General features: G+C 73.3%; 45 protein-coding genes, 3 tRNA genes and 2 pseudogenes (2 of these 50 cut by a window edge). 12 read left to right on the top strand and 38 right to left on the bottom strand.

What is annotated here, in order from left to right; genetic code table 11:
* Together rpsT and ACZ6Z8_RS07885 are read left to right on the top strand one after the other, a co-directional pair.
* A protein-coding gene (rpsT, locus tag ACZ6Z8_RS07880) for a 30S ribosomal protein S20 (RefSeq protein ID WP_030283880.1) crosses the window boundary here: on the top strand, window positions 1-144 show its 3' portion. The gene continues 126 nt to the left of window position 1, outside the view; the window shows 144 of its 270 coding nt (coding positions 127-270); the start codon falls outside the window, past its left edge; its stop codon occupies window positions 142-144.
* A gap of 269 nt (window positions 145-413) precedes the next feature.
* Window positions 414-1,274, top strand: a complete 861-nt coding sequence (locus ACZ6Z8_RS07885; RefSeq protein WP_465607340.1) for a hypothetical protein — start codon at window positions 414-416, stop codon at window positions 1,272-1,274.
* A 122-nt stretch (window positions 1,275-1,396) separates the two neighbouring features.
* Here ACZ6Z8_RS07885 and holA read toward each other — a convergent pair whose 3' ends face one another.
* Window positions 1,397-2,395 carry a DNA polymerase III subunit delta gene (holA, locus tag ACZ6Z8_RS07890; RefSeq protein WP_465607342.1) on the bottom strand — a complete coding sequence of 333 codons (999 nt, stop codon included), beginning with the start codon at window positions 2,393-2,395 and terminating at the stop codon, window positions 1,397-1,399.
* A 211-nt stretch (window positions 2,396-2,606) separates the two neighbouring features.
* On the opposite strand from holA, the gene ACZ6Z8_RS07895 reads away from it, so the two are divergent.
* Window positions 2,607-2,900, top strand: coding sequence for a hypothetical protein (locus ACZ6Z8_RS07895; protein WP_465607344.1), 294 nt, complete (start codon window positions 2,607-2,609; stop codon window positions 2,898-2,900).
* A 106-nt stretch (window positions 2,901-3,006) separates the two neighbouring features.
* On the opposite strand, the gene ACZ6Z8_RS07900 is transcribed toward ACZ6Z8_RS07895, so the two are convergent.
* Window positions 3,007-3,942 (bottom strand): LysR family transcriptional regulator, encoded by a 936-nt coding sequence (locus ACZ6Z8_RS07900; protein ID WP_465607346.1) that lies wholly within the window; start codon window positions 3,940-3,942, stop codon window positions 3,007-3,009.
* 150 nt (window positions 3,943-4,092) lie between these two features.
* On the opposite strand from ACZ6Z8_RS07900, the gene ACZ6Z8_RS07905 reads away from it, so the two are divergent.
* The 3 genes from ACZ6Z8_RS07905 to ACZ6Z8_RS07915 all read left to right on the top strand — a co-directional run bounded on the left by ACZ6Z8_RS07905 (window position 4,093) and on the right by ACZ6Z8_RS07915 (window position 7,550).
* A complete protein-coding gene (locus ACZ6Z8_RS07905; protein WP_465607348.1) occupies window positions 4,093-5,388 on the top strand; it encodes an MFS transporter in 1,296 nt (431 codons plus the stop codon).
* Window positions 5,389-5,482: 94 nt separating this feature from the next.
* Window positions 5,483-6,082, top strand: a complete 600-nt coding sequence (locus ACZ6Z8_RS07910) for a cysteine hydrolase family protein (protein ID WP_465607349.1) — start codon at window positions 5,483-5,485, stop codon at window positions 6,080-6,082.
* Between the two features lie 343 nt (window positions 6,083-6,425).
* Complete coding sequence (locus ACZ6Z8_RS07915) at window positions 6,426-7,550, top strand: DUF4185 domain-containing protein (protein ID WP_465607351.1); 1,125 nt, start codon at window positions 6,426-6,428, stop codon at window positions 7,548-7,550.
* 204 nt (window positions 7,551-7,754) lie between these two features.
* Here the strand turns inward: ACZ6Z8_RS07915 and ACZ6Z8_RS07920 are convergent, their stop codons facing one another.
* The 7 genes from ACZ6Z8_RS07920 to ACZ6Z8_RS07950 all read right to left on the bottom strand — a co-directional run bounded on the left by ACZ6Z8_RS07920 (window position 7,755) and on the right by ACZ6Z8_RS07950 (window position 18,385).
* On the bottom strand, window positions 7,755-10,352 hold the full coding sequence (locus tag ACZ6Z8_RS07920) for a ComEC/Rec2 family competence protein (RefSeq protein WP_465607353.1): 2,598 nt from the start codon (window positions 10,350-10,352) through the stop codon (window positions 7,755-7,757).
* Window positions 10,353-10,398: 46 nt separating this feature from the next.
* Window positions 10,399-11,346: a ComEA family DNA-binding protein gene (locus tag ACZ6Z8_RS07925; protein WP_465607355.1), complete on the bottom strand. Its 948-nt coding sequence runs from the start codon at window positions 11,344-11,346 to the stop codon at window positions 10,399-10,401.
* 190 nt (window positions 11,347-11,536) lie between these two features.
* Window positions 11,537-12,382 (bottom strand): DegV family protein, encoded by an 846-nt coding sequence (locus tag ACZ6Z8_RS07930; RefSeq protein WP_465607357.1) that lies wholly within the window; start codon window positions 12,380-12,382, stop codon window positions 11,537-11,539.
* A gap of 167 nt (window positions 12,383-12,549) precedes the next feature.
* Complete coding sequence (locus ACZ6Z8_RS07935; RefSeq protein ID WP_465607359.1) at window positions 12,550-13,362, bottom strand: hypothetical protein; 813 nt, start codon at window positions 13,360-13,362, stop codon at window positions 12,550-12,552.
* A gap of 335 nt (window positions 13,363-13,697) precedes the next feature.
* Complete coding sequence (gene leuS, locus ACZ6Z8_RS07940) at window positions 13,698-16,583, bottom strand: leucine--tRNA ligase (RefSeq protein WP_465607361.1); 2,886 nt, start codon at window positions 16,581-16,583, stop codon at window positions 13,698-13,700.
* Window positions 16,584-16,919: 336 nt separating this feature from the next.
* Window positions 16,920-18,215: a hypothetical protein gene (locus ACZ6Z8_RS07945; RefSeq protein ID WP_465607363.1), complete on the bottom strand. Its 1,296-nt coding sequence runs from the start codon at window positions 18,213-18,215 to the stop codon at window positions 16,920-16,922.
* Between the two features lie 97 nt (window positions 18,216-18,312).
* Window positions 18,313-18,385, bottom strand: a tRNA-Ala gene (locus ACZ6Z8_RS07950).
* 229 nt (window positions 18,386-18,614) lie between these two features.
* Between ACZ6Z8_RS07950 and ACZ6Z8_RS07955 the strand changes: the two are divergent.
* Window positions 18,615-18,875: pseudogene (locus ACZ6Z8_RS07955) on the top strand (MmyB family transcriptional regulator); the annotation flags it as partial.
* Between the two features lie 61 nt (window positions 18,876-18,936).
* On the opposite strand, the gene ACZ6Z8_RS07960 reads toward ACZ6Z8_RS07955, so the two are convergent.
* From ACZ6Z8_RS07960 to ACZ6Z8_RS07995, 8 genes are all read right to left on the bottom strand, one after another.
* Window positions 18,937-19,009 (bottom strand) — tRNA-Ala (locus ACZ6Z8_RS07960).
* A 57-nt stretch (window positions 19,010-19,066) separates the two neighbouring features.
* Window positions 19,067-19,139: transfer RNA gene (locus tag ACZ6Z8_RS07965), tRNA-Ala, on the bottom strand.
* A gap of 135 nt (window positions 19,140-19,274) precedes the next feature.
* Window positions 19,275-19,922: a histidine phosphatase family protein gene (locus ACZ6Z8_RS07970; protein WP_465607511.1), complete on the bottom strand. Its 648-nt coding sequence runs from the start codon at window positions 19,920-19,922 to the stop codon at window positions 19,275-19,277.
* Window positions 19,919-20,377: a ribosome silencing factor gene (gene rsfS, locus ACZ6Z8_RS07975; protein WP_402816185.1), complete on the bottom strand. Its 459-nt coding sequence runs from the start codon at window positions 20,375-20,377 to the stop codon at window positions 19,919-19,921. Before rsfS ends, ACZ6Z8_RS07970 begins: the two co-directional genes overlap by 4 nt.
* Window positions 20,378-20,549: 172 nt before the next feature.
* Window positions 20,550-22,394 (bottom strand): LCP family protein, encoded by a 1,845-nt coding sequence (locus tag ACZ6Z8_RS07980; protein ID WP_465607365.1) that lies wholly within the window; start codon window positions 22,392-22,394, stop codon window positions 20,550-20,552.
* A gap of 13 nt (window positions 22,395-22,407) precedes the next feature.
* On the bottom strand, window positions 22,408-23,040 hold the full coding sequence (gene nadD, locus ACZ6Z8_RS07985; protein ID WP_030283845.1) for a nicotinate-nucleotide adenylyltransferase: 633 nt from the start codon (window positions 23,038-23,040) through the stop codon (window positions 22,408-22,410).
* A gap of 124 nt (window positions 23,041-23,164) precedes the next feature.
* Window positions 23,165-23,320 carry a hypothetical protein gene (locus ACZ6Z8_RS07990; RefSeq protein ID WP_167344932.1) on the bottom strand — a complete coding sequence of 52 codons (156 nt, stop codon included), beginning with the start codon at window positions 23,318-23,320 and terminating at the stop codon, window positions 23,165-23,167.
* A gap of 225 nt (window positions 23,321-23,545) precedes the next feature.
* A complete protein-coding gene (locus ACZ6Z8_RS07995) occupies window positions 23,546-23,692 on the bottom strand; it encodes a hypothetical protein (protein WP_465607367.1) in 147 nt (48 codons plus the stop codon).
* Window positions 23,693-23,954: 262 nt separating this feature from the next.
* On the opposite strand from ACZ6Z8_RS07995, the gene ACZ6Z8_RS08000 reads away from it, so the two are divergent.
* Window positions 23,955-25,025, top strand: a complete 1,071-nt coding sequence (locus ACZ6Z8_RS08000; protein ID WP_465607369.1) for a M48 family metallopeptidase — start codon at window positions 23,955-23,957, stop codon at window positions 25,023-25,025.
* Between the two features lie 139 nt (window positions 25,026-25,164).
* On the opposite strand, the gene ACZ6Z8_RS08005 is transcribed toward ACZ6Z8_RS08000, so the two are convergent.
* From ACZ6Z8_RS08005 to proB, 5 genes are all read right to left on the bottom strand, one after another.
* Window positions 25,165-26,226: an SCO2583 family membrane protein gene (locus ACZ6Z8_RS08005; protein WP_465607371.1), complete on the bottom strand. Its 1,062-nt coding sequence runs from the start codon at window positions 26,224-26,226 to the stop codon at window positions 25,165-25,167.
* Window positions 26,227-26,328: 102 nt separating this feature from the next.
* Window positions 26,329-26,898, bottom strand: a complete 570-nt coding sequence (locus ACZ6Z8_RS08010) for an SCO2584 family spore wall biosynthesis protein (RefSeq protein WP_465607513.1) — start codon at window positions 26,896-26,898, stop codon at window positions 26,329-26,331.
* Window positions 26,899-26,998: 100 nt separating this feature from the next.
* The gene (locus ACZ6Z8_RS08015) at window positions 26,999-28,321 is read right to left on the bottom strand and encodes a glutamate-5-semialdehyde dehydrogenase (RefSeq protein WP_465607373.1); all 1,323 of its coding nucleotides are present in this window, start codon (window positions 28,319-28,321) and stop codon (window positions 26,999-27,001) included.
* Window positions 28,322-28,385: 64 nt separating this feature from the next.
* A complete protein-coding gene (locus tag ACZ6Z8_RS08020; RefSeq protein WP_465607375.1) occupies window positions 28,386-28,910 on the bottom strand; it encodes a hypothetical protein in 525 nt (174 codons plus the stop codon).
* Between the two features lie 165 nt (window positions 28,911-29,075).
* Window positions 29,076-30,212, bottom strand: coding sequence for a glutamate 5-kinase (gene proB / locus ACZ6Z8_RS08025; RefSeq protein ID WP_465607377.1), 1,137 nt, complete (start codon window positions 30,210-30,212; stop codon window positions 29,076-29,078).
* Window positions 30,213-30,521: 309 nt separating this feature from the next.
* Between proB and ACZ6Z8_RS08030 the strand changes: the two genes are divergently transcribed.
* The gene (locus tag ACZ6Z8_RS08030) at window positions 30,522-31,274 is read left to right on the top strand and encodes a hypothetical protein (protein WP_465607379.1); all 753 of its coding nucleotides are present in this window, start codon (window positions 30,522-30,524) and stop codon (window positions 31,272-31,274) included.
* 77 nt (window positions 31,275-31,351) lie between these two features.
* On the opposite strand, the gene obgE is transcribed toward ACZ6Z8_RS08030, so the two are convergent.
* From obgE to ACZ6Z8_RS08060, 6 genes are all read right to left on the bottom strand, one after another.
* Window positions 31,352-32,830, bottom strand: a complete 1,479-nt coding sequence (gene obgE, locus ACZ6Z8_RS08035) for a GTPase ObgE (protein ID WP_465607381.1) — start codon at window positions 32,828-32,830, stop codon at window positions 31,352-31,354.
* A gap of 119 nt (window positions 32,831-32,949) precedes the next feature.
* On the bottom strand, window positions 32,950-33,207 hold the full coding sequence (gene rpmA, locus ACZ6Z8_RS08040; protein WP_030058248.1) for a 50S ribosomal protein L27: 258 nt from the start codon (window positions 33,205-33,207) through the stop codon (window positions 32,950-32,952).
* A 14-nt stretch (window positions 33,208-33,221) separates the two neighbouring features.
* Entirely contained in the window at window positions 33,222-33,539 is a 318-nt protein-coding gene (gene rplU / locus ACZ6Z8_RS08045; RefSeq protein WP_030233759.1) for a 50S ribosomal protein L21, read from the bottom strand.
* Between the two features lie 230 nt (window positions 33,540-33,769).
* A complete protein-coding gene (locus tag ACZ6Z8_RS08050; protein ID WP_465607383.1) occupies window positions 33,770-37,357 on the bottom strand; it encodes an Rne/Rng family ribonuclease in 3,588 nt (1,195 codons plus the stop codon).
* A gap of 435 nt (window positions 37,358-37,792) precedes the next feature.
* On the bottom strand, window positions 37,793-38,554 hold the full coding sequence (locus ACZ6Z8_RS08055; protein ID WP_465607385.1) for a TIGR03936 family radical SAM-associated protein: 762 nt from the start codon (window positions 38,552-38,554) through the stop codon (window positions 37,793-37,795).
* Window positions 38,555-38,847: 293 nt separating this feature from the next.
* Window positions 38,848-40,776 (bottom strand): TIGR03960 family B12-binding radical SAM protein, encoded by a 1,929-nt coding sequence (locus ACZ6Z8_RS08060; RefSeq protein WP_465607387.1) that lies wholly within the window; start codon window positions 40,774-40,776, stop codon window positions 38,848-38,850.
* Between the two features lie 450 nt (window positions 40,777-41,226).
* On the opposite strand from ACZ6Z8_RS08060, the pseudogene ACZ6Z8_RS08065 reads away from it, so the two are divergent.
* Window positions 41,227-41,568, top strand: a pseudogene (locus ACZ6Z8_RS08065) (M14 family zinc carboxypeptidase); the annotation flags it as partial.
* Window positions 41,569-42,613: 1,045 nt separating this feature from the next.
* Here ACZ6Z8_RS08065 and rodA read toward each other — a convergent pair.
* The 8 genes from rodA to folC all read right to left on the bottom strand — a co-directional run bounded on the left by rodA (window position 42,614) and on the right by folC (window position 51,546).
* Window positions 42,614-43,813 (bottom strand): rod shape-determining protein RodA, encoded by a 1,200-nt coding sequence (gene rodA / locus ACZ6Z8_RS08070; protein ID WP_465607389.1) that lies wholly within the window; start codon window positions 43,811-43,813, stop codon window positions 42,614-42,616.
* The gene (gene mrdA, locus ACZ6Z8_RS08075; RefSeq protein ID WP_465607391.1) at window positions 43,810-46,179 is read right to left on the bottom strand and encodes a penicillin-binding protein 2; all 2,370 of its coding nucleotides are present in this window, start codon (window positions 46,177-46,179) and stop codon (window positions 43,810-43,812) included. The genes rodA and mrdA overlap by 4 nt, the downstream gene beginning before the upstream one ends.
* 57 nt (window positions 46,180-46,236) lie before the next feature.
* Window positions 46,237-46,878, bottom strand: coding sequence for a rod shape-determining protein MreD (mreD, locus tag ACZ6Z8_RS08080; protein ID WP_465607393.1), 642 nt, complete (start codon window positions 46,876-46,878; stop codon window positions 46,237-46,239).
* 3 nt (window positions 46,879-46,881) lie between these two features.
* Complete coding sequence (gene mreC / locus ACZ6Z8_RS08085; RefSeq protein ID WP_465607395.1) at window positions 46,882-47,823, bottom strand: rod shape-determining protein MreC; 942 nt, start codon at window positions 47,821-47,823, stop codon at window positions 46,882-46,884.
* 97 nt (window positions 47,824-47,920) lie between these two features.
* The gene (locus tag ACZ6Z8_RS08090) at window positions 47,921-48,946 is read right to left on the bottom strand and encodes a rod shape-determining protein (RefSeq protein WP_030283777.1); all 1,026 of its coding nucleotides are present in this window, start codon (window positions 48,944-48,946) and stop codon (window positions 47,921-47,923) included.
* Window positions 48,947-49,283: 337 nt separating this feature from the next.
* The gene (gene ndk / locus ACZ6Z8_RS08095) at window positions 49,284-49,697 is read right to left on the bottom strand and encodes a nucleoside-diphosphate kinase (protein WP_402816223.1); all 414 of its coding nucleotides are present in this window, start codon (window positions 49,695-49,697) and stop codon (window positions 49,284-49,286) included.
* A gap of 105 nt (window positions 49,698-49,802) precedes the next feature.
* Complete coding sequence (locus ACZ6Z8_RS08100) at window positions 49,803-50,153, bottom strand: DUF4233 domain-containing protein (protein WP_402816224.1); 351 nt, start codon at window positions 50,151-50,153, stop codon at window positions 49,803-49,805.
* A gap of 1 nt (window position 50,154) precedes the next feature.
* Complete coding sequence (gene folC, locus ACZ6Z8_RS08105) at window positions 50,155-51,546, bottom strand: bifunctional tetrahydrofolate synthase/dihydrofolate synthase (protein WP_465607398.1); 1,392 nt, start codon at window positions 51,544-51,546, stop codon at window positions 50,155-50,157.
* Window positions 51,547-51,780: 234 nt separating this feature from the next.
* Here folC and ACZ6Z8_RS08110 point away from each other — a divergent pair, with 234 nt between their 5' ends.
* Window positions 51,781-53,214 (top strand): glycosyltransferase, encoded by a 1,434-nt coding sequence (locus tag ACZ6Z8_RS08110; protein ID WP_465607400.1) that lies wholly within the window; start codon window positions 51,781-51,783, stop codon window positions 53,212-53,214.
* A gap of 45 nt (window positions 53,215-53,259) precedes the next feature.
* Window positions 53,260-54,417: a non-hydrolyzing UDP-N-acetylglucosamine 2-epimerase gene (gene wecB / locus ACZ6Z8_RS08115; protein ID WP_465607402.1), complete on the top strand. Its 1,158-nt coding sequence runs from the start codon at window positions 53,260-53,262 to the stop codon at window positions 54,415-54,417.
* A gap of 21 nt (window positions 54,418-54,438) precedes the next feature.
* Here the strand turns inward: wecB and ACZ6Z8_RS08120 are convergent, their stop codons facing one another.
* Both ACZ6Z8_RS08120 and ACZ6Z8_RS08125 read right to left on the bottom strand, forming a co-directional pair.
* Window positions 54,439-54,963: a hypothetical protein gene (locus tag ACZ6Z8_RS08120; RefSeq protein WP_465607403.1), complete on the bottom strand. Its 525-nt coding sequence runs from the start codon at window positions 54,961-54,963 to the stop codon at window positions 54,439-54,441.
* A 317-nt stretch (window positions 54,964-55,280) separates the two neighbouring features.
* Window positions 55,281-57,498, bottom strand: partial view of a valine--tRNA ligase gene (locus ACZ6Z8_RS08125; protein WP_465607405.1) — the 3' portion only. The gene runs 419 nt beyond the window's last position; only the last 2,218 of its 2,637 coding nucleotides appear in the window; its start codon lies beyond the right edge, outside the window; the stop codon is at window positions 55,281-55,283.

Below are 57,498 nucleotides of genomic sequence, written 5' to 3' on the forward strand. Positions count from 1 at the left end.
GAGACCGAGAAGGCCGCCGTGCTGGCCCGCGCCGCCTCCAAGGCGCTGGACAAGGCCGTGAGCAAGGGCGTCATCCACGCCAACCAGGCCGCCAACAAGAAGTCGGCCATCACCAAGCGCGTCAACGCGGCCGCCCAGGCCTGACGCCACCGGGGGCTCCGGCCCCCACCGCCTCCGGACGAACCGGCCCTCTACCCGGACTCCAGAGGCGTGCGAGACTCGCACCGCACGCGGCCTGCGTTCGCCACGCGGGTGCGGTGCACAGCAGCTGTACGGCAGGCGCCGCAGCCGGTCCCTTCCCCAGGGACCGACTGCGGCGCCTGTCGCGTTCCGCGGCCCGGCCGCTATGGTCGATCACGCGCGACCGAGGATGCGGGGGGCATCCCGGCGCCGGTCCCGAGGGGGGAACATCCATGACAACGCCACCACCGCAACCCCAGCCGCACCCGCAGCCGCCGGGCCCGGCGCCGAGCGGGCCCGGGTACGGCTTCCCGCAGCAGGCACCGGGGGCTCCGGGCTTCGGCCCGCCGGCCGGGCTGCCCACCACGCCGGGCACGGGCGGCCCCGCCCTCGCTCCGGGTGCCGGTGGCGCTGCCGGTGGCGGTCCTGCGGGTGGGGCTTCCGGGGGCAATCTGCGGCGCAACGCCGTCTGGGCCTTCGTCGGCGCGCTGCTCGCCTCGGCCGGCTGGACCACCGCCGTCCTGGTCGTCCCGGGCATGGTCGGCAGCGGCGACGGCGACTCCGCCCCGCGCAGCCTCGGCAGCTACCACGTCTCGGACGACTTCTGCACCGTCGGCAAGCCGGCCCGGCTGCTGGAGAAGTACACGGTCAACACGACCAGCACCTCGCCCAGCCACCACACCGACCGCAACCCGGCCCTGGACAGCATGAACTGCTCGATGTCCCTCAAGCGGACCGGCGGCAACACCGACAGCGAGTACGCCTCGGTCTACCTGCGCGCCGACCTGCACAAGGCGGTCAACCCCGCGCCCGAGCTCTCGGCCAACAAGGAGACCTACCGGTCGCGCGGCTACCAGATCTCGGCCGTTCCCGGGATCGGCGAGGACGCGTACTTCGTGTACAAGGACGACGGCTCGTCGGACAAGTACCGCGACATCTACGCCGAAGTGGACGTCCGCGACGGCGGGATGACCTTCTACGTCACCTACAGCGCCAGCTACACCCAGGGGAAGGCCACACCGCCGTCCATGGACGAGCTGCGCAGCATGCTGCAGGCGGACGCCGAGAGCGCCGTACGGGCGATGCGCAGGTAGGGCGGGGCGGGCCGCCGGAGGGGGTCGGGCGTCAGGTGGGCCGGGGGATCGGTGGGCCGGGGGGGTCCGGGGGCCGCTGGGATCGGTGGGCCGGGGGTCCGGGGGCCGGTGGGGCCCGGGTGTCAGTAGGCCGGGCGGGAGCCGGCCCGGGCGGCCCTGGCGACGGCGACCACCGCGCGCTCCAGGGCGAAGGCCGGGTCGTCCGAGCCGCCCTTGACGGCGGCGTCGGCCTGGGCGATCGCGGTCAGCGCGGTCGCCACCCCGTCGCCCGTCCAGCCGCGCATCTGCTGGCGGACCCGGTCCACCTTCCACGGCGGCATGCCCAACTCGCGGGCCAGATCGGCCGGGCGCATGTTCCGCCCGGTCGTGGCCAGCCGTCCGATGCTGCGCACGCCGGAGGCCAGCGCGTAGGTGATGCCGGTCGGCGGCTGGCCGACGGCCAGCGCCCAGCGCAGCCGTTCCAGCGCCTCCGCCGCCCGTCCGGTGACCGCCAGGTCGGCCACCTCGAAGCCGGTCGCCTCGGCCCGGCCGCTGTAGTAGCGGGCCACCACCGTCTCGTCGATGGTGCCCTCGACGTCCGAGGTCAACTGGCTGCACGCGGCCGCCAGTTCGCGCAGGTCGCTGCCGAGCGCGTCCAGCAGCGCCTGACAGGCCTCCTGGGTCGCGGAGCGGCCCAGGGTGCGGAACTCGCCCTTGACGAAGGCCAGTCGCTCACTGGCCTTGGCCAGCTTGGCGCAGGCCACCTCGCGTCCACCCGCCTTGCGCCCGGCGTCCAGCAGGCCCTTGCCCTTGGCCCCGCCGGCGTGCACCAGCACCATGATCACTTCTTCGGCCGGCGCCTCGATGTACGCCTTGACCTCCTTCACCGACTCGGCGGAGAGGTCCTGGGCGGCCCGGACCACGATCACCTTGCGCTCGGCGAACAGCGAGGGCGTGGTCAGCTCGGCCAGGCTGCCGGGCTGCAGCCCGCCGGGGGGCAGGTCCCGTACGTCGGTGTCCGGGTCCGCGGCCTTCGCCGCGGCCACCACCTGGGCGACCGCGCGGTCCAGCAGCAGCTCCTCCTGGCCGACCGCGAGGGTCAGCGGGGCGAGCAGGTCGTCGGGTGCACTCTTCCTGGCCATCGCCTACCAGCATCCCACGCGCCGCGGACACTCCCATCCGGGCGGACGGCGGCCGGGGGCGGACGGCGGCCGGGGGCGGACGGTCTGCCGGGGGCGGACGGTCTGCCGGGGGCGGGCGGCGGCCGGGGGGGGACGGCTGCCCCGGCCGGGCCCGGGCCGTGCCAGCCGACCGCGTTGCCGGGCCGTTCCGTCCGACCTGGAGAATGGCCCGGTGAGCGAGAACCACACCACCGACCTGCCGGACGTCGACGACCCGTTCGTCCGCCAGCTGCTCGTCCTGCCCGACCGCGACGCGGCCGACGAGGCCGCCGAGGAGCTCGGCGCCGCCCACCCGGTCCTCGGCGAACCGGAGATCGTCCGGGACGCCCTGGCCGGCGAGGACGACGCCGAGGACGCCCAGTGGCTGGTCGTCCTCGACCCGCCGTCCGCCGGCTGGACCCCGGCCCTGCTGCACGCCCTCGACACCCTCGCCGGCGCGTACGACGGCTGGCGCGAAGAGGCCTGACCGGCGTTCCGGTTCAGCCCCGGTTCAGCCCCGTTTCCGCCCTGCCCGTCGGCCCCGGCCCCGCTCCCGCCCCCGCTCCCGGCCCCGCCCCCGCTCCGGCAGCTGCTCAGCGCGGGAGCACCCAGCCCGGCCGCCAGGTGCCCGGGGCGTCGAGGGCGGGCCGGGTCGCGGCGAGGTGGGCGCGGAGGGCGGCCAGGGCGGGGTGGGGGTTGTCCCGGTGCCACAGCAGCGAGTGCGGGTACACGGGCGTCGGATCGGTCACCGGGATGCGGCGCAGGCCGTGGCCGGCCGGCCAGACCACGCGGGTCTGCTCGCTCATGAAGGTGGCCAGCGCCGGGGTGTCGGCGACGGTGTCGAGGAGCGCGTCGGAGCCGAAGTTGGGCCCGGTCACCTCGATGCCGAGGCCGAACTCGGCGACGAGATCGTCGTAGTAGGCAGCCCACTCGGTACCGGGCGCGATGCCGGGCATCCAGATCCGGTGCCCGGCGAGCTGGGCGACGGTCACCGAGCGGGCGCCCGCCAGCGCGTGGCCGGGGCCGGTGAGGAGCTGGAGCGGCTCGTCGAGCACCCGGACGGACTCGATGTCCTCGGGAAGGGACCGGCCGGGCGCGGCGACGGCACGGAAGGACGCGTCGATCGCGCCCGAGCGGATGGCGCTGACGGCCGCCTCCACGTCGAACAGCATCACCACGTCGAGGTCGATCTCGGGGCGCGCGCGATGGAAGTCGCGCATCAGGCCCGACGGCGCGACCCGCGAGGCGATCACGTCGACCCGCAGCGGCCGCCGCCCGACGCCCACGGACGCCACCGCGCGCTCGGCGGCGCGCAGCAGCTCGCGCGCGTGGGGCAGGAAGGCCTGCCCGTCGATGGTGAGTTCGGCGCCGCGCGGGGTGCGGGTGAACAGCCGGACGCCGAGATCGCGCTCCAGGCCGGCGACGCGCTTGGAGACGGCTTGCTGGGTGATCGCCAGGTCGGTGGCGGCCTTCTGGAACTGGCCCGCTGCCACGACGGCGGCGAAGGTGCGTACGGCTTCGAGGTCCACGCCGATCCACCTTAGCGAACAACGAACAGTTGTGGCGCAGCGGCGGAACGGTTGTTTGACCTGCGGTTGTGCCCCTCGGTTAGCTCTCCCCGGTCAACGTCGGTTTGTCGAACGGGACGTCGAGGGAGCACGCCGGGCATGGTGGGCAGGATGAGCAGGGCCGACGGGAACGGCGGGAACGGCGGGAACAGCGGTACGGGCAGGGCGGGCCGGAAACGGCTCGGGCGGCAGTTCGGCTGGCTCTGGGCGGCGTACGCGGTCAGCGCGTACGGGTCCGGGCTGGGGTTCGGAGCCCTGCCGCTGATCGCCGTCCTGGCCCTGCACGCCGGACCGGCCGAGGTGTCCGCGCTGTCCGCCGTGGGCCCCGCGGTGGGCGCGCTGATCGCCGTGCCGCTCGCCCCGTGGGTGGAGTTCCGGCGCAAGCGCCCGGTGATGATCACGATGGACCTGGTCCGGTTCGCCGCCATGGCCACCGTCCCGCTCGCCTACGCCCTCGGCCTGCTCGGCTTCGTCCAGCTGCTGGTGGTCTCGGCCGTGGTCGCCGCGGCCAAGATCGCGTTCAACGCGGCCAGCGGCGCCCACCTCAAGGCCCTCGTCCGGCCGGACGACCTGCTGGTCGCCAACGCCCGGTTCGAATCCACCAACTGGAGCTCCATCGCGGTCGGACCGCCCCTGGGCGGGGCCGCGATCGGCCTGTTCGGTCCGGTCACCACCGTCGTGGCCGACGCCCTCAGCTATCTGCTCTCCGCCCTCGGCATCACCGCGATCCGGGGCCGGGAGGAGGTCCCGCAGCCCACCGGCAAGGCCCCCGTACGGGCGGGCGCGCTGCTCGACGGCTGGCGGCACATCCTGGGCGACCCCGGCCTGCGGCCGCTCTACCTCAACAACCTGCTCGTCAGCGGCCTGATCATGGCCACCGAGCCGCTGCTCGCCGTACTCCTGCTGCGTCAACTCCACTTCCCCGCCTGGCAGTACGGCCTCGCGTTCGCCGCCCCCTGCCTCGGCGGGCTCATCGGCTCCCGGCTCGCCCGACGCTTCGTCGCCCGCTACGGACGGCACCGGGTCTTCCGGACCGTCGGCACCCTGCGCGCCGTCTGGCTGATCGGGCTGGTCCTCGTCCGCCCCGGCGTCGTCGGCCTGGTCACCGTGATGGCCGTCGAGCTGGCGATCATCGTCAACATGAGCCTCTACAACCCGGTGCTCGCCACCTGCCGGCTCGAACGGACACCCCAGCACCTGGTCGCCCGCACCCTGTCGGCCTGGTCGATCGGCCAGCAGGCGTCCATCGCCGTCTGCACCGCCCTCGGCGGGCTGCTCGCCGACGTCACCGGCCCGCGCACCGCCCTCGCCGTCGCGGGGCTGCTCATCCTGGCGACCCCGCTGCTGCTCCCGCGGCGGGAGCAGATGCCGGCGCAGGAGCCGGAACCGTCCCTCAGCCACTCCTGACACCACGGCGGCGGCCGGTTGTCGGCCGCCGCCCGCACCGACCGACGCCCGCACCGACCGACGCCCGTACCCCGTCCAGAAGGAGGACCCGCGCGTGAACACCGTCCCCGCGCTCGACCCCGCGCAGACCGCTCTGCTCGTCCTCGACTGCCAGCCCGCCGTCCTGGCCGCCCTGCCCGAGGACGGTGGCCGGGAAGCCCTGCTCGGCCGCGTCGAGCGGGCCGTCGCGGACGTCCGGGCGGCCGGCGGCACCGTCGCCCACGGGCGCGTCGCCTTCACCGAGGCCGACTGGGACACCGTCCCGGACACCAACGAGTCCTTCGCCGCAGTGGCCCGTCACCGCGCCCTGCACCAGGGGGACCCCAGCGCCGACTTCCACGAGCGCCTGGCACCCCTCGGCGGTGACATCGTCGTCCGCAAGACCCGGTACGGGGCCATGTCCACCACCGACCTCGACCGGCAGCTGCGCGAACGCGGCATCACCGCCCTGGTCGTCGCCGGGCTCAGCACCAGCGGCGCCGTCCTGTCCACCGTCCTCGACGCGGCCGACCGCGACTACCGGCTCCACGTCCTCGCCGACGCCGTCGCCGACCCCGATCCCGAGCTCCACGACCTCCTGGTCCGCCGGGTCCTCCCCACCCGGGCGCGCCTCCTCGACACCGCCGAGCTGCCCGACCTGCTCCGGGCCGGCTGACCCGCCGGAGGCCCGGCTCCGCACACCACCGGGGTGAATCGGCGGTGTGCCCCCCGCGAGGGCCCCACCGGGTGAGCGGTGGGGCCCTCGCCGTGTCCGTGCCCTGGAGGCGCGCGCCCTGGGACGGCCCGGGACAGCCCGGGACAGCCCGGACGGCCCGGACGGCCCGGATCGGAACCGGACCGTCAAACTCCGCGAGACGTAGCCAGTTCGGGTGAAGGTCCGTCCACCGATCGACGGGCGGCCGACGGGCCGCCATAGCCTCGGTGGCGCCCCGTCGCCGCTCGGGTGCGCGATCCGGGCGAAGGAACGGGATCCGTCGACCCGGAAGGCCACCGGCACCATGACACGCTCAGCAGACGCGAACGGCGGAGCGACCGGCGGGCCCTCCCGCCGCGAACTCCTCAAGATCGGCATCGGCGTCGCCGTCGGGGCGGGGGCCATCGGCTCGGGTGCGCCCCCCGCCGTCGCCAACGGCCCGTACGACCCGACCGGTCCGACGATCGCGACCAAGGTGAAGAACCTCAGCGGCCCGGTCGAGACCGGGCCGTTCGCCTCGCCGTGGACCGACCTCGGCATCCCGGTGCTGTGCCCGAACGGCAGCATGCTGTTCGTCTGCGGCGATACCTTCGACGGCGACCAGGTGGGCTCCGCCGACTGGCGCGCCCCGGTCGGACTGCGCTCCAGCAGTGCGGACCTGAACAACCTGCGCATCGACGGCAGCGTCGGCGGGGGCCACGCCAACAGCCTCGTCGACGAGCCGCACAACCCGGTCGGCGACAAGTTCACGACGGCGATCCCCTCCGACGTATTCGTCGTCGACGGGGTGATGTACATGCACCTCATGCGCGGCGTCATCTACGACACCCACCACACCGACTTCTGGCGCTCCACCGACAACGGCGAGACGTGGGAGTACCTGTGCCAGTGGCCGGGTGACCTGCACGGCGGCCAGTTCCAGCAGAAGACGTACGCCGTGGCCGACGACGGCTACTGCTACGTGCTGTCCACAGTCTTCAACCGGGCCGTGGAATCGGGGATGCTGCTGCACCGGGTGCGGAAGGAGAGCCTCGGCAATCCGGACGCCTACGAGCCCTGGGGCTTCGCCGACGGCGGCTGGCGCTGGAACGCGCCCGACCCGACGACCGTCTTCGGCACCCGCAAGTGGGGCGAGATGTGCTTCCGGGCCATGGACGGCAAGTACGTGCTCACCTGGCTGAACATGGACCCGCTGTCGATCCGGGCGATGGTCTTCGCGCTCCCGACCTCGGACCTGACCAGGACGCTGGAGCAGGCCATGATCCTTCCCGGCGCCCCGGGCCAGGAGATCGGCAACCTGGTCGCCAGCCCGTACGGCGGCTTCGTGATCCCGGGCTCGACGTTCGGCAACTTCCACATCGTCGTCAGCCAGTGGTACGACCCGAAGAACTACCGGATCATGCAGTACCGGATCAACATGTTGTCCTGAGGCACTGTGCCCGGCGGCTCACCGCCGGGCACGGTGTCCCGGGGTGGTTCGGGCGCTTCCGGGCGGCGCGCTCCGGGCCTGCCCGGAGCGCGCCGCAATCTTCTTCCCCGGGCCCCCGCCCCCGCCCCCTCCCGCCCCTCCCTCCACCTCCCCCACCCCTAACCCCTGCCCACCCCACGTCGTGGAGGGAAGAGGAGAGCGGGGTCAGAGGGGCGGGGCGCGGGGCCTGCGGGTGGAGTGGCCGGAGCCGGAGTGGCCGGCGCGGGCGCCGTGGTCGGGCTGGGGGTGCACGGCGACGGCGAGGGTGGACGGGGAGTCGCCGGTCACGGCGATGTCCCCCACCCGGTCGGTGCGCAGGACGGTGGCGCCCAACGCACGCAGCCGGTCGACCGTCCGGGGCGACGGATGCCCGTACGCATTGCCCTCGCCGCAGGAGATCAGGGCGAGCCGCGGCCGTAGCGCACCGGTCAGACCCCAGTCCTGGTGGGCCGAGCCGTGGTGGGCCACCTTCAGTACGTCGACCCGGCCGATGCGGCCCAACAGGGCCGACTGCGCGGGCGGTTCGAGATCTCCCAGCAGGGCCATCCGCAATCCTCCACCCAACGTCACCAGCAGGGCCACACTCGCGTTGTTCGCGCCCGGCGCCTCGACGGCCACCCCCGGATCGGGCCACACCACGTCCCAGGACAACTCCGCGCCGACTGAACGCCGTTCACCGCGACCCGCCCGCGCCAGCCGCACACCGGCCCCTGCCGCCCAGGCCGTCACCCGGGCCGCCTCGCCCGGCGGGTCGTCCAGCGCCGTACCCTCGACCGAACCCACCCGACGACCGCGCAACACCCCTGGCACACCCTCGACATGGTCCGCATGGAAGTGCGTCAACAGCAGCAACGGGACCGTGGTGACGCCGAGTTCGCGCAGGCACCGGTCGGCTGCTTCGGGATCAGGCCCGGTGTCGATCACCACCGCGCTGTCCGGCGCACCGGTCGCGAGGGCCAACATGTCTCCCTGGCCGACGTCGCACATTGCCAGCCGCCACCCCGGCGGCGGCCAGCCCGTGGCGATCCGGGCCAGCTGCGGCGGGCGCAGCAGCACGGCCAGCAGCACCACCAGCAGGGCACCCGTCACCAGGGCCCGGGCCCAGCGGCGCCGGGGGCGGGCGTGCCGGCCGCTCTCCGCCCGCCGGGGCAGCAGCAGGGGTGCCGCCCAGCACGCGGCCAGGATCGCCAGGGCGACCGTCACCACCCCGAACCAGCCCCCGGGCCACGACAGTTGGCCGCCGGGGAGTTCCGCCCCGCGCCGTCCGACGAAGGCCAGCCAGCCGGCCGGCACCCCGGCCGGCCCGGCGAGCAGCCGCGCCAGGGAGGGGAAGAACGGTTGCAGTGCGAGCACCGCGAAGCCGAGCAGCGTCGCCGGGGCGACCGCCAGTTCGGCCAGCAGGTTGCACGGGACCGCGACCAGGCTGATGTGCCCGGACAGCACCACCGTCACCGGGGCGCAGAGCGCCTGCGCGGCCGCCGTCGCCGCCAGCGCGCCCGCCAGGTGGTGCGGCCAGCGCCGGGCGCGCAGGGACTCGGCCCAGTGCGGCCCGAGGACGAGCAGCCCTGCGGTGGCGAGCACCGAGAGCAGGAAGCCGAAGGAGCGGGCCAGGAACGGGTCCAGCAGGACGAGGACCAGAACGGCCCCGGCGAGCGCCGGTACGGCCTGACGGGGGCGGCCGGTGGCCAGGGCCAGCATGCCGATCAGTCCCGTCCCCGCCGCCCGCAGCACGCTGGGCTCGGGCCGGCAGACGGTCACGAAGGCCAGCGTCAGTCCCGCGCCGAGCAGGGCACTGGTGCGCAGGGACAGCCCCAACAGCGCTGCCAGTCCGCGCCGTTCGGGGGTGCCGGCCTGGCCCGGCGAGCCCAGCAGCACGCCGAGGACGATCGCCAGGTTGGCCCCGCTGACCGCCACCAGGTGCACCAGGTCGGTGGCCCGGAAGGCGTCCACCAGGTCGTCGGGCAGCCGCGAGGTGTCGCCGACGACCAGCCCGGGGAGCAGCCCCCGCGCGTCCGGCGGGAGTCCGTCGCTGGCCGTGCGCAGGCCCTCGCGCAGTCGGCCGGCGATCCGCTGCGGCAGGCTCGGTGGTGCGAGCTGCCGGGGCGGCCCGTGGACGACCAGCAGCGCCGCGGCCTCGGTGTCGTAGCCCTCCCCCGACGGACGCACCTCGGCCTCGACGGCCAGCCGCTCCGACGGGAGCAGTCGCAGCCACGGCTCGCTCTCCGACCCGCGGACCATCACGGTCACCGGGGTGTGCGTCCGGGTCGACCGTCCGTCCGGGAGGAGGGTGGCCCGGTCGGCCACGGCCTTGACGGTGAGCAGGGTCTGCCCGCCGGTGGTGCCGCCCCGGGCGGTGTGGACCTTCGGGTCCCCCGCGACGGTCAGCTCCACGTCCACCACCTGGGCAGGCGTGCCCGGGGAGCGCGGCGGCGCGTGCTCGGCAGCTCGGGCCAGCTCCGGCAGCAGTCCCCGGTGCAGGTCTGCGGTGTGCAGCGGGGTCGCGACCGCGGCCGCGGCACCGGTGAGCAGGACGGCCGCCAGCGACACCGCGGCCCCGCGCCGGCGCAGCAGGCCCGGCCGGATGAGCAGCGGCACGGCCGCGAGCACCGCCCCGCCCGCCAGCGAGAAGATCAGCGCCTCGGACCCCGGCTCGACGGGCAGGAGCACCGCCGTGACCAGCCAGGCCGAGACAGCGGGCAGTAGCAGTCGGAAGTCGGCACCCGAGGAGCGGGTGCTCGGGACCGGCGCGGTGGTGGCGGACATGGCGGTACCTCCCTCCAGGGGTCGGCGGGTGGAAGCAGAACGGGTGTCAGAGCGTGAGGAGCGGACGGAGTTCCGCGAACGTACGGACGCCGATACCGCTCACCTGACGGAGCTGTTCGATCGAGCGGAACGAGCCGTGCGAGGCGCGGTAGGCGAGGATGCGCTGGGCGAGGGTCGGGCCGACGCCGGGCAGGGCGTCGAGTTGTTCGAGGGTGGCGCGGTTGAGGCTGACGGGTGCTCGGGGCGCTCCGGCCGCGGGAGGTCCGCCGCCGCCTCCGGGGACCTGGACGGGGACCGGGGCCTGGGCCGGCTCGCCGACCAGGAGCTGTTCACCGTCGGTCAGGACGCGGGCCAGGTTGAGGCCGTGGGTGTCCGTCTCCGGCAGCGGACCGCCCGCCGCCTTCAGGGCGTCGGCCACCCGCGAGCCGCCGGGCAGGGTGTGCAGGCCCGGCAGGTGGACCCGGCCGCCGATGTCGACGACGACGGCGGGCCCGGCACCCGGCCCCGCGGGGGCCTCGGCGGGTGGACCGGCCCCGCTGCCGGGTGGGGCGTCGGCGGCGGACGGACCGGACTCCGGCGGTGCGGAGGTCGCCACCAGCGCCGGGACGGCCACCGCCTGCGGCCTGGCCAGCCAGAAGTGCTGCACGGCGTAGCCCACCGCGAAGAGCAGCAGGATGGCCAGACCGGCCACCGCACGCCGGTCGAGCGCCAGCAGCGAGGCGAACCGCAGCCGCGCGCCGGCATCCGGAGGATCGGGTAGGTCGACTGCCCCCGGAGGCAGCGCCGCCGGCTTCCCCACCGCCCCGGCGGCCGCCGGAGGCGGCGCAGGCGCAGGGGGAACGGCAGGCGCAGGGGGAACGGCAGGTGCAGGGGGAACGGCAGGCGCATCAGCGCCCACCGGCTCGTCGTCCGTCGGCAGCAGCGCCGCCATCCGCAGCCGCACCGTCTCGTTGATCGCTTGGCGCTTCGCCGCGCCCAGGCCCATGGTCGTCATGGCGAGGACGCTAGGAGCCGTCCGGCGAGCGCGCAGGAATTACCGAAAGCCTGTGGACAACTAGGGGGTTGTGGATAAAAACGGTCACTCACACGAGTGGTCGCCCGATGTTCAAGTTGACCGGACCGGCCCAGGGCAGACGGCGTCCCCCACCCAATCAGCCCCGCCCCCGTCCCGTCTCCGCCCCGCCTCAGCGCGGCGCGATCACCACCGCGAGCAGCCCCGGACCGACGTGCGCGCCGATCACCGCACCGACCTCGCCCACGTACAGGTCCCGCAGCCCCGGCACCCGCGCCCGCAGCCGCTCCGCGAGCGGTTCGGCCCGCTCCTCGGCCGCCAGGTGGTGGACGGTGATGTCCACCTCGCCCTCCCCCGACCGCTCGACCGCGATCTCCTCCAGCCGCGCGATCGCCCGCGACGCCGTCCGCACCTTCTCCAGCGGTTCGATCCGCCCGCCGTCCAGGTGCAGCAGCGGCTTGACCGCCAGCGCCGACCCGAGCAGCGCCCGCGCCGCTCCGATCCGCCCGCCCCGGCGCAGGTGCTCCAGGGTGTCCACGTAGAAGAAGCCGCTGGTCCCGGCCGCCCGCCGGGTGGCCGCCTCGGCCGCCTCGGCCAGGTCCCGGCCGGCCGCGATCGCCTCGGCCGCCGCCAGCACCCCGTACCCGAGGGCCATGCCGACCAGCCGGCTGTCCACCACCCGCACCGGCACGGGCGCCTCGGCCGCCGCCAGCCGGGCGGCCTCGACCGTGCCGGACAGCTCGCCCGAGATGTGCACCGAGACGATCCCCTTCGCCCCCGCCTCGGCGGCCGCCCGGTAGGTGGCGGCGAAGGCCTCCGGGTTGGGCCGGGAGGTGGTCACCCGCTGTTTGGCGCGCAGCGCCTCGGCGACGTCCTTCGGGGAGATCTCGACGCCCTCGCAGAGGACCGAGTCACCGACCGCGACGCTCAGCGGAACCACCGTGATCCCGTGCCGGTCGAGGGCCTGCTGCGGCAGATAGGCCGTGGAATCGGTGACGAGCGCGAGGTCGGAGGGCATGAGGCGGAGATTACTCCCCGTTCGTCCGGGAAGACAGCGTCCGTCCCATCGCTCCGCCCGAGGCCTCCGCGCCTCCGGGCAAGGGCCTCCGCGCCTCCGGGCAAGGGCCTCCGCGCCTCCGGGCAACGGCCGCCGCGCCCGGGAACGGCGCCGCCCCGGACCGGGACTCAGCCCGCCGAAGGCCCGGCCGACGGCCCCGCCGACGGCTTCCGCAGCCGCTGCGCCAGCTTCGCCAGCGGGTCGGCCAGCCCGAGCAGGTCCTCCGCGCTCGGCCGCCCCTTCCCGTCCGTCAGCCCGGCCCGAGCCGCCCCGCCACCGGACGAGCCAGCCGTACCGGACGGACCAGCCGCACCACCCGCAGCGCCCCCGGAAGCAGCCCCGGTCCCCGAAGCGGCCCCAGCCCCCGCAGCAGCGCCCGAAGCAGTCCCAGTGTCCCAGTGCCGCAGCGCCCCCGCCTCGCTCTCGCACTCCTGGCTCAGCCGGCTCAGCTCGTCGTCCGCGAACCGGTGCATCCGGTCCTGCGCCGCCCACCGCATGGTCTCCGCCGCGTGGGTGATCCGCTCCGCCCGCTCCCGCAGTTCCGGCAGCTTGGCCGCGATCCGCGCGGTGTCCGGTTCGCGTTCCAGGACCCGCAGTTCGCCGTCCAGCTCGGCCGCGTGCGCGTCGAGCCTGGTCAGCAGCGCGAGGGACTCGCCGAGCTGACCGTCCTGCGCCAGTCCGCCCTCCAGCACCTGCCGGGTGCCGTCCAGCGAGGTCCGCAGCTTGAGCCGGACGGTGGCGATCTGGGCCGGCGGGCCGACCTTGGTGTACGTCTTCGCCTTGAGGGTGGCGGTCTCGACGGCGCGCCGGGCGTTGGCCTCGTGCTTCTCGACCTTCGCGGCGACGGCCTTGGCGGCCTTGACCGTACCGACCACGGCCAGTACGAGGGTCGCGATCCCGAAGAGCAGGACCAAGCCGATCATCACGCCGAACACGTCCATCGCGCGCCACCTTCCGCCACCGTTCCGGCCCCCAACGGGCCCAACGGGCCGCACTGCCGAGGGTTCCACGGTAGCCGCCGCACCGGGGCCGATGCGGTCCGAACGAGGCCGGCGACGGGAGATCAGGGACAGATCGGGGATCTCCCCGAGGGCCCGAACCCCGCCCACCCCACCTCACCCCCGGCCTCTGCCCCTGCCCCTGCCCCTGCCCCACCCCCACGCCCGCCCCCACGCCCACCCCCACCGCCCGGAAACGCACCGGGCGGGTGCCCCGAAGGACACCCGCCCGATCGATCACGTGCTGACCGAGCCACGAAGCCCGACCAGCCCCGACCTCACCCGGTCACGATGTTGACCAGCTTCGGCGCCCGCGCGATCACCTTCCGCACCGTCGCGTCACCGATCGCCGCGACCACCGCCGGGTCCGCCAGCGCCAGCGCCTCCAGCTCCGCGTCCGTGATGCCGGGCGCGACCTCCAGCCGCGCCTTGACCTTGCCCTTGATCTGCACCACGCAGGTCACCGTCTCGTCGACCACGTACGCCGGGTCGGCGACCGGGTAGTCGGCGTGCGCCAGCGACTCGCCGTGGCCCAGCCGGCGCCACAGCTCCTCGGCGATGTGCGGGGCCAGCGGCGCGACCATCAGCACCAGCTGCTCGGCCACCGCCCGCGGCGTGGAGCCGCGCTTGACCAGGAAGTTGTTCAGCTCGATCGCCTTGGCGACGGCCGTGTTGAACCGCAGCCCGGCCATGTCACCGCGGATGCCGTCGATGGCCTTGTGCAGGGCACGCAGGGTCGCCTCGTCCGGCTCCTCCTCCGTGACGACCAGCTCGCCGGTGGCCTCCGACACGACGTTGCGCCACAGCCGCTGCAGGAAGCGGTACGAGCCGACGACGGCCCGGGTGTCCCACGGACGGGAGACGTCCAGCGGGCCCATCGACATCTCGTACAGGCGCAGCGTGTCCGCGCCGTACTCGTCGGCGATGTCGTCCGGGGCGACGGCGTTCTTCAGGGACTTGCCCATCTTCCCGGCCTCGCGCTTGACCGGCTCGCCCTGCCAGAAGTACTTGCCGTCGCGCTCCTCGACCTCGGCGGCGGGCACCGGGAAGCCGCGCTCGTCGCGGTAGACGTCCGCGGTGATCATGCCCTGGTTGAACAGCTTGTGGAACGGCTCGACCGAGGAGACGTGGCCCAGGTCGTGCAGCACCTTGTGCCAGAAGCGCGCGTACAGCAGGTGCAGCACGGCGTGCTCGGCACCGCCGACGTACAGGTCGGCGCCGCCGCCCGGCTTGGTCTCGGTCGGGCCCAGCCAGTAGCCCTCGTTGGCCGGGTCCACCACGGCCTCGGTGTTCGTCGGGTCGACGTAGCGCAGGTCGTACCAGCACGAACCCGCCCAGTTGGGCATGGTGTTGGTCTCGCGGCGGTACCGCTTGACGCCGTCGCCCAGGTCCAGCTCGACGTCGACCCAGTCCTCGTTGCGCGACAGCGGGGTCTCCGGCGAGGAGGCGGAGTCGTACGCGTCGTAGGTGCGCGGCGAGTAGTCGTCGACCTCGGGGACCTCGACCGGCAGCATCGACTCGGGCAGCGCGTGCATCACGCCGTCCTCGTCGTAGACGATCGGGAAGGGCTCGCCCCAGTACCGCTGGCGGCTGAACAGCCAGTCGCGCAGGCGGTAGTTGACGGTGCCCTCGCCGATGCCGCGCTCGGCCAGCCAGGCGGTGACACGGGCCTTGGCGTCGACGACGCTCAGCCCGTCCAGCGACAGGTCGCCCTGCTCCCGGGCCGAGTTGACGATGACGGAGTCGTAGGTGTCGAAGGCGTCGTCCCACGCCGCCGGGTCCGAGCCGCGCCCGTCGGTCGGCTCGACGACGCAGCGCATCGGCAGCCCGAAGGCGCGGGCGAAGGCGAAGTCGCGGTGGTCGTGGGCGGGGACGGCCATGATGGCGCCGGTGCCGTAGCCCATCAGCACGTAGTCGGCGATGAACACCGGGACGGACTCGCCGCTGACCGGGTTGACGGCGTAGGCGCCGGTGAAGACGCCGGTCTTGACCTTGGCCTCGACCTGGCGCTCGACGTCCGACTTGGCGGCGGCCGCGGCGCGGTAGCCGGCGACGGCCTCGGCCGGGGTGGCGGCTCCGCCGGTCCACTCCGCGGGCACGCCCTCGGGCCAGGCGGCGGGGACGATCGAGTCGACCAGGCCGTGCTCGGGCGCCAGCACCATGTAGGTGGCGCCGAACAGGGTGTCGGGCCTGGTGGTGAAGACGGTGATCTTCCCGCCGTCGACGGCGAAGTCCACCCGGGCGCCCTCGGAGCGCCCGATCCAGTTGCGCTGCTGCAGCTTGATGGCCTCGGGCCAGTCCAGCAGGTCCAGGTCGGAGATCAGACGGTCCGAGTACGCGGTGATGCGCATCATCCACTGGCGCAGGTTGGACTTGAACACCGGGAAGTTGCCGCGCTCGGAGCGGCCGTCCGCGGTGACCTCCTCGTTGGCCAGCACGGTGCCCAGACCCGGGCACCAGTTGACCGGCACCTCCTTGGCGTACGCCAGGCGGTACTCGCCCAGCACCTCGTCGCGCTCGGCGGCGGACAGCGCGGCCCAGGCGCGGCCGCCCGGCACCTCACGCGTGCCGGCCTCGAACTGGGCGACCAGCTCGGCGATCGGGCGGGCCTTGCCGGCCGCCTCGTCGTACCAGGAGTTGAAGATCTGCAGGAAGATCCACTGCGTCCAGCGGTAGTACTCCGGGTCGATCGTGGAGATCGAGCGGCGCGGGTCGTGGCCCAGGCCCAGCCGGCGCAGCTGCTGGCGCATGTTGGCGATGTTGGCCTCGGTGGAGACCCGCGGGTGGGTGCCGGTCTGCACCGCGTACTGCTCGGCGGGCAGGCCGAAGGCGTCGTAGCCCAGCGTGTGCAGCACGTTGTGGCCGGTCATCCGCTGGTAGCGGGCGAAGACGTCGGTGGCGATGTAACCCAGCGGGTGGCCGACGTGCAGGCCCGCGCCCGAGGGGTACGGGAACATGTCCATGATGAAGCTGTGCGGCTTCGCGGCGACGTCACCGGCGGAGGGGTCGGCCAGCTCACCGGTGGGGTTGGGGGCGTGGAAGGTGCCCTCCTTCTCCCAGATGTCCTGCCAGCGGGACTCGATCTCCGCCGCCAGCGCGGCGCTGTACCGGAACGGCTCGGTCGCGGTCTCGGCCGCGCCGGACGCAGGGGTCGTCTCGCTCATGGTCCTTCAAGCTCCATCGGTGTCAGTTGGCGAACCGCGACGCGGCCGACCGTGGACCCGTCCCACGACGCGGGCGGGGGCGGAAAACAAAAAATCCCCTCGCAGGAGGGGACGCCACGCCGACTCCGGCACCGCCCGAGGGCGCAGCCGGTCCTGGTCAGCGCGGCCGGCTAAGGAGCAGGCGCACGGTTCGCATGGGCTCAGGGTACCGCAAGCAGCTCAGGGGGCTCCTGACCGTCCCACCCTGTCCCCGCCACGCACACCCGGCCCCACCCTGTCCCCGCCACGCACCACCCCGCCCCACTCGCCCGGGAACCGGCCCCGCGGCCCGCCCCCTCACCGCGCCGCCGCCCGCCCCGCCGCCTCGAAGTCCCGCAGCGCCCTGGCCAGCCGCTCCGACTGCATCCCCGCCGCCAGCGCCCGCGCCAGCCCCACCGTCCGGGTGGCCTCCCGCTGGTCGCCGAGGCGCCGATGGGCCTCGGCGAGGCGGATCATCAGCATCGCCTTGGCCCGGGCCCGCCCCGGACCGAGCCCCGCGACGGCCTCGGCGAGCAGCCCCTTGGCCATCCGGTGCCGGCCGAGCGCGAGCCACCCCTCCCCCACCATTCCGGCCAGGTCGGCCCGGGCCTCCTCCGTGCCGGGCACGCCGTCGAGTTCGGCGAAAGCCCGGGCGGCGGCCTCCTCCGCCTGCTCGGCCTCGCCCCACCGGCCGTGGGCGCGGGCGATCCGGCCGAGCTGGCGGGCCCGGCCGGCGGGGCTGAGCGCGGGGCCGTGGGCGTCCAGGGCGGTGCGCAGCGCGGTGACGGCGTCCAGGCCGCGTCCGCCGGCGCCCTGGGTGGCGAGCACCACCAGCGCGCCGAGCCCGGCGACGCCGAGCCGGGGGTCGCCGCTGACGTGGGCGGCGCGCAGCGCGGCGACGAAGGCCCGCTGGGCGGCCGCGTCGTGGCCGAGGTCGTACGCGGCCCAGCCGGCCAGCCGGGCGAGCCTGCTGGCGGTGCCGTACAGCTCGCGGCCGAGCCGTTCGTCGTACGCGCCGAGCTCCAACAGCTTGGCGAGCATGGCGAGTTCGGCCCGGGTGGGGCCGAGGACGAGGCCGCCGCCGCAGGAGCGTTCGAGGCGCTGCTTGCTCCGGTAGGACAGGCCGAGTTCGCCGGCCAGCGAGGGGTCGACGCGCAGCGCGCCCTCTCCGCCGCCGACCGGCGGCGGCGGCGAGGAGAGCCGTTCGGCGGCGTGGTCGAGGTCGGCACTGCGGAACAGGTCGGTGAGGCGGACCGGTCCGGCGTCGGTCGCGGCCTCGCGCAGCGCGGTCTGGGCGGTGTCGGCGGTCCATGGGTCGGTGAGCAGGCGGGGCGAGAGGATCTTGGCGCCGCGGTGGCCGCCCATCCGGCCCCAGAGCTGCTCGTAGGTGACGGCCATGCCGAGGGTGCGGCTGAGCACCTCGCAGACGGTCTGGTCGTGCGGGCTGCGCGGCACCATGCCGCGGTCGCGCCACTTGTACGGGGCAGTGGAGCTGATCGCCAGGCCTGGCGGCAGGGCGAGGCTCACCTCACGGGCGAGCCGTTCCGGACTCCAGCCGAGCTGGTGCAGTATGCGGGCCAGCTCCTCGTTCCGCCTTCGCTGCAGATCGGCCATGGCACGACCGTAGCGTTCTTTGCGGCCCGCCCGCCGATGGCATGCACACAACGGCGAAGAGCCGCCCCCCGAATCGGGAGGCGGCTCTCAACCACTGTGGAGCTATGGGGAATTGAACCCCAGACCTCTTGCATGCCATGCAAGCGCTCTACCAACTGAGCTATAGCCCCTTGACCTGCGATGTCACCGGGTCTCCCGTCGTTTCCGTCCGGTTTCCCTCGGCGACATCGACTACTTTACACGGTCCGGGGCGTGCTCCTGAAATCCGTTTCCCGAGGCCGCCGGGGCAGCCCCGGAACGACCCCCGTCAGCGCACCACCCGCCGACTGCGCTCGGCGAACCCCGCCCCGACGAGCACCACCGCCGCGTTCACCGCCAGGGTGACCAGCAGCGCGCGCCCCGAGTCGGCGGCTGTCGGCCGGCAGCGAGCTGTTCCGCGACCTGTGGGCCCAGGAGGTCTCGCCGCCACGCACCCTGCGGCGGACCTTCCGCCACCCGGAGCTCGGCGTGAGGCGGCTGAACGCCACCTACCTGACGATGCCGGGCGTCCCGGAGTGCTACATCGTCGTGTACGTCCCGGAGAGCCCGGAGGACCGGGAACTGGTCGAGCGGCTCAACTCGCTGGCGCCGGGCGGCTGGACCCACACCTGCACGCCGTAGCAAAAGACCGGGGAAACCCGTGAGGCCGCCACCCACCGGGTGACGGCCTCACGAACTGCTGTGGAGCTATGGGGAATTGAACCCCAGACCTCTTGCATGCCATGCAAGCGCTCTACCAACTGAGCTATAGCCCCGCGACACGGACGATCCCGGCCCCGGAATTCCCGATGGCCACGACCGCCGATGCGGAGTGGAGCTATGGGGAATTGAACCCCAGACCTCTTGCATGCCATGCAAGCGCTCTACCAACTGAGCTATAGCCCCGCACTCACCGGATCTCCCGCTTCCCTTCCGGGCCGCGTTCCTTCCCTGCGAACGAGGAAGACTCTAGCTGGTCAGGCCCGGAACTGCGAAATCCGCCCCTTCCGGGCCCCCGCGAAGCCCCGTCACCGAGTGCCGTCAGGTGTCGTCGCCGATCACCGGCTGCGGGAGCGTGCCCGCGTTGTGCTCCAGCAGTCGCCAGCCGCGCGCCCCCTTGCCGAGCACCGACCAGCAGCAGTTGGACAGCCCGCCGAAGCACTCCCACAGGGGCGGCTCCAGGCCCAGCAGCCGTCCGAGCATGGTCCGGATGGTGCCGCCGTGGCTGACCACGACCAGGGTGCCGTTCTCCGGCAGCTTGGCGACGGCCTCCAGCACCACCGGCACCGAGCGGTCGGCGACCTCGCTGGACAGCTCGCCGCCGCCACGCCGCACCGGCTCCCCGGCCGCCCAGGCCGCGTACTCCTCCGGGTACCGCTCGCGGATCTCGGCGTTGGTCAGCCCCTGCCAGGAGCCCGCGTACGTCTCCCGCAGTCCCTCGTGGTGCTGCACGTCCAGCCCGGTGACCGCGGCCAGCTCTTCGGCGGTGCGCCGGGCGCGCTTGAGGTCCGAGGAGATCAGCAGGTCGGGGCGCAGGCCGGAGAGCAGCCGGGCCGCCCGCTGGGCCTGCAGGACGCCCTGGCCGGTCAGCTCGATGTCCGTCGTGCCCTGGAACCTCGATTCGAGGTTCCAGGACGTCTGGCCGTGCCGCCAGAAGACGATGCGCGGGCCCCGCGCGTCCCTGCTCAGTGCAGGTCCTCGGGCTTGCCGAAGTCGTCGGCCGGGGCGACGGCGTTGCCGGCCCCGTCGGTGATGGCGTCGGGGCGGTTGCGCGACTCCATGGCGTCCGCGGGCAGCGGCAGCTCGGGGCAGTCCTTCCAGAGCCGGTCGAGGGAGTAGAAGGAGCGCTCCTCCGAGTGCTGGACGTGCACGACGATGTCCAGGTAGTCGAGGAGGATCCAGCGGCCCTCGCGCTCGCCCTCGCGGCGCACCGGCTTGATGTCCAGCTGCTCGCGCAGCTGGTCCTCGATCTCCTCGGCGATCGAGCGGACCTGGCGGTCGTTGTTCGCGGAGGCGATCAGGAAGGCGTCGGTGATCGACAGCACCTCGCTGACGTCGAAGGCGATGATGTTGTGCGCGAGCTTGTCGGCCGCCGCCTGCGCGGCGACGGTGATGAGCTGCTGGCTGTGGTCGGTGACGGTCACGGTGTTCTTCCGGCTCGGCGGCTTGGGGCGGCCCCGGCGCGCGGCCGGGGTCGCCTTCCAGGATCTCACGCCGCCCCGTCGGCCCTGGAACGCATTTGCGGGGCCTGCGGCGCACGCCGCTCCGACCCCGCCGCCGGCCGGTCACCGGGCCACCGGTGACCGGCCGAAGCGGCTACTGGCTCTTCGGCGGCTGGTAGTCCTTGCCGAGCACGACCACCAGGTCCGCGTTCTGGGCGTCGCCGACCTTCTTCACCGCCGTGTCCGGCAGCCCCAGGCTGGTCGCCAGGGACTTCGCCGCGGCCTGCCTGGCGTCGTCGGTGTAGCGGATCTCACTGGTCGCCTGCGGCGCGGTCCTGGTCCCGCCGGGGATGAACGTCAGGCCCGAGTTGACGATCTGGACCTGCGCGGCGGCGCCCGCCGCGTCGTTGCCGGAGGCGTCCTGCAGCGCGACCCGGGCGGGGGCGTCGCCGGCCGCCGCGGACTTCACGGTGCCGCCGAGCACCTCCTTGACCTGCTTGCCCGCGGTCGCCTCGTCCAGCGTCCCGTCCGGCTTGACGGTCAGCGCGGCGGTGCTGAAGTGGCCGTCCTTGGCCTGCTGGGCGAGCTGGGCGAGCACCCCGGCCAGGGCGTCCTCGGGCAGCGAGGGGTCGAGCACCGCGTTCATCCGGTGCACGTCGTCCTTGGCGTCCTTGAACTCGGTCGGCATGGTGCGCACCACCGCGTCCATCACCTGCCCGAACCGGGCCAGCTGGGCGTCCCGATTCTCGCCGGGCGCCTGGAGGGTGGCGTACGCCACCGCGGCCTTGCCGCTGAGCAGGGTGTTCTTGCCCGCCGGGGACAGCTCCTTGCCGTCCGGCTTGCCGCCCTCGTGGGTCGCGGCGTTGGTGTCCACCCGGACCCCGCCGAGCTGGGAGACCAGCAGTTCCAGGTACGGGGTGTCCAGCCGCCAGGTGCCGGCCACCGGGGCGCCCAGCACGGTGGACAGGCCGTCGCGGGTCGCCGAGGCGCCGATCGCGTCCATGGCCTGGCCGACGGTGGTCACCGGCGGGTCGCCGGGGCCGGGCAGCCGCAGCACGTCGGGCAGCAGCAGGACCGTGCCCTTGTGCCCGGAGGCGTCGTCGACCAGCAGCGCGCTGGACACCTTGCCCTGCAGGTCGCGCAGGTGGACGACGTTGACCTGCCGCCCGCTGGCCGCGGCGGCCGCGGTCGGCTTGTCGCCGGTGAACCACAGGTAGCCGCCGACGCCGCCGGCCGCGAGCGCCAGCACCACGCCGAGGCCGATCAGCCGGTTCTTCAGCTTGCGGCGCCGCTCGGCGCGCACCTCGCTGCGGGACTCGGCGAACTTCAGCCAGTCGATGACGTCCTCGGACTCCTCCGCCTCCTCGTCGACGAAGGTGAACTCGCCCGTGGCGTAGGAATCCTTGGGCGCCCGGCCGCCGGTCCGGCCGGACCGGGCCCCGGCGACCTGCTCGGACGGCGCCTCCGGCGCGGCCGGAGCCGCCTCGGCGGCCGGCCGGGGCGCGCGGCGGCGCGGCGGCGGCACGGCGGCGGAGCCGGGGGCGGGGGCGGGGGCCTCGGAAACGACGGGCGGCTCGGGCTGCGGCTCGGCGACCCCCGGCGTGGCCGGGGCGACCGGCGTCGCCTGGTACGGCTGCTGGTACCCCTGGTAGCCCTGCTGCTGGTACCCGCCGTACGGGTCCTGGCCGTACACCGGCTGCCCGTACTGGTCGTACTGCTGCTGCTGCTCGTACTGGTCGTACTGCTGCTGCCCGTACGACTGCTGCTGCGGGAACTGCCCGGTCTGCCCGCCCTGCTGGTAGCCCTGCTGCTGGTAGCCGTCGTACGGGTCCTGGGCGTACACCGGCTGCCCGTACTGGTCGTACTGCTGGCCGTACTGCTGCTCGTGCGCCTGCGGCGGTGCCTGCTGCTGGTACTCGTGGCCCTGGTACGGCTGCTGGTACTGCCCGGTGGACCACTCCTGCGGCTGCTGCCCGCCGTTGCCGTTGCGATCGCTCACGCCCGCTCCCGGCTCAGGTCCCGTGCGGCGCGTACAGCGCCCGCTTGTCGATGTAGCGGACCACGCCGTCCGGAACGAGGTACCAGACCGGCTCACCCTTGGCGACCCGGTTGCGGCAGTCCGTGGAGGAGATGGCCAGCGCCGGGACCTCCATCAGGGAGACCCCGCCCACCGGGAGCCCGGCGTCCGACAGGGTGTGCCCCGGGCGGGTGCACCCGATGAAGTGGGCCAGTGAGAAGAGCTCGTCGGAGTCGTGCCAGGACAGGATCTGGGCAAGCGCGTCGGCGCCCGTGATGAAGAAGAGGTCCGCGTCCGGGTGCAGGGAGTGCAGGTCGCGCAGGGTGTCGACGGTGTACGTCGGGCCCTGGCGGTCGATGTCGATCCGGCTCACCGAGAACTGCGGGTTCTCGGCGGTGGCGATGACCGTCATCAGGTAGCGGTCCTCGGCCGGGGTGACGTGGCGGTCGCTCTTCTGCCAGGGCTCCCCGGTCGGGACGAAGATCACCTCGTCCAGGTGGAACGCGCTCGCCACCTCACTGGCGGCGACCAGGTGGCCGTGGTGGATCGGGTCGAAGGTGCCGCCCATCACGCCGAGGCGCTTCTTCACCGGTTCCGGTCCGCCGGGATTCCCGGCCTGCTCTCCCATGCCGCCACACCTTACGCGACGCCCGTCACGGTGCGGGAACGGCCGTGTGGGGGTTGCCCGCAGATGCGTGAGGGAGCGGCCGGCCCTCTGGCCGGACGCTCCCCGAGCGGTCCGTGGTCCCGGCTCAGCGGTCCCGGTTGAAGCGGGTGACGATGAAGAGCAGGAGCATCAGGATGAACAGCGCGGAGCCGCCCGTCAGCAGCGGGTTCAGGCTGTCGTGGTTTCCCCCCTCGCCCTCGGCGAGCAGGTTCAGGACGGGGAGTGCGGCAGCAGTGCTCATGGTCGGCGGGACCTTCTCGGCTCGGTGAACGGACCTGGGGGTTTGTTCCGGGCCGGTGAGGGCCCACCCGTCATCGTACGGGGGGTTGCACGGCAACCGCTCGGCGGCCCACCGCCGCTGACCGGGCGTGAGCGAGCGGAGCGAACGAGCCGTCGAAGAGGGGGGTGAACGCCCCTGCCGGGCGCAGCGGGGCGGGGGCGTGAGCCGTTGCCCGCGAAAGGGGGCTTACTGGCCCCGGAAGGCGCGGGCCATGATCCAGACCAGCAGGCCGATGCCGACGAAGGACGCGATCACGATGATCCGCAGCAACAGGCCCGGCCCGGGCTCGTCGGAGATGGGTGCGGCCAGGGTGACCAGCGCTTCGGTGGACATCTGAGGGGCTCCTCGAACTGCTCGGTACCGCGGCCGGGTCCGGTCCCGGTTCTCCAGGGCATTCAGGGTAAACCGGCCTCACACCGGCACCGCCCACCGGCCCCCGCGCCGCGCCCGGGGCCGCGCGTACGCCGACTCCGGGGACGAGTACGCAACCGCGGACGTTGCACAGGCAGTCGTTGCAGACGAGTCGTTGCAGGCGAAGACCAGCGGGGGGCCGGCGTTCGCGCCGGAGCCGCCGTCGACAGGAGGCACTCACACCATGACCGACACGACCGCGAAGACCCCGAGCCGGCGTCGCCAGCGCTTCCCCGAGATCTCCACCCGGGCCTGGGAGCACCCGGCGGACCGCTCGGCGCTGGTCGCCCTGCGCAAGCTGTCCGGCTTCGACGACATCCTGAAGAAGCTCGCCGGCCTGGTCTCCGAGCGCTCGATCCGGCTGATGTTCCTGGCCACCGCCGTGAAGACCTCCGAGCGCCAGTTCCCCGAGCTGTACGACATGGTCCGCGACGCCGCCTACATACTCGACCTGGAGCAGGTCCCGGACCTGTACGTCACCCAGGACCCGGCGGTCAACGCGTTCACCATCGGCATCGACACCCCGATCATCGTGATCACCAGCGGCCTGGTCGAGCTGCTGGACGAGGAGGAGCTGCGCTCCGTCATCGGCCACGAGGTCGGCCACGCGATGTCCGGCCACGCCGTCTACCGGACGATGCTGATGATCCTCACCAACATCGCCACCCGGATCGCCTGGATACCGCTCGGCAACCTGGCGATCATGGCCATCGTCACCGCGCTCAAGGAGTGGTTCCGCAAGGCCGAACTCTCCAGCGACCGGGCCGGCCTGCTCGCCGGACAGGACCTCCAGGCGTCCATGCGGGCCCTGATGAAGCTGGCCGGCGGGCACAACCTGGCCGAGATGAACGTCGACGCCTTCCTGGAGCAGGCCGAGGAGTACGAGAAGGCCGGCGACCTGCGCGACGGCGTGCTCAAGCTGCTCCAGCTGCTGCCCCAGACCCACCCCTTCGCGGTGGTCCGGGTCGCCCAGCTGAAGAAGTGGGCGGAGAGCGACGAATACCGCTCGATCATGGCCGGCGCCTACCCGCGCCGCACCGACGACCGGGACACCTCGGTCGGCGAGCAGTGGAAGGCCGCCGCCGAGCACTACACGACCTCGGTCAAGGAGAGCAAGGACCCGCTGATGGGCCTGCTGCGCGACGTTGCGGGCGGCGCCGCGACCGTCGGCGGCAAGCTGCGCGACACCTTCACCGGCAACGGCCGCGGCGGCTCCCCGACGGACCACGGCTCCTCGGAGCGCGGCGACGGCTGAGCCGGCAGCCGCGCCCGACGGTCCGGGACGGCCGGTGCCCCGCCCGGGGCACCGGCCGTCCGGCCGTCCGGCCGAAAGCCGCATGGCCGAGTGACCAATGAACGGCCGAGTGACCGAGCGGCCGCCTGGACGCAGTCCCTCAGCTCCCCGCCAGCACCCCGCACACCTGCCAGGCCGGCCGGGCGTGGTTGCCCGGGTCCACGGCCGAGGGCGGCGCCACCACGGTGCCCTGCGCGGTGGCCAGCACCGGCCGCAGGAAGCCCGCCATCGAGGCGGTGCACGGCTCCGGCCCGGCCTGCAGCACCGAGTCCACCAGCCGCAGCTGCGCCGAGGCCAGGTCCACCCGGTCGAACTGGAAGGTCAGCTCGCGCCGCACGGTCTCCAGGGTCACCGGTGCCCCGGCCGGGGCACCGGCCGGCCTCAGCGCGTAGACGAAGGTGTGGTCGGTGGTGATCTGCAGCGTGCCGTTGTCCGCCTCGTCGACCCGCATCGCCCCGACCACCTTCACGGTGTCGGAGGCCAGCGCGGCCTGCGCCGGGTCGAAGCGCACGATCCAGCCGGTCACCGCGTGGTGCCGGTCGTCCGCCGGCTGGCTGACGGAGGTGTCGAACTGGGCCTGCTCGCCCGGTGTCACGAAGGTCCGCACGTCGGTGGTGGCGCCCTGGACCAGCGCGGCCGGCGTCAGCGAGGACGCCACCAGGTAGCGCTGCACGGTGTCCAGCGCCTTGGTCACCTCGACCTTGCTGAAGTGCTCGGTGGCGGCCCCGGCCGGGGTGTTCAGCCCGGCCCTCCCGTCGCCGTACCCCGGCGGCAGCGCGGCGAAAGGATCCGCCGGGTCGGCCACCGGGCGGACGGCCGAAGCCGGACTCAACGCCACCAGGCTGACGGTCAGTTGACTGCCCTCGGGGCGTTCGGGGACACCCTTGGGCGAGTTCACCCCGAAGTACACCGCGGCCCCGAAGGCCAGCAGGATCAGCAGCAGCAGGGCGAGCGCCTGGCGCGGCACCGTCCCCAGCGGCCCGAGCCGCACCCGCGACCGGGTGGCCTTGCCGAAGGAGCCCGCGAGCCGCTCCCGCGCGGACAGCTCCTGGATCCGGGCAGCCCGGACGAACGACTCGTCGAAGACGACGGACCGGAACTCGTCCTCATTGCCGGAACCGCCCTCGGGCGTACCCTCAGGAGGTTCGCGCGGGTCACCCATAACACCAGGGTAGGCGGAGCGCAGCCCCGCCACGAGGGCCCTGGCGCAGATTGCCGGGAACGCTCGGTGACCGCCCGCCCCGGGCGTACGCCCCCGTCCCCCTCAGCCCGCACGCGCCGTGACCACCGGCAACGGCTCGGCCGGTGCGGACCGCGGGTCCGTCCCCGGGCTGCTGCTGCCGGACTCCGGCCGCCGGGGCGCGCCGGAGGGGCCGCCCACGCCCTGGTAGATCGCCGCGACCGCCACCGCCACCAGGCTGACGCCCATGATCACGGCCAGCACCCAGGCCACCGGCCGGTGCCAGCGCTGCTGGGCCACGTACCGCCCGCGGGCGCGCACCGGATCGTAGCGCCGCCCCCAGCGCCGGCCCCGGTGGCCGGACGCCCGGTCCGGGCCCGACCACGGGTCGGGGTACAGGTGGTCCTCGTCGAGTCCGCTCGGGTACGGGCGCAGCTCCAGCGGAAGCCCGTCCCCGGCCGGTACGTCGTAGCTCCAGCCCGGTCCCGCGGTGTCCGGCTCGAACCGCGCCTCGGCGGCGGCGAGCTGCCGCTCCTTGGCCGTCGGCTCGTGCACGGCGGCGGACCTGACGAAGGCCTCATCGAAGACCACGGTGGCGAACTCGTCGTCCGCACCACCGTGGTCGGCGCCGTCGGGGTACGGCAAGCCCCCCACATCCTCAGCCACGGGATTCAGCGTATTACCGGTCGGCCGATTTGTCTGTGGCTCCCGGCAGTTGGTCCGTCACACGTGTGACGGACCCCGCGCCCCGCGGTCAGCGGGCGTCCGCGCCCCCGCCCACGGTCTGCGTCCCCTCGCCGCGGACGTGGCCGTCCCCGGTCACGATGTACTTGGTGCTGGTCAGCTCCGGCAGGCCCATCGGGCCGCGGGCGTGCAGCTTCTGGGTGGAGATGCCGATCTCCGCGCCGAAGCCGAACTCACCGCCGTCGGTGAACCGGGTGGAGGCGTTGACGGCCACCGTGGTCGAGTCCACCAGCTGGGTGAAGCGGCGGGCGGCGGCCTGCGAGGTGGTCACGATCGCCTCGGTGTGGCCGGAGGACCAGCGGCGGATGTGCTCCACCGCGGCGTCCAGCGAGGGCACCACGGCCGCGGCCAGGTCGTACGAGAGGTACTCGGCGCCCCAGTCCTCGTCGGTGGCCGGCACCACGGTGGCGCCGCTGCCCTCGGCGGCCTTGAGCACCGCCTCGTCGCCGTGCACCGTCACCCCGGCCTCGCCCAGGGCGGCCAGCGCGAGCGGCAGGAAGGTGTCCGCGACGTCCTGGTGCACCAGCAGCGTCTCGGCGGCGTTGCAGACGCTGACCCGCTGCGCCTTGGAGTTCAGCAGGATGCCGACGGCCATCGCCAGGTCGGTCCGCGCGTCCACGTACACGTGGCAGTTGCCGGTGCCGGTCTCGATCACCGGGACGGTCGAGCCCTCGACCACGGTGCGGATCAGCGAGGCCCCGCCGCGCGGGATCAGCACGTCGACGTAGCCGCGGGCGCGCATCAGCTCCTGCACCGAGTCCCGGCTCTCCCCCGGGACGAGCTGGATCACGTCGGCCGGCAGCCCGGCCGCCTCGACCGCGTCCCGCAGGACGGCGACCAGCGCGGTGTTGGAGCGGTACGCCGAGGCGGATCCGCGCAGCAGCACCGCGTTGCCGGACTTCAGGCAGAGCGCGGCGGCGTCCACCGTGACGTTCGGCCGGGCCTCGTAGATGATGCCGACCACGCCGAGCGGCACCCGCACCTGGCGCACGTCCAGGCCGTTCGGCAGGGTGTAGCCGCGCACCACCTCGCCGACCGGGTCGGCCAGGCCGGCCACGTCGCGCACGTCGGAGGCGATCGCGGCGATCCGTTCGTCGGTCAGGCTCAGCCGGTCGATCACCGACTCGGCCGTCCCCGCCTCGCGGGCCCGGGCCACGTCCTCGGCGTTGGCCGCGACGATCTCGGCGCTGCGGGCGACCAGCGCGTCCGCGATCGCCAGCAGCGCGGCGTCCTTGGCCCCGCGCGGCAGCGGGGCGAGCGCGGCGGCGGCCTCCCGGGCTCGGCGCGCTACGGCGAGGACGGGGCTGTCGGCGGTGGTGAGGTCGCTGGTCATGCCGCCTAGGGTAGCGACTGCCCCCGCGCCGCCGGTCGCCGTTCCGCCATCCGAACAGGGCCGGTCAGTACGGGTACACGCCGCCCAGGCGCGGCGGCGGACCGCCGAAGCCCTCGGCCACCCGCTTGTGGTACGTCGCCCGGTCGACCACCTCCAGTCCGACGATCTCCCACGGTGGCAGATTCGCCGTCACCTTGTGCTCGCCCCACAGCCGCAGCGCGATCGCCGCCGCGTCGTGCAGGTCCCGGGCCTGTTCCCAGTAGCGGATCTCGGCGTGGTCGGCCGCGTAGCGGGCGGTCAGGAAGAACGAGTGGTCGTGTGCCAGCCGCTCCAGCGAGGCCCGTAGCGAGGACAGCTGGGTGGCCTGCCCGGCCACGCTCAGCACCACGTGCCACAGCCGCGCCTGCTCCGGCACCGCGGGCGGTTCCGGCGCCTCCGTGCGCCGGGGCCGCAGCCCGCGCGCCCCGCCCGGCACCTGCGGCGGCGGACCGGCCGGCTCGGCGGGGCCGTCCCCGCGTCCGCCGTCGATGCTGGTCAGCCGCCGGCCCGCCGTCCCTCCGGTCAGCGCTGCCTCGCGCCTGCGTTCCACCGGCGGCCTCCTGTTCGGCGATCTCGTGTCGTCCCCACCGCCCCCGTCGGCCCTCGGCCGACCGGTACGGCTGCGCCCCTCCTCGCCCGCGGCCGGGCCGCTCCCGGTACGGAGCGGCCCGCCGACCGCGCTGCGCCGTCCGGCCGGTGCCGACCGGACGGCCGGTCAGCCGCGCAGAACGACCAGGTCGTCGCGGTGGACGACCTCGCGCTCGTACGCGGCGCCGAACTCCTGGGCCAGGTCGCGGGTGGACCGACCGAGCAGGCGGGGCAACTCCCTCGCATCAAAGTTGACCAGTCCGCGAGCCACGATGTGGCCGTTTTCGGCAAGAAGGTCCACCGGATCACCCGCGGCGAACTCCCCGTCGACCTTGGTCACCCCGGCCGGCAGCAGCGACGCGCCGCCCGAGACGACCGCCTCGACGGCGCCCGCGTCCAGGTGCAGGGCCCCGCGCGGGCTGCTCGCGTGGGCCAGCCAGAGCATCCGGCCGGAGGAACGGCCGCCGGTGCGCAGGAAGAGCGTGCCGGTGGGCCGCCCGGCCAGCGCGTCGGCCGCGTGGCTGGCCGCGGTGAGCACCACCGGGATGCCGGCGCCGGTGGCGATCCGGGCCGCCTCGACCTTGGTGACCATGCCGCCGGTGCCGACGCCCGCCTTGCCCGCGCTGCCGATCTCGATGCCGTCCAGGTCGTGCGGGCCGCGCACCTCGGCGATCCGGCTGGTGCCGGGCTTGGCCGGGTCACCGTCGTAGAGGCCGTCCACGTCGGAGAGCAGCACCAGCAGGTCGGCCCGGACCAGGTGGGCGACCAGCGCGGCCAGCCGGTCGTTGTCCCCGAACTTGATTTCGGCGGTGGCGACGGTGTCGTTCTCGTTGACGATCGGCATCGCGCCCATCGCCAGCAACTGGTCCAGCGTCCGGTAGGCGTTGCGGTAGTGGGCGCGGCGGCTGGCGTCCTCGGCGGTGAGCAGCACCTGCCCGACCCGGATGCCGTACCGCGCGAAGGAGGCGGTGTAGCGCGCGACCAGCAGTCCCTGGCCGACGCTGGCGGCGGCCTGCTGACGGGCCAGGTCCTTGGGCCGCCCGTCCAGGCCGAGCGGGGCGAGCCCGGCGGCGATGGCGCCGGAGGAGACGAGGACGACCTCGGGGGCGTCCGGGCGGCTGCGCACCTTGGCGAGCGCGTCCACCAGGGCGTCGACCCGGTCGGCGTCCAGGCCGCCGGCCGCCGTGGTGAGTGAGGAGGAGCCGACCTTGACCACGATCCGCCGTGCGGTCAGCACCTCCTCCCGCAGTGAGTCCTCGCTCATCTCGCTGTACGCCCTTCCGGTGGTGCGGGTACGACGGGGCCGGGCCCGGCCGCCATGTCCGAAATCTACGCGATCCGCGCAGGTCACCCCCACCGTGTTTCACCGACTGGACCCGGCTCGGTCACGGGCTCGCCACAGCCCGCCCGCCAATCCGGATGGCTGGTATGGTCCGTGACCGAAAGCCAGATCGGGGGACGGCTTCTTGCCCGCTGTACCCACTTGTCTTCGACGTTCCCGTCACACGGGGCGGCGCCGCAACGGGCAGGCCGGCAACGGTTCGCGGCCGCGCGCCCAGGAGAAAAGCGCACCATGCGTTCGTACACCACGAAGCTGACCGTCGCCGCCCTGGCGGCGGCCACCGCCCTCTCGCTCGCCGCCTGCGGTCCGGACAACCCGGACCCGGCCGGCACGGGCGGCGCCACCGGAGCGGCTCCGGCCCAGACCGGCGCGGCCACCGGCGGCGCGGCCGGCGGTTCGACCGCCGCCCCGTCGGGCGCGGCCACCGGCGGTGCCGCTACGGGCGGGGCCGCCACCGGTGGCGCGGCGACCGGCGGTGCCGGTACGGCCGGCGCGTCCGGCGGCGGCGCCGGCGCCGGCAAGATTCCGCAGGCGCCCGCCACCGTGAAGGTCGGCCAGTCGGCCACCGTCGACTTCGCCGACAAGACCTCCAACGTCGCCGCCAAGCTGCAGATCACGGTCACCGGCATCGAGGTGGGCTCTCTGCAGGACCTCACCGCCGCCAAGGTGCCGACCACCGGACTGGACGGCCGCACCCCCGTCTACGTCAGCTACACCATCAAGAACCTCGGGGAGTCCAGCCTCTCCTTCACCGCCCCGAACTCGAAGTTCGTCATCTTCGACAGCTCCGGCAACAAGGGCCTGCCCACCATGAGCGCCGCCACCCCGATGCCCAAGTGCACCAGTGCGAAGTTCCAGGGCATCGCCAAGGGCGCCGAGACGAAGGGCTGCGACATCTTCACCATCGCCGGCAACACGCCGGCGGCCGTCGGCTACACCGAACTGACCGACCTGCTCAAGCTCCAGGCCGCCTGGATGAAGTGACGCCGCGTCACCCGTGAACGGGCGAACGGCCCCCGCCACCTCCACAGGTGACGGGGGCCGTTCGCGTCGACCCGGGCTCAGTAGTCCTCGTCGTCGCCCTCGATGGCGGACTGCCGGCCGCTGGAGAGCGCCTCGAAGGCGAGGAACTCGGCCTCGGCCGCGTCCCGCCCCTTCTGCTTCTCGCGGCGGCGGTCGACCGCCGGGCGCGGGTTCTCGAAGCGGTGGTCCTCACCGCGGCGGCCGAGCATCTCGGCACCGGCGGCCATGGTCGGCTCCCAGTCGAAGACGACGGCGTTCTCCTCGGGGCCGATGACGACGGTGTCGCCCTCCTGCGCCCCGATCTTCCACAGCTGATCCTCGACACCGAGGCGGGCCAGCCGGTCGGCGAGGTAGCCGACGGCCTCGTCGTTGCTGAAGTCGGTCTGCCGGACCCAGCGCTCCGGCTTGACGCCGCGGATGTGGTACGCGCCGTCCTCCTCGGTGATGGTGAAGCCCGCGTCGTCCACGGCCTTGGGGCGCAGCACGATCCGGGTCGACTCCTCGGCCGGCTTGGCGGCGCGCGCCTCGGCGACGATCTTCGCCACCGCGAAGCTCAGCTCGCGCAGGCCCTTGCGGGAGGCGGCCGAGACCTCGAACACCTGGTAGCCGCGCTCCTCCAGCGAGGCGCGGGTGAGGTCGGCGATGTCCTGGCCGTCCGGGACGTCCACCTTGTTGAGCGCGACCAGGCGCGGGCGGTCCTCAAGACCGCCGTACTCGGCGAGCTCGGCCTCGATGGTCTCCAGGTCGCTCAGCGGGTCGCGGCCCGGCTCCAGGGTGGCGCAGTCCAGCACGTGCACCAGCACCGAGCAGCGCTCGACGTGCCGCAGGAACTCCAGGCCCAGGCCCCGGCCCTGGCTGGCGCCCGGGATCAGGCCGGGCACGTCGGCGATGGTGTAGACGGTGTCGCCCGCGGTGACCACGCCGAGGTTGGGGACCAGGGTGGTGAACGGGTAGTCCGCGATCTTCGGCTTGGCGGCGGAGAGCACCGAGATCAGCGAGGACTTGCCGGCGCTCGGGTAGCCGACCAGGGCCACGTCGGCGACGGACTTGAGCTCCATCACGATGTCGCGGGCCTCGCCGGGCTCGCCGAGCAGCGCGAAGCCCGGGGCCTTGCGGCGGGCCGAGGCCAGCGCGGCGTTGCCGAGGCCGCCGCGGCCGCCCTGGGCGGCGACGAAGCTGGTGCCGTGGCCGACCAGGTCGGCGAGCACGTTGCCCTGGCGGTCCAGCACCACGGTGCCGTCCGGCACCAGCAGGACGAGGTCCTCGCCGTCGGCGCCGGTGCGGTTGCCGCCCGCCCCGGGCTTGCCGTTGGTCGCCTTGCGCTTGGGCGAGTGGTGGTACTCCAGCAGGGTGGTGACCTGCGAGTCCACGGTGAGGATGACGCTGCCGCCCTCGCCGCCGTTACCGCCGTCCGGGCCGCCGAGCGGCTTGAACTTCTCGCGGTGCACGGAGGCGCAGCCGTGGCCTCCGTTACCCGCGGCGACGTGAAGTTCGACGCGGTCCACGAAGGTGGTCATGGTTGTGCCTCCAGTGCGGATGAGTCTGCTTGCTTGCTGCGTAAAGCCGAAGGGTGGACCGGAACATTCCGGCCCACCCTTCAGTGTGAGTCTGGTGCGACTCGCGAGTCCGCTGGGACTCAGGCCTCGACGGCCACGATGTTGACAACCTTGCGGCCGCGACGGTTGCCGAACTGCACCGCACCGGCGGTCAGCGCGAACAGCGTGTCGTCGCCACCGCGGCCGACACCGGCACCCGGGTGGAAGTGGGTGCCGCGCTGGCGGACGAGGATCTCGCCGGCGGAGACGACCTGGCCGCCGAAGCGCTTCACGCCGAGGCGCTGGGCGTTCGAGTCACGGCCGTTGCGGGTAGAGCTTGCGCCCTTCTTGTGTGCCATATCTCGCTAACCCCTTACTTGCTGACCGAGTCGATGCTGGTGATGCGCACCGCGGTGTGCTTCTGACGGTGACCCTGACGGCGGCGGTAGCCGGTCTTGTTCTTGTAGCGCAGGATGACGATCTTGTCGCCCTTGGTCTGGTCGACCACCTCGGCGTGAGCCTTCACGCCGGCCAGGACCCACGGGTCGGAGGTGACGGCGTCACCGTCGACGACCAGGATGGTCGAGAGCTCCACCGAGTCACCCGGCTTGGCCTCGATACGGTCGATCTCCAGCACGTCGCCGACGGCGACCTTGTGCTGGCGGCCGCCTGCGCGAACGATCGCGTACATGCGGTACCTACTTTCCCAACTCGGTCGGAACTCCCGACGCCAGCCACCTGGGTACGGACACAGGGGCCTCCCCCCGACCGCTCCACGCTGGGCGCGGGGCTCTCGGGGAGGTGATGTGCTCGGGAGCGCGGCGTAGACACGCCGATGGTCAAGAATACGGACCGGTCGCCCCGGGGGCAAACCGGCCCGTACGGCCCGGGGCGGGAGGGTTCCCGCCCCGGGCGTGGGCACTACTCGGCCGCCGTATCACCCTCGGCGGTCGCGGCCTTCTTGGCCGCCGCGCTCGTCCGCTTGGTCGCGGTCTTGCGGGCGGTGGTCTTCTTGGCCGCCGTGGTCGTCTTCTTGGCGGCGGTCTTCTTCGCGGCGGTCTTGCGGGCGGCCCGCTTCTTGGGCGCCGGGGCCTCCTCGGCGGACGCCTCCTCCGCGGGGGCCTCCTCCGCGGGGGTCTCAGCAGCGGGCGCCTCGGCGGCCTCCTCGGCCGGAACCTCGACGACCACCACGGCCTCCGCGACGACCTCCTCGGCGGCCTCGGGCGCGGCCTCCGCGACGGCCTCGGCCGCGGCCTCGGCGGCAGCCTCGACAGCCGGGGCGGCGGCCGCCAGGGCCGCCTCCAGGGCCGCGTCGGCCTTCGCCTGCAGCACCACGATCTCGGCGGCCTGCGGCGCACCCGCCGGAGCCGTCGCCTTGCGCACCGCGCGGCGGCGCGGACGGCCGGCCGGAGCGGCGGCGGGAGCCTCGGCCACCGGCGCCTCCACGGCCTTCGGCGCCTCGACCGGTACGGCCTCGACGGCCTCCGCCTCGACGCCCGGGACCTCCAGGGCCAGCTGGCCCTCGATCTCCTCGCGCACCGGCTCGGCGGGCTCCACGACCGACTCGACGACGGCCTCGGCCACCGGCGACCCGGCCTCGACGGCCTGCGGCTCCTCGTGGCCCGCGCCGCCCTTGCCCCGGCGACGGCGCTTGCCGCCACCCGAGCCCGCCTCGACGGCCGCGGCCGACGGGGCGTGGACATGGGCGCTCGGCTGCTCCATGTGGACGATCACACCGCGGCCGTTGCAGTGCACGCAGGCCTCGGAGAAGGACTCCAGCAGGCCCTGGCCGACCCGCTTGCGGGTCATCTGAACCAGGCCCAGCGAGGTGACCTCGGCCACCTGGTGCTTGGTCCGGTCCCGGCCCAGGCACTCCAGCAGGCGGCGAAGCACCAGGTCGCGGTTGGACTCCAGGACCATGTCGATGAAGTCGATCACGATGATGCCGCCGAGGTCGCGCAGCCGCAGCTGGCGCACGATCTCCTCGGCCGCCTCGATGTTGTTCCGGGTGACCGTCTCCTCCAGGTTGCCGCCCTGGCCGACGAACTTCCCGGTGTTGACGTCGATGACGACCATCGCCTCGGTGCGGTCGATCACCAGCGAACCGCCGCTGGGCAGCCAGACCTTGCGGTCCAGCGCCTTCATCAGCTGCTCGTCGATCCGGTAGGTGGCGAACACGTCCACCTCGGAGGTCCACCGCTGGAGCCGCTCGGCGAGGTCCGGGGCCACGTTGGAGACGTACTCGTGGATGGTCTTCCACGCCTCGTCGCCGGAGACGATGACCTTGGTGAAGTCCTCGTTGAAGATGTCGCGCACGACCCGGACGGTCATGTCCGGCTCGCCGTACAGCAGCGCCGGGGCGTTGCCGGTCGCGGCCTTCTTCTGGATGTCCTCCCACTGCTGCTGGAGGCGCTGGACGTCGCGGGTCAGCTCCTCCTCGGAGGCGCCCTCGGCGGCGGTGCGCACGATGACGCCCGCGTCGTCCGGGACGATCTTCTTGAGGATCTGCTTCAGGCGGGCGCGCTCGTTCTCGGGCAGCTTGCGCGAGATGCCGGTCATCGAGCCCTCGGGCACGTACACCAGGTAGCGGCCGGGCAGCGAGATCTGGCTGGTCAGGCGGGCGCCCTTGTGGCCGATCGGGTCCTTGGAGACCTGCACCAGCACGGACTGGCCGGACTTCAGCACCGACTCGATCCGGCGCGGGCCGCCGTGGCCCAGCGCGCCGAAGTTGACCTCACCGGCGTACAGCACCGCGTTGCGGCCCTTGCCGATGTCGACGAACGCGGCCTCCATGGACGGCAGCACGTTCTGGACCTTGCCCAGGTAGACGTTGCCGACGTACGAGGTGGCCTGCTCCTTGTTGACGTAGTGCTCGACCAGCACGCCGTCCTCAAGGACGCCGATCTGGGTGCGCTGGCCGTTCTGGCGCACCACCATGACGCGCTCGACCGACTCCCGGCGGGCCAGGAACTCGGCCTCGGTGATGATCGGCACCCGGCGGCGGCCCAGCTCGCGGCCCTCGCGGCGGCGCTGCTTCTTCGCCTCCAGACGGGTCGAGCCCTTGATGGACTGCACCTCGTCCGGGTCGAAGGACGGCTCGGTGGAACGGCGGCGCGGCTCGCGCACCTTCACCACCGTGCGGACGCCGTCCTCGGTGGTCTCGGCGGTCTCGACGGCGCCGGCCTCACCGCTGCGGCGGCGACGGCGGCGGCGACGACGGGACGAGGACAGGCCGGCGGCCAGGTCGTCGTCCTCCTCCTCGTCCTCCTCCTCGGCGGCGGCCCGGACCGGCTCCTCAACGGCGGGCTGCTCGGCCTCGACGGCCTCGGCGGCCTCGAACTCCTCGGCCTCGCCACGGCGACGGCGGCGGCCGCCGCGACGGCGACGGCGGGACGGACGGCCGTCCTCCTCCCACTCGCCCTCGGTCTCCGGACCGGCGGCGGGGGCCTCCACGGCGGGTGCCTCGGCGGCCGGGGCCTCCACGGGCGCCTTGGCCGGGGCCTTGGCGGGGGCGGCCTTCACCGGCGCCTCGGCGGCCTGCCTGCGGCGGTTCGGCTCGACCCGGGTGCGGACCCGGCGGCGGCGGCCGACACCGCTGTACTCGTACTCGTCCTCCTCCGAGCGCTGCTCGGCGGCGGCCGGGGCCTCGACCTGGGCCGGGGCGGCGGCGGGCTGCTGCGGCGCGGTGGGAGCGACGTAGGGGGCGGGCTCCTGGAACACCGGGGCCTGGAAGACCGCGGTGGCCGGGCGGACGGCACGGCGGCGCACCCGGTGGTGCGGCTCGGCCTCGGCGGCCGGCGCGGGAGCAGCCGGGGCGGGGGCCTCGGCGGCGGCCTCGACGGCCTCCTCCTCGGGCTCCTCCTCGACGGCGGGCTCCTCGGCCACGGGCTCCTCGACCGGCGCCTCGACCACCGGCGCGGCCTCGACCACGCGACGGCGGCGGGTGCGGCGGGCCGGAGCGGCCGGGGCCTCCTCGGCCACGGGCTCGGCGACGGGCGCCGGAGCCTCGACGGCGGCGGGCTCCTCGGCCGCCGGAACCTCGGCGACGGGCGCCTCGGCCCGCTTGCGGGTCCGACGGGCCCGAGCGGGCTTCTCCGCCTTCTCGTCCGTCCGGTCGGCCTTCGGCTCGGCCTTCTTCTCGGCCTTGGCGGGGGCGGCCTCCTCAACGGCGGCCGCTGCGGCCTCCGGCGCGGTCACGACGATCGCGCCGGCCTCCGGCGCACCCGCCGGGGCCTCGGCCCGCTTGCGGGTCCGGCGGGCCCGGACCGGCTTCTCCGCCACCGGGGCGGCCTCGGCCGCCGGGGCCTCGGCAGCGGGCGCCTCGCGCGCCTCGACCGGCAGGACCGTCTCGGCCGCCTCGACGGCCGCACCCTGCGGGGTGCCCGCCGGGCGGGACACCGCCCGGCGACGACGGCGCGGCGGCGCGGCGGACGCGCCCTCGCCACCGGTCCCGGCGGTTGCGTTCTGTTCCGTGGCCGCAGACTGCTGCGGATCGGTGTTATCGAGCATGCGGGTGGATCTCCCGTCAGGCCCCCGGGCTCCACATCCGGGCACGGTGCGACACCTGTGGGCGGCCGGCATCGCGAGGATGCTCGGGCCGGACCCTCCGACGGTGCCGCCGTGCGGACGCGAGGCCGCACAGGGGCTCGTAGTCTCGCTCGGCGCCCCGCGTTCCGCGGGGTGTCGAAAGTCTTCTGGTCTGACCAGTCTTCTGAGGTTTTCCCAAGCTGAGCCGTCCCCCAACCCCGGGTGGCTCCCGGAAGGGGTCCCGGGCCCACCGACCGTCCTGGTCGGCGGGCCCCGAGAGGCCGGCCTGTGCTGCGACGACGCTCGCTCCCCTGGGGAGCCGCGGGAACCCTGGAGGACCGTCGGATCCAGTGAGGCACTGGATCCGGCCTCCGCCCCCTAGGCGGACGCGGTAGCGCGCGGCCCGGCGGCCGTTTCTCAGCCGGCCGGGGCCGCGGCGCGGTCGAGCGCCAGCGGGTCGGTCACCGTGCCCGACTCCTCGTCGAGCGGCCCCTGCGCCAGCCTGGTCACCTCTGCGGGGACCGGCGGCGCCAGGTCGGCCGTCGCACGGAGACCGGACAATACGTCGTCGGGTCGTACGGCGGGTGTGGCGTGTCGTACTACCAGGCGCAGTATCGCACAGGGACGGCCGGTCCGAACATCGTGGTCGGTTCCGGCGGCCGTGTCCGTACCACCGTCGACCTGCGACTCGACGGCTTCCAGCGCCGCCACCGCACCGCGCGCGTCGAAGACCCGCACGCCGTTCTTGGTCCGGCGCTCGACCTCGACCTTCTCCTCGGCGAGGAACGCGCGGACGGCCTTGGCCGCCTGGTCCGGCTCGACACCGTCCAGGCGCACCAGCCACTCGGAGGCCTCCAGCCGCTCCACGAAGTTCGGCGTCCGGACCTCGACCGCGTCGATCACGTCCAGGCCGGCGGGCAGCGACTCGTCCAGCTGCGCCCGCAGCTGCTCGGGGTCGCGCACGGCGGCCAGGCCGATCTCCAGGTACTCCGCCTCGCTCGCCACCCCGGTGGGGGCGGCGTTGGCGTAGGACACCTTCGGGTGCGGGGTGAAGCCGGCCGAGTAGGCCATCGGAACGGCGGACCGGCGCAGGGCGCGCTCGAAGGCGCGCTGGAAGTCACGGTGGCTGGTGAAGCGGAGCCGGCCGCGCTTGGTGTAGCGGAGACGAATCCGCTGCACCGTCGGCGCGGGCGGCGGACCGTCGGGCGTACGGCGTGCCAGGGTCGCTCAGTCCTTTAGTCAATTGTCCCCGTCCGGCGCGGCGCGTTCCCGCCACGGCCCGGACTCTGTCACCTCAAAGGGTACGCGCCCCGCCGCCCCCCTCGCTCCGCCCCTGGTCAGCCCCCACCCGAACCCATCCCGAACCCACCCCGGCCCCCACAGCACGGGAGCCCTCCCCGACACCACCGGGAAGGGCTCCGCACCGACCCCGAACCCTCCGAGGCCGTGAACTAACTCACACCACAGCTCGCCTACTTGTTCACGACCGTCAGCGGCAGCAGCTTCTTGCCCGTCGGGCCGACCTGGATGTGGGTGTCCATCTGGGGGCACACGCCGCAGTCGAAGCACGGCGTCCAGCGGCAGTCGTCGACCTCGACCTCCTCCAGGGCGTCCTGCCAGTCCTCCCACAGCCAGTCCTTGTCGAGGCCGCTGTCCAGGTGGTCCCAGGGCAGCACCTCCTCGTAGGTGCGCTCGCGGGTGGTGTACCAGTCGACGTCGACACCGGTGCCGGCCAGGCCCTTCTCGGCGGAGGCCATCCAGCGGTCGTACGAGAAGTACTCGCGCCAGCCGTCGAAGCGGCCGCCGTCCTCGTAGACCGCGCGGATGACCGCGCCGACGCGGCGGTCGCCGCGGGAGAGCAGGCCCTCGACGATGCCGGGCTTGCCGTCGTGGTAGCGGTAGCCGATGTTCTTGCCGTACTTGCGGTCGCCGCGGATCGAGTCGCGCAGCTTGGCCAGGCGGGCGTCGGTGGCCTCGGCGGACAGCTGCGGGGCCCACTGGAACGGGGTGTGCGGCTTGGGCACGAACCCGCCGATGGAGACGGTGCAGCGGATGTCGTTCTGGCCGGTGACCTCGCGGCCCTTCTGGATGACGTTCTTCGCCATCTCACCGATCTGGAGCACGTCCTCGTCGGTCTCGGTGGGCAGGCCGCACATGAAGTACAGCTTCACCTGGCGCCAGCCGTTGCCGTAGGCGGTGGCGACGGTGCGGATCAGGTCCTCCTCCGACACCATCTTGTTGATCACCTTGCGCATGCGCTCGCTGCCGCCCTCGGGGGCGAAGGTGAGCCCGGAGCGGCGCCCGTTGCGGGACAGCTCGTTGGCGAGGTCGATGTTGAAGGCGTCGACGCGGGTGGACGGCAGCGAGAGGCCGATCTTGTCCTCGGTGTAGCGGTCCGCCAGGCCCTTGGCGATGTCGCCGATCTCGGTGTGGTCGGCGCTGGACAGCGACAGCAGGCCGACCTCCTCGAAGCCGGTCGCCTTGAGCCCGCGCTCCACCATCTCGCCGATGCCGGTGATGCTTCGCTCCCGCACGGGGCGCGTGATCATGCCGGCCTGGCAGAAGCGGCAGCCGCGGGTGCAGCCGCGGAAGATCTCCACGGACATCCGCTCGTGCACCGTCTCCGCGAGCGGGACGAGCGGCTGCTTCGGGTACGGCCACTCGTCGAGGTCCATCACGGTGTGCTTGGACACCCGCCACGGCACGCCCGGGGCGTTCGGCACGACGCGGCCGATCCGGCCGTCGGCCAGGTACTCCACGTCGTAGAACTTGGGCACGTACACCCCGCCGGTACGGGCCAGGCGCAGCAGCAGCTCGTCCCGGCCGCCCGGGCGGCCCTCGGCCTTCCAGGCGCGGATGATCTCCGTGATGTCGAGCACGGCCTGCTCGCCGTCACCGATCACCGCGCAGTCCAGGAAGTCCGCGATCGGCTCCGGGTTGAAGGCCGCGTGGCCGCCGGCGAGGACGATCGGGTCGTCCTCGGTGCGGTCCTTGGCCTCCAGCGGGATGCCGGCCAGGTCGAGCGCGGTCAGCATGTTGGTGTAGCCGAGCTCGGTGGAGAAGGACAGCCCGAACACGTCGAACGCCTTCACCGGCCGGTGGGCGTCCACCGTGAACTGCGGGACGCGGTGCTCGCGCATCAGCGCTTCGAGGTCCGGCCAGACGCTGTAGGTGCGCTCGGCCAGCACGCCCTCGCGCTCGTTCAGCACCTCGTAGAGGATCATGACGCCCTGGTTGGGCAGCCCGACCTCGTAGGCGTCGGGATACATCAGCGCCCAGCGGACGTCGCAGGCGTCCCAGTCCTTGACGGTCGAGTTGAGCTCGCCGCCGACGTACTGGATCGGCTTCTGGACGTGCGGGAGGAGTGCCTCCAGGCGTGGGAAGACCGATTCGACAGTCATGTACTAGGAACCCTTACGACGTGATTCGGTGCCGCGAGCCGGCACGGGAGGGGTGACCCTCAAGGGTAGCCCAATCCGGGGATCGACCCGTCTGCGCCGGAGCCGGCCCCGGCACGCCCCGGCGCGATCCGCCCCCCGCCGGTGACCGCCCTGGCACGCGCGGTGCGCGCCCGCCGCCGGGCGCCGTCCGCCGTTGACACGCCCGGACGGCCCGTGCGGTACTGACCGGGCCCTGCCCAAGGCCCTGCACCCCTTCCCGTGGCGGGAGTTGGGTCGTACGCTCGGCCAACGCCGACTCCCCCGGCGGCCCGTTCGCCCCAGCACGCCCTCCCCCGTCCCCCGCAGGGCCCCTCCCCGGCCCCGCACAGCCCGTCCCCGGCCCGCAGGCCGCGGCCGGCGGCGCGGCACGCCCGCGCCCCGGCGGCCGTACGACCGGTCGCAAGGAGAACCATGACCGACACCGGTCGGCGGGTCCGGCCCCTGTCCCCGCGGACCCCCGACGCCCGTCCGGCCCGCTACCCCACCCCGGCCCAGGCCGAGTGCGCGGCCAGGCGGCTCGCCCTGCGCCACCCGGACCGCTGCCGACTGCGCGAGGTGGGCCGCTCCCGGGCCGGACGCCCCCTGCTGCTGCTCTCGGTGGACCGGGGGCCGCGCACCGTGCTGGTGGTCGGCGGCCCGCACCCGAACGAGCCGATCGGCACCGCCGCCGCGGTCCGGCTCGCCGAGGTGCTGCTGGAGCGCCCCGCCCGGCCCGGCCTGTCCTGGCACCTGCTGCTGTGCCTGGACCCGGACGGCGCCGCGCTCAACGCCGGCTGGCTGGACGGACCGCTCACCATGCGCCGCCACTACGAGCACTTCTTCCGCCCCGCGTTCGAGGAGCAGCCCGAGCTGCTGCCCGCCCCCGGCTCCGGCCGCCCACCGATGCCGGAGAGCGTGGCGCTGATCGGGCTGATCGACGAGCTGCGCCCCTTCCTCCAGTGCTCGCTGCACGGGGTGGACTTCGGCGGCGCCTTCGTCCAGCTGACCGGGCCGGTCCGCGGTCTGGCCGAGCGCTTCGCCCGCTCCGCCGATCGGGCCGGCATCCCGCTCGACGTGGACTCCTACGACGCCGTCGGCTGGAGCAGCCCGGCCCCCGGCACCTATCTGATGCCGGCGCCCGGCGGCCCGGGGACCTCCCGGGCGCTGCCGGACGAGCCCGAGCTGTCCACCTGGGCCTACGCGGCCCGGTACGGCGCGGTGACCGCCGTCCTGGAGGTCCCGATGTGGGCGGTGGACGCGGTTGGCGACGCCCGTACGCATCCGGCCGGACCACAGGTCGTCGGCGACGCCGCCCGCGAGCTCACCGCCCGCGCCGAGGAGCTCACCGCCCTGCTCGCCCGCGTCCCGGCGCAGGCCCGGGAGGCGTACGGCCCGCTGGCGCGCACCGCGGAGTTCAACCTGGGTGTGGCCCCGCGGGTGGCCGCCGAGTGGCTGGAGCTGTGGTGCCAGGGGCCGCTGAGCGCCGCCCGGGCGACCACCGCAGGGCTGGTCGCGGCCCGGCTGCCGCTGCGGGTCGCCTCGATCCTGCTGCGGCTGCTCGCGGACGCCCGCGGCCCGGCCGCCGAGGCCGCCCGGGAGCGCGCCCGCGCCGTGGTGGCGGACAGCCTGGACCGGCTGCGCAGCCGCTTCGGCGCTCGCTGGGTCCCGGTGCAGGAGCAGCTGGCCCACCAGACCCGGGCGATCCTCACCGCCGCCGACTGTCTGCTGCACCCGATCTGACGTACCGTCACCCAACCAGGGACGCAAGGCGCAGGGGCCGGCCCGGGAGTACCCCGGACCGGCCCCTGCCGTCGACCGCTCAGGCCGCTATCGGCCGTTGGCTGCGCACCGCCTGGAGCAGCCCGATGCCGATCCAGACCGCGAACATCGACGAGCCGCCGTAGGAGACGAAGGGCAGCGGGATGCCGGCGACCGGCATGATGCCCAGGCACATCCCTATGTTCTCGAAGGCCTGGAAGGAGAACCAGGCGATGATCCCGGCCGCCACGATCGTCCCGTACAGGTCGGTCGCCTGGCGGGCGATCCGGCAGGCGCGCCACAGGATCACGCCGACCAGGGCGATTATGGCGAGCGCCCCGACGAAGCCGAGCTCCTCACCGGCGACGGTGAACACGAAGTCGGTCTGCTGCTCCGGCACGAACTGCCCGACGGTCTGGGTGCCGTGGAACAGCCCCTTGCCCATCAGCCCGCCCGAGCCGATCGCGATCCGGGCCTGTGCGGTGTTGTAGCCGACGCCGTTGGGGTCGAGCTGGGGGTTGGCGAAGGCGGCGAAGCGGTCGATCTGGTACTGGCTCAGCAGCCCGAGCTTCCAGATCGCGATGCTGCCGCCGACGCCGAGCGCGAGGATGCCGAGCACCCAGCGGTTGGCGGCGCCGGAGCCGAGCAGGATGCCCAGCACGATCGCGGACATCACCATGACCGACCCGGCGTCCGGCATCAGCAGGACGAGGCCCATCGGCACGCAGGCCCAGATCAGGCCCCGGAACACCACCCGGTGCGAGGGGAACTCCCGCTCCCCCGCGTCGACCTGGTCCGACAGCACGACGGCCATCGCCAGCAGGATGGCGATCTTCGCGAACTCGGCCGGCTGGACGGAGAAGCCGCCGCCGAGCTGGATCCACGAGTGGGCGCCGTTGACGGTCGAGCCGATCGGGCTGAGCGTCGCCAGCAGCAGCACGATCACGCCGACGTAGATGAAGGGGACCAGGGTGCGGACCCGCCGGGCTCCTATCCCTATCACCACGGCGCACAGCACCAGGCCGATGACGAAGTTCGTCAGGTGCCGGTAGAGGAAGTACTGCGGGTCCCCGTGGGTGAGGTTGTCGCGCCCGCGGGTGGCCGACCACACCAGCAGCGAGCTGCCGGCCGACAGGGCCAGTCCGGCCAGCAGCAGTATCCAGTCCAGCCGCCAGAGCGGGGAGTCCTTGGCCAGGGCCTTGGAGACCCCGCTGCGCTGGGGGGTCAGCCGCAGCTGCCGGTACGAGCCGTAGGAGCTCATGCCCGTCCCCTTCCCTGGCGGTTGGTCGGTTCGAGCGCCGCGTCGGCGGCGGTGTACGAGGCGGATCCGCCGGCCGGCGGCGCGGGATCGAGGAAGGTCGCCGAGGGGTCGTAGCCCGTCGCCGCGGCCTGCCCGGCGTCCGACGGGGCAACGGCCGCGACCGGAGCCGAAACCGGGGCCGACGCCGAAACCGGAGCCGATCCCGGGGCCGACGCCGAAGCGGAAGCCGGGGCGACGGAGCCCTGCGCCGGGTCGACGGTGTAGGCGGCCGGCTTGATGATCGCGGTGCCGTCCGGGTTGAACTTCGGCAGGTCGCCCTGCGGCGTCGGCAGCAGCGCCTTGCCGTTGTCGATGTTGCCCTTGTCGTCCACGCCGTACAGCGCCTGGTAGATCCGGCGGATGGCGTCGCCGGAGCCGCCGGAGCCGGTGCCGCCCTGGCTGATCGTCATGATGACCGCGTAGTCCTTGCTGTACGTGTCCAGCCAGGAGGTGGTCTGCTTGCCCTCGACCTCGGCGGTGCCGGTCTTGGCGTGCAGCGCGATCTTGTCCTGCGGCCAGCCGTTGAACTTCCAGGCGGCGGTACCGCTGGTGATGACGCCCGCGGTGGCCTGGTCGATGTAGCTGAGCAGCTTCTGGTCGCCGGGGAACTTGGCGTCCGCGTGCGGGGCGATCTCGCGGACGAGGTCCCCGCTCGGGCTTATCACCGCCTTGGCGACGGTCGGCCGGTAGAAGGTGCCGCCGTTGGCCAGCGCCGAGTAGATCCGGGCCATCTGGACCGGGGTGACGAGGGTGTCGCCCTGGCCGATCGCGTAGTTGACGGCGTCACCTGCGCGCATCTGGTAGCCGTCGACGCAGTTCTCCTTGGCGATCTGGTCGGAGAAGCTGGTGCCGCCCTTCTGCGCCTGCGCGCACCAGGCGTCCTTGTTGTTGTCGTAGAAGGACTGCTTCCACTGCCGGTCCGGCACCCGGCCGGGGACCTCGGACGGCAGGTCGATGCCGGTCTTGGCGCCGAGGCCGAACTCATGGGCGGTCTTGAAGAACCAGTCGGCCGGGTCCTTCTTCGGCTTGATGCCGCCGTCCTTCATCCACTGGTCGTACGCCAGGCCGTAGAAGACGGTGTCGCAGGAGACCTCCAGCGCCTTCTCCAGGGAGATGGAACCGAAGCTCTCGCTCTCGAAGTTCTTGAACTCACGGCCGCCGATGGTCATGGCCTTCGGGCACGGGTAGGTGCCGTCCAGCGAGTAGCCGGCCTGCACGGCGGCGGTGGTGGAGACGACCTTGAAGGTCGAGCCGGGGGCGGACTGACCCTGTATGGCCCGGTTGAGCAGCGGGAAGTTGGAGTCCTTGCTGGTCAGCGACTGGTAGTCCTTGCCGCTGATGCCGCCCACCCACAGGTTGGGGTCGTAGGTCGGGGCGCTGGCCATCGCGATGATCCGGCCGGTGTGCACGTCCATCACGACGGCGGCGCCGGAGTCGGCCTCGTAGTTGCGGTTGGTGACCTTGTCGAAGGTCTTCCGGGCGTCGGCCATGGCCTGCGCCAGGTTGTCCTCGACGACCTTCTGCACCCGGGCGTCGATGCTGGTGACCAGGTTGTTGCCGGTCTGCGGGGCGACGGTGCCGGCGGTGCCGATCACCCGGCCGAGATTGTCCACCTCCAGCTTGGTGATGCCCGCCGTACCGCGCAGGTCGCGGTCGTACACCGACTCCAGGCCGGCCCGGCCGATCTGGTCGGCCGGCAGGTAGCGGTCCAGGCCGCTCTTGTCGGCGGTCTTGCTGACCTCCTCGTCGGTGACCGGCGAGAGGTAGCCGAGCACCTGGGCCATGTTGGAGCCCTCGGCGCCGGTGTAGTGACGCACGGCGGTGGGCTGCGCGGTGACCCCGGGGAAGTCCTCGCGGCGCTCCATTATCTGCATCGCCTGCTGGGTGGTCGCCTCCTTGGTGACCGGGATCGGCTGGTACGGCGAGCCGTTCCAGCACGGCTGCGGCGTCTTGGCGTCGCAGAGCCGGACCTTCTCCTGGACGTCCTTGGCGGGCATCCCGAGCACCTCGGCCAGTCGGCCCAGCACCGCCTTGCCGCCGTCCTTCTGCTGGAGCAGCGAGGTGCGGCTGACGGAGACCACCAGCCGGGTCTCGTTGCCGGCCAGGATCCGCCCGGAGGCGTCCAGGATCTCGCCGCGGACGGCGGGTTCGACCACCTCGCGGATGTGGTTGCCGGTCGCCTTGGCGGTGTACTCCTTGGCGTTGCGGATCTGCAGGTACCACAGCCGTCCGCCGAGGGTGGCGAGCAGCGACAGCACCAGGATCTGCAGCACCACCAGACGGATCGTCACCCGCCGGGTGCGGCCGGTCTCGGGGATGTTGCTCACGTCTCGTGCGCTCCAGGGATGCGGGAGGATCAGGAGGTCGGGGGCCTGGACGGGCCGCTACGGGCGGCGGGCGAAGCCGGGGATGCGCCGCTTCTTGTAGGACGGCCCGGCCGAGACCTCGCGCGTGGTGCGGTAGCGGGCCAGCGTGCCCAGTCCCGGGCCGCCCTGGTCGTCGTCGCTGGCGGCGGCCACCGGGTCGCGGCCGAAGCGGCGGCCGAGCAGCATCACCAGCGGCACCACGAACGGCGCCAGCAGCAGGTCGTACAGCAGGGCGCTGATCACCAGTCCGCCGAGGCCGACGTGCCGGGCCGCGGTGTCGCCGACCAGGGCGCCGACCATCGCGTACAGCAGGGTGGAGGCGATCGCGGCGGCACCGACGACCATCAGCGCGCTGGAGACGGAGCGCTGGCGGCCGTGCTCGGGGCGCAGCAGTCCGGCGGCGTAGCCCATCAGGCAGAGCACCAGGGCGTAGCGCCCGATCGCGTGGTCGGAGGGCGGTGCGAGGTCGGCCAGCAGGCCGCCCGAGAAGCCGACCAGGCTGCCGCCGGCCGGGCCGTAGACCATGGCCAGGCCGACCACGATGAGCAGCAGTATGTCCGGGGTGGCTCCCGGGAGCTGGAGCCGGCCGAAGACGCTGACCTGGAGGATCAGGCCGAACAGGACCAGCGCGGCGGAGACGGGGATGCGGGCGAGGCGCATGGCTCAGTTCCCCCCATTGGGCTTGGCGGGCGGGGCGGCGGGCGCGGTGGCCTGCGGCTGGGCGGCCTGGCTCTGCCCCGGGGTGGGGGCGGGCGGCAGCACGGCGTCGCGCGGGTCGGTGCGTGGCGGCACGACCACCACGCCGACGAGGTCGAGCCGGGTGAACTGGACGAAGGGCTCCACCAGGACGGTCTTGGTCAGCTGGCCGGCGTTGGCCTGGACCTCGATGACCTTGCCGACCGGGACGCCGGGCACGAAGGGGCGGCCGCTCTGCGAGCCGAAGGTGACCAGCCGGTCGCCGTTCTTCACCTGCGCCTTGCCGTTGAGCAGGGAGACCTTCATCGGGCTGTCGCCGCCGCCGGAGGCGAAGCCGATCTCGCCGCTGCCCTCCAGGCGGGTGCCGGCCGAGAAGCCGGGGTCGGAGGCGAGCAGCACGGTGGCGGTGGTCGGGGCGACGGTGGTGACCCGGCCGACCAGGCCCTGGCCGTTGATGACCGTCATGTCGCGGGTGAGGCCGTCGTCGCTGCCGGCGTCGATGGTGATGGTCCAGGAGAAGCCCTGGGCCGGGCCGATCGCGATGACCTGGGCGGCCTTGACGGTGTATCCGCCGGCGCCGGCGGTGCGCAGCAGGTCGTCCAGCTGCTTGGTGCGCCCGGTGGCCATGTCGGAGGAGGCGAGCTTCTGCCGCAGTTCGGTGTTCTCGCGGGCGAGCTGGTCGGCGCGGCCGCTGTTGGTGGCGGCGTCGCGGAAGGCGCGGACGGTGTTCGCGACCGGGTCCACCACGTTGGCGGCGCCGCGTTCGACGGGGCCGAGGACGCCGGCGGCCGCGTGCCGGGCCGGGTTGAGCGGGGAGTCCTCACCGCCCTTGATGTCCACGGTGATCAGCGCGAAGGCGACGGCCACCAGCAGGATGAGCAGTAGCCGGCTCTCTCGTGTGTCCCTCACGGTGCTGGTACTGCCCCTTCGTACCTGGCGGCCGCCCGGGGCTGTGGGGCCCGGGCGGCGGCCCGTTCAGTTGAGTGTCGGATTCTTCGCTGTGGTGCTAACGGCGCGGCGAGGCGTCCAGTACCTGCTGGAGCGCCTCGAACTCCTCGACGCACTTGCCGGAGCCGAGTGCGACGGAGTCGAGCGGGTTCTCGGCGATGTGGATCGGCATGCCGGTCTCGCGGCGCAGCCGCTCGTCCAGGCCGCGCAGCAGGGCGCCGCCGCCGGTGAGCACGATGCCGCGGTCCATGACGTCGCCGGCCAGCTCGGGCGGGCACTGGTCGAGGGTGGTCTTGACGGCGTCGATGATCGAGTTGACCGGCTCGTCGATGGCGGCGCGGACCTCGGCGGCGGAGATGACCACGGTCTTGGGCAGGCCGCTGACCAGGTCGCGGCCGCGGATCTCGGCGTGCTCGTCCTTCTCGCCCTCAAGGCCGTAGGCGCTGCCGATGCTCATCTTGATCTGCTCGGCGCTGCGCTCGCCGAGGAGGAGGGAGTACTCCTTCTTGATGTGCTGGACGATGGCGTTGTCCAGCTCGTCGCCGGCCACCCGGATGGACTGGGCGGTGACGATGCCGCCGAGGGAGATGACGGCGACCTCGGTGGTGCCGCCGCCGATGTCGACGACCATGTTGCCGGTGGCCTCGTGGACGGGCAGTCCGGCGCCGATCGCGGCGGCCATCGGCTCCTCGATGATGTGCACCTGGCGGGCGCCGGCCTGCGAGGAGGCCTCGATGACGGCGCGGCGCTCGACGCCGGTGATGCCGGAGGGCACGCAGACCACGACGCGCGGGCGGGCGAGGTAGCGGCGCCGGTGGATCTTGAGGATGAAGTAGCGCAGCATCCGCTCGGTGATCTCGAAGTCGGCGATCACACCGTCCTTGAGCGGGCGGATGGCGACGATGTTGCCGGGGGTGCGGCCGATCATCTTCTTGGCCTCGGCGCCGACCGCCAGGATGCCGCCGGTGTTGGTGTTGACCGCGACGACGGACGGCTCGTTGAGGACGATCCCCTTGCCCCTGACGTACACCAGCGTGTTGGCTGTTCCGAGGTCGATCGCCAAGTCGCGGCCGATGAACGACAGGTTGCTCGCCATGGGGTGTGGGTGCCTTCCCGGGCTCGGAGTTCATGGGGGTGGACGGATGCGTGCGCCCACGCTTGGGCGGAGACCAGCTGAGCTGCCTTACCGGGCCCTTGAGTCGCGTCCATCGTAGTCACGCCGCGCAGTACGGACGTCGACGCGGGGCATACGGTCCATTGTCCGGAGCGTGATCGCTTCTCCCAGGATTGGGACGCCGTGTCGGCCTCCCCAGTTCCCTATTTCACGATAAGAATGCCCCGGCCGGGCCAATGGACCCGACCGGGGCGGTACGAACGTCCTACCGGGCGCGTCGCCGGCCGGGCTCAGGCGTGCGCGGGGCTCAGGCGTGCGCGGGGAAGAAGATCTTGATCTCGCGCTCGGCGGACTCCGGGGAGTCGGAGGCGTGGATCAGGTTCTCGCGGGTGATGGTCGCGTAGTCGCCGCGGATGGTGCCGGAGCCGGCCTCCAGCGGGTTGGTGGCGCCGGCCAGCATGCGGATGCCCTTCACGACCTCCTCGCCCTCGACGATCATCGCGATCGACGGGCCGGAGGTCATGAACTCCAGCAGCGGCTCGTAGAAGGGGCGGCCGACGTGCTCGGCGTAGTGGTGCTCCAGGGTCTCCCGGTCGAAGGTGCGCAGCTCGACGGCGGTCAGCCGCCAGCCGGCCTTGCGCTCGATGCGGCTGATGATCTCGCCCGCCAGGCCGCGGCGGACGGCGTCGGGCTTGAGCAGGACGAGAGTGCGCTGGGACACGGTGCGTCTCCTGGGTATTCGGTACGGCGTGCGGTATGGGGCAGAGGTTACCTTGCGTGAACGACCGGTCGGTCCCGCGGTCCCGGCGGGCGACCGGCCGGGCCGTCAGGCGGCCTGGGCCCGGGCCTCGGCGGCCGCGCGGGCGGCCTTGAACTCGTCGACCTTGCGGCCGTAGTGCACCGAGCACCACCACAGGCCGGCGAAGACCACGCCGAGGCCGAACATGGTCGGCAGCACGAAGCCGCTGGCGACCAGTCCGATCTGCAGCGCCCAGCCGATCTGCACCGCGCCGGGGCGGTTGATCATGCCGCAGAGCGCGACGCACAGCGCCATCGCGATGCCGCTGACGATCCACACCGTGGCCGTCGAGACGCTGGAGAGCTGCATCGCGACCAGCGCCGCGAACATGATCAGCAGCGCCTCGCCGATCAGCGTCGAGGAGCAGAGCGTCCTCATGTCACTTCCTCCCGAGCAGCAGGCGGGCCTCGCCCACCGTGATGACCGAACCGGTGACCAGCACCCCGGCGCCGCCGAGGTCGCCCTCCTCCTCGGCCAGGGTGACGGCGGCGGCGATGGCGTCGTCGAGCCGGGGCTCGACCTGGACCCGGTCCTCGCCGAAGACCTCGACGGCCAGGGCCGCGAGCGCGTCCACGTCCATCGCCCGGTGGGTGGAGTTCTGGGTGATGACGACCTCGGCCAGGATCGGCTCGAAGGCCTCCAGCACGCCGGCCACGTCCTTGTCCCCGGAGGTGCCGATCACGCCGACCAGGCGGGTGAAGCCGAAGGACTCGGAGATCGCGGAGACGGTGGCCCGGGCGCCGTGCGGGTTGTGCGCGGCGTCCAGGATGATCGTGGGACTGCGGCGGACGACCTCCAGGCGGCCGGGCGAGGAGACGCCGGAGAAGGCCTGGCGGACCTTGTCGGCGTCCAGCTGGCCGCCGCGGGCGCCGCCGACGCCGAAGAAGGCCTCGACCGCGGCCAGCGCCAGCGCCGCGTTGTGCGCCTGGTGCTCGCCGTGCAGCGGGATGAAGACGTCCTCGTACTCCTCGCCGCCGAGCCCGCGCAGCGTCACCAGCTGGCCGCCGATGGCGAGCTCACGGCGCATCACGCCGAACTCCATGCCCTCGCGGGCCACGGTGGCGTCCACCTCGACGGCCCGGCGCAGGATGTTCTGGGCGGCGTCCAGCTGCTGCTGGGCGACCACGGCGACGGCGCCGGACTTGATGATCCCGGACTTCTCGACCGCGATCTCGCCGGTGGTCCCGCCGAGCTTGTCGGTGTGGTCCAGCCCGATCGGGGTGATCACGGCGACGGCGGCGTCGATGACGTTGGTGGCGTCCCAGGTGCCGCCCATGCCGACCTCGACCACCGCGACGTCCACCGGGGCGTCGGCGAAGGCCGCGTAGGCCATGCCGGTGAGCACCTCGAAGAAGGACATCGGCACCGGCTGGGCGGCGTCGACCATCTGCACGTAGGGCTCGATGTCGCGGTAGACCTCGACGAAGCGCTCGGGGCTGATCGGCGCGCCGTCCAGGCTGATCCGCTCGGTGACGGTCTCCACGTGCGGGCTGGTGTAGCGGCCGGTGCGCAGCTCGAAGGTGTTGAGCAGCTGCTCGATCATCCGGGCGGTGGAGGTCTTGCCGTTGGTGCCGGTGATGTGGATGGACGGGAAGGCCCGCTGGGGCTGGCCCAGGATGTCCATCAGCGCCTCGATCCGGTCGAGCGAGGGCTCCAGCTTGTTCTCCGGCCAGCGGCTGGAGAGTTCGAGTTCGACCTCGCGCAGGGCGTCGCCGGTGTCGCCGTCGGCGGGGCGGAGGGTGTACGGATTCGGGTCGGCCTTGTCGCTCACGACCACAGTCTACGGAGCGGTGGCGCCCCGCCCCCACAGGGTGAGTGTCATGGCGCGAACACGACGGCCGCCGGGGTGAGAACGGCCACTTTGCCCGGCTTCACCCCGAGACTCCAGTTTGCTCCCTTTACTATCGATTACGCGAGTTTGGACAGCAATGAGGCATCGATTCGCAACCTCCAGGAGCTGACGCCTTTGACATGAGGCCGCGTTGATGACGAGGAGCACCGCGCCATGCCCGACGCCCTGCACGACTGGTTCGTGCTCCGCCAGAACGCCGTCGTCTGGTTCGCCGGACTGGTCTCCCTGGCCCTCGTCGGCTACATGGTCCTCGTCTTCGGACGCTTCCTCGTGTACTGGGCCGGCTCCCGCCACGCCTTCCGGCACAACCGGCCCGCCGAGCCCGGCGACCCCTCCGCCTTCCAGTGGCACCTGGTCATCCCCTGCCGCGACGAGGAGGCCGTGGTCACCCAGACCCTGGACGGCCTGCGGGCCGCCGCACCCGAGGCCCACCTGTGGGTGATCGACGACGACAGCGAGGACACCACCCGCGAACTCGTCCTCGCCGCCGCCTCCCGCGACCCGCGGATCCACCTCGTCCAGCGCCGCCGTCCGCACGCCCGGATCGGCAAGGGCGCCGCGCTCAACGCCGCCTACCGCGAGATCTCCGCCCGGCTGCCCGAGTCCACCGACCGCTCCCGCGTGGTGATCGGCGTCGTCGACGCCGACGGACAGCTCGACCCCGGCACTCTCGGCCAGGTCTGCAACCCCAAGGCCCTCGGCCGCCCCGACACCGGCGCCGTCCAGATCGGCGTGCGGATGCGCAACGCCGACGACGAACGCCCGCTGCCCGGCCGCGGCCGCACCGCCAACGCCCTCGCCCGCGCCCTGGTCCGGATGCAGGACGTCGAGTTCCAGGCCAACAACGCCGGCATGCAACTGCTGCGCCGCCGCACCGGCAGCGTCGGCCTCGGCGGCAACGGCCAGTTCGTACGGCTCACCGCCCTCGACTCGCTCACCGCCGAGGAGGGCCGGGCCGGCCGCCCCTGGCCCGAGCGCGCCCTGCTGGAGGACTACGAGTCCGGCCTCGACTTGCGCCTGGCCGGCTGGCGGCTCACCCACGTCACCGAGGCCCAGGTCTCCCAGGAGGGCCTGATCTCGCTGCGCCGCTTCCTCACCCAGCGCACCCGCTGGGCCCAGGGCAACATGCAGTGCCTGCGCTACACCGGCCGGGTGCTGCGCTCCCCGCACTACACCGCGTCCGGCAAGGCCGAGGTGCTCTACACCTTCCTCCAGCCCGTGGTCTGCGTGCTGCTGGTGCTGCTCTTCCCGCTCTCGCTCGCCATCACCGCCGCCGGGCTGGTGCTCTTCCCCGCCGGGACCGCCGAGTTCCAGCTCCGCTACGGCCCGTGGATGCTGCTCGCCTTCGTGCTCGCCACCCTGCCGATGGTGTTCTGGGGCCTCGCCTACCGCCGGACCGTCCACCCGGACCGGCGCCGGCTCACCGGGCTGCTCTGGGGCGTCCTGGTCTGGCTCTACGCCTACCACCTCTTCGTGGTCGCCGTCCGGGCCGCCGTCCGGATGCTGCTCGGCCGCAACGGCTGGGCCAAGACCCGGCGCAACGCCGAGAAGGTCGCCGTCGGCGCCCCCACCGCGCTCGAATCCTGAGCCACCCCCACCGCGCCCCTCCGCCACGTCCCACCCGGAGCCCCCATGAGCTTCTGCCTGCCCCCCAACAGCGTCGCCGTCGTCCTCGGCACCCGCCCCGAACTGGTCAAGCTCGCCCCGCTGATCCACGAACTCGGCGACGCCACCCGGCTGGTGCACACCGGCCAGCACTGGGACGAGGCGATGTCCGGCCGCTTCCTGCGCGACCTCGACCTGCCCCGGCCGGAACTGCTCACCGGCGTCGGCGGCCGCCCCCGGGCCGGGCAGATCGCCCAGTCCCTCGGCCAGCTGGACGCCGCCTTCGCCGAGGACCGCCCCGCCGCCGTGGTCGTCCAGGGCGACACCAACGCCACCCTCGCCGGGGCGCTGGCCGCCAACGCCCGGGAGATCCCGCTGGTGCACGTCGAGGCCGGGCTGCGCAGCTACGACCGGGCCATGCCCGAGGAGCACAACCGGGTGATGGTCGACCACGTCTCCGACCTGCTCTGCGCCGCCACCGAGGACAACGTCGCCAACCTGCGCGCCGAGTCCCTCGACCGGGGGCGGATCGAGCTCACCGGCAACACCGTGGTCGAGGTGGTCCGCCGTCAGCTGCCGGACCGGGCCGCCCGCGCCGCGCTGCTCGCCGCGCACGGGCTGCGCCCCGACGGGTACGTGCTGGCCACCGTGCACCGCCCGGAGAACACCGACACCGCCGAGGCGCTCGGCGCCGTGCTCGCCGAACTGGACCGGATCGCCCGGGCCGGCACCCCGGTGCTGTTCCCGATGCACCCGCGCACCCGGGCCGCCGTCGAACGCTTCGCGCTGGACGGCCTGCTGGAGCGCCTGGCCGTCACCGAACCGGTCGGCTACGGCGACTTCCTGGGCCTGGCGCGCCACGCCGCGCTGCTGGTCTCCGACTCCGGCGGCGTGCAGGAGGAGTGCACCGTGCTCGGCCGTCCACTGCTGGTGGTGCGCCGCTCCACCGAGCGCCCGGAGGCCGTGGAGGCCGGCTTCGCCGCCCTGGTGCGGCCCGGCGAGGAGCTGGGCCGGCTGGCCCGCGCCTGGCTGTCCGACACTCCGGAGCGGCTGGCCCGGCTGGCCGCCACCCCGAGCCCGTACGGCGACGGCCTGGCCTCGGCCCGGATCGCCGCGCTGACCGCCGCGCTGACCGGCGCGCTGACCGGCCGTCCGGCGGCCGGGGCGCTTCGCGTGGCCGCCTAGGGGGCCTGTCCGGCCGGGGCGTCAGACCCCGGCGCGGGCCTCCGGGACGTGCGCGGTGCCACCGTGCCGGCGGCGCAACTCGGCCGTGATCTCGGCCAGTTCGCCCTCGGGCAGCAACGGCAGCATCATCGCGACGCCCTGCAGCAGGCCGCCGAGCAGGTAGGTGGTGTCCGCCGTCGCGGCGACCAGGCCGCGGACCTCGTTCACCCGGCCGCCCGCGACCGCCTCGATCAGCTGGGCGGCGTTCGCGGTCTCCTCGTCCACCTCGACCGCCGCGCTGTCCTGCGGGGCCCTGCGGGCCATCGCCCGCAGCACCCGGTCGCCGACCTCCGGGGCGTACGCCTTGCGGACGGCCTCGGCGGCGATCCAGGCGAGCAGGGTGGTCACCTCCCGCTCGACGTTCTCCGCCAGCAACAGGTCCAGCTCGTGGTCGAAAGCGAGCTGGTTCCCGTGCCGGAAGGCGAGCAGCAGTGTCGCCGCCCTGGCCTTGGCCTCCTCGACCGCCTCGGCAGGCAGTTCCTGGGCCAACTCCTCGGTCACCACCACGCCATGCCCTCCCGTCCGCCGCTCAGCAGGAACGCTCAGCGAAACGCCTTCGGAAACTCCGTGCACACCGTACACATCCGACTTGGAAACTTCCGCGAACGCGCGCGGGCAAGACCGGAATCAATTCGCTCGGAATAGGACCTCACCCGGTCCAGGATGAATATTCGCCGGAAGGGAGCAATGTTGCTGCTCTATTAGGCGTAGCAGCTTTCCTATTAGTCGCAGGAAGAGCACACCCGCGGCGCGCCCGCCGGAAAACCCGAAGGGCCGCACCCCGCGCGTCGCGGGGTGCGGCCCTTCCTCGGGCTACGGGCGGCTCAGCCCTGCGGCAGGGCCGCGAGCTGGGCGGTGATCCGGGCGATGTCGGCCTCGGCGGCCTCCTGGCGGGTCCGGATCTTGGCGACCACCTCGTCCGGCGCCTTGGCCAGGAAGGCCTCGTTGCCGAGCTTGGCGGTGGTCTGGGCCTTCTCCTTCTCGGCGGCCGCGAGGTCCTTGGCGAGGCGCTTGCGCTCCGCCGCGACGTCGATGGTGCCGGAGAGGTCCAGCGAGACGGTGGCACCGGCGACCGGCAGCGAGGCGGTGGCCGCGAAGCCTTCCTCGGGCACGGTCAGCCGCAGCAGCGAGCGGATCGCGTCCTCGTGGACGTCCAGCACGGTGCCGGCCAGCTCCAGCTGGGCCGGGACGCGCTGCGCGGGCTGCAGGCCCTGGTCCGAACGGAACCGGCGGACCTCGGTGACCACCTGCTGCAGCGTGGCGACCTCGGCCTCGGCGGCGGCGTCACGGTAGCCGCTGTCCTTCGGCCACTCGGAGACGACCAGCGACTCGGCGCCGGTGAGCGTCGTCCACAGCGCCTCGGTGACGAACGGGACGACCGGGTGCAGCAGCCGCAGGGTGACGTCCAGGACCTCGCCCAGCACCCGGCGCGAGGCGTCGGCCTGCGGGCCGCCCTTGGCCAGGGTGGTCTTGGAGAGCTCGACGTACCAGTCGAAGACCTCGTCCCAGGCGAAGTGGTACAGCGCGTCCGAGACCTTGGCGAACTCGTAGTCGTCGTACAGCGCGTCCACCTCGGCGACGGTGGCGTTCAGCCGCGACAGGATCCAGCGGTCGACCGCGGTCAGCTCCTCCGGCGCGGGCAGCGGGCCCTCGACGGTGGCGCCGTTCATCAGCGCGAAGCGGGTCGCGTTCCAGATCTTGTTGCAGAAGTTGCGCGAGCCCTTGACCCAGTCCTCGCCGATCGGCACGTCGGCGCCCGGGTTGGCACCGCGGGCCAGGGTGAAGCGGACGGCGTCGGCGCCGTAGGCGTCCATCCAGTCCAGCGGGTCCACGGCGGTGCCGGAGGACTTCGACATCTTCTTGCCGAACTCGTCGCGCACCAGACCGGTCAGTGCGACGGTCTTGAACGGCGCCTCGCCGTCCATCGCGTACAGACCGAACATCATCATCCGGGCGACCCAGAAGAAGATGATGTCGTGGCCCGTGACCAGGACGTCGGTCGGATAGAACTTCTCCAGGTCGGCGGTCTTCTCCGGCCAGCCGAGCGTGGAGAACGGCCACAGGCCGGAGGAGAACCAGGTGTCCAGGACGTCCGGGTCCTGGTGCCAGCCCTCGCCGGTCGGCGGCTGCTCGTCCGGTCCGACGCAGACGACCTCGCCCTCGGGGCCGTACCAGACCGGGATCCGGTGGCCCCACCAGAGCTGGCGCGAGATGCACCAGTCGTACATGTTGTCGACCCAGTCGAAGTAGCGGCGCTCCAGCTCCTTCGGGTGGATCTCCACCTTGCCGTCGCGGACGGCGTCGCCGGCGGCCTTGGCCAGCGGCTCGACCTTGACCCACCACTGCAGCGACAGGCGCGGCTCGACCACGGTGTGGCAGCGCGAGCAGTGGCCGACCGCGTGCATGTACGGGCGCTTCTCGGCGACGATCCGGCCCTGCTCGCGCAGCGCGCCGACGACGGCCGAGCGGGCCTCCAGCCGGTCCATGCCGAGGAAGGGGCCGTGCACGGTGATCGCGCCGTGGTCGTCCATCACGGTCAGGTTCGGCAGGTTGTGGCGCTGGCCGATGGCGAAGTCGTTCGGGTCGTGCGCGGGCGTCACCTTGACGGCGCCGGTGCCGAACTCCGGGTCGACGTGCTCGTCCGCGACGACCGGGATCTCCCGGTCGGTCAGCGGCAGCTTGATGGTCCGGCCGACCAGGTGCTTGTACCGCTCGTCCTCCGGGTGGACGGCCACGGCGGTGTCGCCCAGCATCGTCTCGGCCCGGGTGGTGGCGACGACGATCGAGTCCTCGCCCTCGCCGTAGCGGATCGAGACCAGCTCGCCGGGCACCTCCTCGTGCTCCACCTCGATGTCGGACAGCGCGGTGAGGCAGCGCGGGCACCAGTTGATGATGCGCTCGGCGCGGTAGATCAGGCCGTCGTCGAACAGGCGCTTGAAGATGGTCTGGACGGCCTGGGACAGGCCCTCGTCCATGGTGAAGCGCTCGCGCGACCAGTCCACGCCGTCACCGAGGCGGCGCATCTGGCCGAGGATGCGGCCG

Source organism: Kitasatospora sp. NPDC101108 (assembly GCF_055584725.1).

Excerpts from the sequence above, each read along its gene's own strand:
- ACZ6Z8_RS07915 (WP_465607351.1), top strand. The coding sequence starts at position 6,426 with ATGACACGCTCAGCAGACGCGAACGGCGGAGCGACCGGCGGGCCCTCC.
- ACZ6Z8_RS07905 (WP_465607348.1), top strand. The coding sequence starts at position 4,093 with ATGAGCAGGGCCGACGGGAACGGCGGGAACGGCGGGAACAGCGGTACG.
- holA (WP_465607342.1), bottom strand. The coding sequence starts at position 2,395 with ATGGCCAGGAAGAGTGCACCCGACGACCTGCTCGCCCCGCTGACCCTC.
- ACZ6Z8_RS07920 (WP_465607353.1), bottom strand. The coding sequence starts at position 10,352 with ATGTCCGCCACCACCGCGCCGGTCCCGAGCACCCGCTCCTCGGGTGCC.
- ACZ6Z8_RS08015 (WP_465607373.1), bottom strand. The coding sequence starts at position 28,321 with ATGACCAGCGACCTCACCACCGCCGACAGCCCCGTCCTCGCCGTAGCG.
- ACZ6Z8_RS07990 (WP_167344932.1), bottom strand. The coding sequence starts at position 23,320 with ATGAGCACTGCTGCCGCACTCCCCGTCCTGAACCTGCTCGCCGAGGGC.
- wecB (WP_465607402.1), top strand. The coding sequence starts at position 53,260 with ATGAGCTTCTGCCTGCCCCCCAACAGCGTCGCCGTCGTCCTCGGCACC.
- rodA (WP_465607389.1), bottom strand. The coding sequence starts at position 43,813 with ATGAGCTCCTACGGCTCGTACCGGCAGCTGCGGCTGACCCCCCAGCGC.
- ACZ6Z8_RS08005 (WP_465607371.1), bottom strand. The coding sequence starts at position 26,226 with ATGGGTGACCCGCGCGAACCTCCTGAGGGTACGCCCGAGGGCGGTTCC.
- ACZ6Z8_RS08100 (WP_402816224.1), bottom strand. The coding sequence starts at position 50,153 with ATGAGGACGCTCTGCTCCTCGACGCTGATCGGCGAGGCGCTGCTGATC.
- ACZ6Z8_RS07995 (WP_465607367.1), bottom strand. The coding sequence starts at position 23,692 with ATGTCCACCGAAGCGCTGGTCACCCTGGCCGCACCCATCTCCGACGAG.
- ACZ6Z8_RS08030 (WP_465607379.1), top strand. The coding sequence starts at position 30,522 with ATGCGTTCGTACACCACGAAGCTGACCGTCGCCGCCCTGGCGGCGGCC.
- ACZ6Z8_RS08060 (WP_465607387.1), bottom strand. The coding sequence starts at position 40,776 with ATGACTGTCGAATCGGTCTTCCCACGCCTGGAGGCACTCCTCCCGCAC.
- ACZ6Z8_RS07925 (WP_465607355.1), bottom strand. The coding sequence starts at position 11,346 with ATGACGACCATGGGCCTGGGCGCGGCGAAGCGCCAAGCGATCAACGAG.
- ACZ6Z8_RS08000 (WP_465607369.1), top strand. The coding sequence starts at position 23,955 with ATGACCGACACGACCGCGAAGACCCCGAGCCGGCGTCGCCAGCGCTTC.
- ACZ6Z8_RS08050 (WP_465607383.1), bottom strand. The coding sequence starts at position 37,357 with ATGCTCGATAACACCGATCCGCAGCAGTCTGCGGCCACGGAACAGAAC.
- ACZ6Z8_RS07885 (WP_465607340.1), top strand. The coding sequence starts at position 414 with ATGACAACGCCACCACCGCAACCCCAGCCGCACCCGCAGCCGCCGGGC.
- nadD (WP_030283845.1), bottom strand. The coding sequence starts at position 23,040 with ATGGGAGAGCAGGCCGGGAATCCCGGCGGACCGGAACCGGTGAAGAAG.
- obgE (WP_465607381.1), bottom strand. The coding sequence starts at position 32,830 with ATGACCACCTTCGTGGACCGCGTCGAACTTCACGTCGCCGCGGGTAAC.
- ACZ6Z8_RS07935 (WP_465607359.1), bottom strand. The coding sequence starts at position 13,362 with ATGGACGTGTTCGGCGTGATGATCGGCTTGGTCCTGCTCTTCGGGATC.
- mreD (WP_465607393.1), bottom strand. The coding sequence starts at position 46,878 with ATGCGCCTCGCCCGCATCCCCGTCTCCGCCGCGCTGGTCCTGTTCGGC.
- ACZ6Z8_RS07930 (WP_465607357.1), bottom strand. The coding sequence starts at position 12,382 with ATGCCCTCCGACCTCGCGCTCGTCACCGATTCCACGGCCTATCTGCCG.
- rplU (WP_030233759.1), bottom strand. The coding sequence starts at position 33,539 with ATGTACGCGATCGTTCGCGCAGGCGGCCGCCAGCACAAGGTCGCCGTC.
- leuS (WP_465607361.1), bottom strand. The coding sequence starts at position 16,583 with ATGAGCGAGACGACCCCTGCGTCCGGCGCGGCCGAGACCGCGACCGAG.
- ACZ6Z8_RS08110 (WP_465607400.1), top strand. The coding sequence starts at position 51,781 with ATGCCCGACGCCCTGCACGACTGGTTCGTGCTCCGCCAGAACGCCGTC.
- rpmA (WP_030058248.1), bottom strand. The coding sequence starts at position 33,207 with ATGGCACACAAGAAGGGCGCAAGCTCTACCCGCAACGGCCGTGACTCG.
- ACZ6Z8_RS07945 (WP_465607363.1), bottom strand. The coding sequence starts at position 18,215 with ATGGCCGATCTGCAGCGAAGGCGGAACGAGGAGCTGGCCCGCATACTG.
- proB (WP_465607377.1), bottom strand. The coding sequence starts at position 30,212 with ATGAGCGAGGACTCACTGCGGGAGGAGGTGCTGACCGCACGGCGGATC.